Below are 49,054 nucleotides of genomic sequence, written 5' to 3' on the forward strand. Positions count from 1 at the left end.
ACGAAGACTCATACCTACCCACCGGCTCCATGGGCGGTACCGCCGAGGAGGCCCTCGACACAGCCTGCGGTCTCTACCTCGCCGACCCGACCGCCTGGACCTGAGCCCCCGACGAACTTCCGGAGATGCCCACTAGCCGGCGTCGTCGTCGCGTAGGGCGCGCTTCTGCCTGGACCGCCGGACGGCGATCAGCATGGCGGACACGAACGCGCCGAGGAACCCCACCACGACCGTCCCGATGAACACGACGAACGCGTTCAGGATCCGCATCGGCGAGCCGGCGCCCTCGACGACCAGCGGCCGCACGGCGAACCAGAACAGCAGGCAGCCGAGGCCGAGGCCGCCGAGCAACAGGCCGCCGGGCAGCGCGTACCACCACCGGCTGGGCCGGACAGGCGGGGTCACGGCGAGCGCGGCGGCTCGCCCCCGCCGGGCGGCGGACCCGGCTGCTGCTGCGCCGGTGGCTGGGGTGCCGGCGGCTGACCCGGCTGCTGTGGCTGCGCCGACGGCGGCGGCATCCCACCTGGTGGTGGTGGCGTCCCGCCACTGGGTGGCATCCCGGCAGGGGGCATCCCGCCCGGTGGTGGTGGCATCCCGGCAGCGGGCATCCCGGCAGCGGGCATCCCGGCAGCGGGCATCCCGCCCGGTGGTGGTGGCATCCCGCCCGGTGGGGGCATCCCGCCAGGGGGCGCACCGCCCGGTGGTGGCATCCAACCGCCGGGTGGTGGCATGCCGGCGCCGGGTGGCATACCGGCCGGGGCGAAGCCGGCCGGGGTGGGTTGGAGGCGCTTCTTGTGCCCGATGCGGCGGGCCAGCACGACGATCGCCATGGTGCCTGCGATCAGGGCGCCGAGGAGGACCAGGCCGAACAGCATCCCCACGGCGCCGAGGCCGCCGAGGAACACGCCACCGAGGCGGTTGCCGACGGCGAACCTGGTCGCGCCCGTGGACGCGCAGGTGACCGTGTACGTGCCGGACTTCGTCACCGTCACCTTGGCGACCAGGTACCAGGTGGTGCCGTCGGTGGTGAACGTCTCCGTCGTCGTAACCGGGCCGACGTTCCACTTGCCCGGGCCGGACGGCAGACAGCGCGGCAGGCTGCTGCGGTCCACCCTGCCGGTCGCGTAGATGCCCTTCTCCTTGCCTGCGGTCATCTTCACCCGGTTCGACCCGGCGCTCAGCTCCTGCAGGTTCACGCCGTCGGCGACCTTGCCGATCTGCCAGACGAACAACCCGACCCCGATCGCGGTGCAGACCAGGAACACGCCCAACGCGACGAAGTACCACCGCCGCCGCGGCCGCAGGTCGGCCGGCGAGATCGTGGTCCTGCCCGGCGACGCCGCCGACTGCTGGCTCATCCCCGTTGCCTCCGTTCGCTCCAGCACCATCATGGAGTACCGCCGACGGTGCGTGGTGGCGCCCAATGGTGGCACCATGGGCCACGATGAACTCCCCTACCCCGTCGAACCCAGCCACTCCCGCCACCCGCGTCGTCGGTGTCGGGGCGGGCGCCGATGGCCTGAGCACCACCGAGATGACGCTCAACATCGGTCCGCAGCATCCGTCCACGCACGGTGTGTTGCGGCTGATCATCACGCTCGATGGGGAGCGCATCGTGCGCGCCGAGCCGGTGATCGGGTACATGCACCGCGGCGCGGAGAAGCTGTTCGAGGTCCGCGACTACCGGCAGATCCTGGTGCTCGCCAACCGGCACGACTGGCTGTCCGCGTTCTCCAGCGAGCTCGGCGTGGTGCTCGCGGTCGAGCGGATGCTCGGCATGGAGGTGCCGGTACGTGCCACCTGGCTGCGGACGCTGCTCGCCGAGCTGAACCGGGTGCTCAACCACCTGATGTTCCTCGGTGCGTACCCGCTGGAGATGGGCGCCATCACGCCGATGTTCTACGCGTTCAGGGAGCGCGAGGCGATCCAGAAGGTGATGGAGGAGATCTCCGGCGGCCGCATGCACTACATGTTCAACCGGGTCGGCGGGTTGAAGGAGGACATGCCGGCCGGCTGGCTCGACCGCGTGGGCACCGCGGTGCAGGCGGTACGCAAGCGGCTGCCCGACCTGGAGCGCATGGTCACCGGCAACGAGATCTTCGTCGCACGCACGAAGGGCGTCGGGGTGCTGTCACAGCACCTGGTGCACCAGTACGGCGTCAGCGGGCCGGTGGCGCGCGCGTCCGGGGTGGACTTCGACCTGCGCCGCGACGAGCCGTACCTGGCGTACGACGAGCTGTTCGCGCCCGGCGGCCCCGGCCGCGTCGTGCTGCGCGACGCCGGCGACGCGCAGGCCAGGTTCCAGTGCCTGCTCGAGCAGGCGCACGTCTCGCTCGACCTGGTGGACGCCTGTGCCGAACGGCTGCGCGGCATGCCACGCGGCCCGATCAACCAGCGGCTGCCGAAGGTGCTGAAGGTCCCCGAGGGCGAGACCTACGCGTGGACGGAGAACCCGCTCGGCATCAACGGCTACTACCTGGTCTCGCGCGGCGAGAAGACGCCGTACCGGCTGAAGCTGCGCTCGGCGTCGTTCAACAACGTCCAGGTGCTCTCCGAGGTGCTGCCCGGCTGCCTGGTCGCCGACATGATCGCCGTGCTCGGCTCGCTGTTCTTCGTCGTCGGCGACATCGACCGCTAGCTAGCGGTTCTGCCCCTGGTTGAACTCGACGGTGCTCGGCTGGCTGAACTGCGCCGTCGCCGGCTCCTCGTGGCCCTGCGGCGGGTTGTAGCCGAGCGCCTGCTGGTCGTACGTACCCGCCTCGCCCACCGGCGGCTGGTCGTACTGCCCCGGCCGGGTAACCGGCATCTGCCGGGTCGACGGCTCGTACGGAGCCTCCGGCTCCTCGGCGTAGTCGTTCCTGCCAGAGCCCCAGGAGGCGTCGTACGGGCCGCCACGGCCGTGCACGGGTTCCAGCTCGTCGCGCCCGAAGTCCTCGAACTCGTCGTCCTTGGGCTTCGGCCGGCGCCAGCGCGACGGCGTGAACACCGCGAAGAGCAGGGCCGCACCCACGGCGACGAGCAGGTACCCGTCGGTGACCTGCGGGTAGTCGTAGATCCGCGGCACGTTGAGCTCGACCCCGGCCAGCCTCGGCATCAGCAGGATGACCTGGGCGGCCGCGATGCCGAGACCGCACAGCAGCAACGCCATCGGCGAGATCGAGCGCGCGCCGAGCAGGAAGCCCGTGACCACGCCCACCGCGACGTATGCGGCGAGCAGCCACACGAACGGCCAGCCGCCGGAGCTACCCGCGGCGTCGGCCGTGTAGTTCACCGACCAGTTGAGCGCGAAGAAGACCGGGATGAAGATGATGCCAAGCAGAATGCCTGCGAAGTGCCTCATCGGCGTACCTCCGGGGCAGGGGACGGGCAGGATACCAAGACCTGCGACACGGAGCCGGCACGACCGCGAGCCACTACCTCAGGAACCGCGGCAGCTCCCGTGCCCGCACCAGCGACGGTGGGAAGCAACGTTGCACCTCTTTGGTCCGGTTCGCGGTTATCGCCGACGCAGGCACGCTACGCCGGGCGCCGGGAGTCGAGCGCCGGCTTGTCGGTCATCCGACGCACCTGATCCCAACGGAGCAGGTCGACCACTGTGGGAGCGTCGTCGACGCTCGGCCATACCTGCACCACCGTACTGCTCGCGGAGTCGGTGACGGAATCCTCGGTCGGCTCATCGGCAGCTTCCGCCGGGCTCTCGCCCTCATCTGCTACCGACTGCTCATCAGCTGTCCCGCTCAGTAGCGGGTTGTTACGGAACAGCTCGGCGAGGACCGCGGCGGCGTACAGGCTCGCGCCGGTCACCTCGCGTAGCCGTGCCGTAGACGTACCGAGCTCGCCGTTCAGCCTGGCGATCTCGAGGTCGCGGCGGAGCAGCTCCTGGCCGGCACGGCTCTCCGCCCGGGCCAACGCGACGCTGCCGCCGGCCGCCTCGACCTGGGCGGCACGCAGCATCCGGCGCACCCGGCGCAGCAGCAGGCCGCCGAGCACCACGACGCCGGCGAGCGCCGCGACGGCGCCACGCAACACCCAGTGGTCCTGGAACACGGCAGCCGTCCCGACCGCGGCCGCAGCCACGACGACAAGCACGGCCGCCGCCGAGGTAGGCACGGGCGGACGTCGTCGATGTGAGCGCCGCAGCATGGCAGGAAGGCTAGGCAGAATGGCCAGAGATTCGGTGGCGCCACGCCGCACTCATCACAAGAATCACTCCAGTAACTCCTGTTCGGCGATGCAGCGACCTTTCTGACGTTCAAGCCCGGCATCGGAGATCGTACGGGCGGTAACCACCACATACACGCTCCGACACGCCGGGCGTGGCTCGAAGCCTGCCGATCCGGTGCAGCGGCCGGTCACTGCCGCTCCGCGGTCGGCTGCTCCTCCTCGTCGTCACCGTCCCCGCCGCCCGGCACCCGGCAGGCGTACTCGAGCAGCATCGCCGCCACCCCGAGCGCGACGGACGCGAGCGTGCACGACCCGGCCACCCAGGCGTCGGCGCGCTGCGTCGGGCTGGCCAGGTCGCCGAGCAGGTACGCCAACAGCCCGCCGAACGTCCCCGCCGCGGCCGCGGCGGCGTAGGCGCTGGCCTTGGCCAGCACGAGGTACCTGGCGATCACCAGCGGCTCGAGCATGGGGGCGCCTTCTCGCCGGTTGATCCTGGCGTGCGCGCCCCTGGCGAGGATCAGCTCGACCACGGTCGCCAGGCCGAGCGTCGCGACCGCGGTCCACGGCAGCGGTGGCAGCACGTTGTACGCGAATCTGACCACCACCCAGGTGACCAGGCCCACCGCGATCGCCACCGCGACCAGGGTCGCGATGCGGGTCGGTTTCACCCAGCTTCCCTCAACACGTCCTCGGTGGCCCGCACGCCGCTGCGGTCCACCCCGGTGACCAGGTCGGCCACCTTGCCGTGCCCGACCAGGTACGCGTCCGGGTCGGCGTCCAGCCAGGGCACGAGCACGAACGCCCGGTCGTGCGCGGCCTTGTGCGGGATGGTCAGGTCGCCGGTGTCCACCACATCGTCGCCGACCGCGACGATGTCCACGTCGAGCGTGCGCGGCCCCCAGTGCTCGACGCGCGCCCGCTCGAACGCCTCCTCGATCGCGTGCGCGCGGTCGAGCAACGCGACCGGCGGCAGCGGGGTGTCGACGATCACCACGGCGTTCAGGAACGCCGGCTGCTCCGGGCCGCCCACCGGGTCGGTCTCGTACACCGCCGACTGTGCGACACAGCTGGTACCGGGCGTGTCCAGCAGGGCGTCCACCCCGCCCTGCAGGTAGGCGAACCGGTCGCCGAGGTTGCTCCCGAACGCGATCACCGCACGGTACGTCATGCACGCCCACCTTTTCGCTCACGAATCTGCGTAGCCACGTCTGCGGGGTCGCCGCTGACCCCGGGACGGGCCATGCCATGCCGTCGACCCAGTGTCAGCCGGCGCAAGACGACCCCCTCTCTCGCACGATCGAAACCGCCACGTCCTCGAACGGGTGCCCCACGGGCGCCTGCGGCTTGTGCAGCGTCACCTCCGCCGCCAGCACGCCGTCCGTGGCCAGACACACGTCCGCCAACCGCCCGGCGACGGTCTCGATCAGGTCGGCCGGCTCGCCGGCCACCACCTCGACCAACCGGTCGGCAAGATCCGCGTAATCGACGGTAAGGGCCAACGCATCCGCCGCCGCAGCCGGCCCCGTGTCGACGGTCAGGGCGACGTCCACGACGAACTCCTGGCCGGTCTCGCGCTCGCTGGCGAGCACCCCGTGGTAGCCGTGTGCGCGCAGACCGCGGAGCACGATCCGGTCCGTCCCTGCGCCGGCCGCGCCGGCTCTGCTGTCGGCCAGCGCCGCGGCCACCCGCACCGCGTCGGCGTTCGCCGCGACGTCGTGCACCCGCACCGCCCAGGCGCCGGCCAGCGCGGCCTGGGTGGTGATCGCGACGGTGGCGTCGGCACGTGCTTCGGCCGCACGCGGGGTGCCGTCGGCGGCGGCGAGCAACCGGCCGAGGAACCGCTTCCTGGACGCGCCGACGAGCAGCGGGCGGCCGAGCGCCTGCAGCGCGTCCAGCCGGCTCAGCAGCGCCCAGTCGTGCTCCGCGACCTTGGCGAAGCCGATGCCCGGGTCCAGGATTACCTGCTCCGGCCGCACGCCGGCCGCAAGCACCCGGTCGAGCTGGCCGCGCAGCTCGTCGCGCACCTCCGTGACGACGTCGCGGTAGCTGGCCTTGGCGGTCATGTCCACGCTGTGCCCGCGCCAGTGCATGAGGACGTACGGCACACCGGCCTCGGCGACGAACGGCGCCATCGCCGGGTCCGCCAGGCCGCCGCTGACGTCGTTGACCAGCCCGGCCCCGGCGGCGACCGCAGCCGCCGCCACGGAGGCCCGCATGGTGTCGACGCTCACCAGCAGCCCGTCGGCCGCCAGCGCCTCGACCACGGGGACGGTCCGGCGCAGCTCCTCCGCGTCGTCCACCCGCTCCGCACCCGGGCGGGTGGACTCGCCGCCGATGTCCACGATGTCCGCGCCCGCCTGGGCGAGCGCCTGCCCGTGCGCGATCGCCTTCTCGGTGTCGAAGAACTGCCCACCGTCGGAGAACGAGTCAGGCGTGACGTTGATGATGCCCATCACCAGGCACCTGCCGGTCGGCGGAATTCCGCGCACCGGCGGCGGCGCTGACTTCGGGGGCATGCCAACCACCTTACGCAGCCGAACAAGCGGACTGCACCGGGTGACCGGGCCCGGCTACGGCAGCGCCCTCAGCGGTGGCCGTAGATGAACGCGAGCGCCTCACTCCTGGTCTTCTCCGACCTGCGGAACTGCCCTCGTACGGCGGACGTGACGGTCTTGGCGCCCGGCTTGCGGACGCCGCGCAGCGACATGCACAGGTGCTCGCACTCGACGACCACGATCACGCCGCGCGGCTGCAGCACGTGCATCAACGCGTCCGCGACCTGGCTGGTCATCCGCTCCTGCACCTGCGGCCGGCGGGCGTAGACGTCGACCAGTCTGGCCAGCTTGGACAGGCCGGTCACCCGGCCGGAGTCGTCCGGGATGTACCCGATGTGGGCGACGCCGTGGAACGGCACCAGGTGGTGCTCGCACATGCTCGCCACCTCGATGTCCCTGACGAGCACCATCTCGTCGTGCTCGGCCTCGAAGACGACGGTGAGCACGTCCTCGGGACGCTGGGACAGCCCGGAGAACGCCTCCGCGTACCACTTCGCCACCCGCTCCGGGGTGGCCTGCAGCCCGTCGCGGTCGGGGTCCTCGCCGACGGCGAGCAGGATCTCGCGCACCGCACGCTTGATCCTGGGCAGGTCGAGCACGGGTGCGGTGTCGTCACCACCCATGCCGCAGCCCGTCAGCTCTCCCGGTCACCAGGGTGCTCGGTGGCGGACTGGTCGGTCGCGGACTCTGCCGCACCTGCCGCCCCCGGCGTGCCGGTGGCGGCGGGTGGCGCGGCCTGCGGCTCGTCGTGGCCGCTCGACCCGTTGGTGCTCGGCTCCTGGCCGGCGTACGTGGCGGCGCGCTCGCGCGCGGTGACGATCGGCGGGCGATCGTCCGGCAGCCGCTTGCCGTAGCCGGAGTAGGACGGCCTCGCCGGGCGCTTCTGTACCGGCGAGAAGACCTCCAGCACCTCGTTGCGCTGCAGCGTCTCCTTGTCCATCAGCTCGAGCACCAGGTTGTCGAGCACCTCGCGGTACTCCACGAGGACCTCCCACGCGACGTCGTGCGCGTGCTCGATGATCCTGCGGACCTCTTCGTCGATGGTGGAGGCGATCTCCTCGGAGTAGTCGCGCTCGTGGCTCATCTCCCGGCCGAGGAACACGTTCTCCTCGCCGGAGCCGAACTTGCGCGCACCCAGCCGCTCGCTCATGCCGTACTGGGTGACCATGCCCCTGGCGATGCTCGTCGCCTTCTCGATGTCGTTGGACGCACCGGTGGTGGGCTCGTGGAACACCAGCTCCTCGGCCGCCCGGCCACCGAGCAGCCCGGCCAGCCGGTCGAGCATCTCGCTGCGGGTGGTGAGGAACTTGTCCTCGGTCGGCAGCGACATGGTGTAGCCGAGTGCACGGCCACGGGACAGGATGGTGATCTTGTGCACCGGGTCGGCGAACGGGAGCGCGTGGCCGACGAGCGCGTGACCGCCTTCGTGGTAGGCGATCATCTTCTTCTCCTGATCGCTCATCACCCGGCTCTTGCGCTCCGGGCCGGCCATCACCCGGTCGACCGCCTCTTCGAGCGTATCCGCAGTGATCAGCTTCTGGTCGGTGCGCGCCGTCAGCAGCGCCGCCTCGTTGATGGCGTTCTGCAGGTCCGCGCCGGTGAAGCCGGGCGTACGCCGCGCGAGCACGTCGAGGTCGGCGTCCTCCGCGAGCGGCTTGCCCCGCGCGTGCACCCGGAGGATGGCCTTGCGGCCCTCCAGGTCGGGCCGGTCGACGACGATCTGCCGGTCGAACCGCCCGGGACGCAGCAGCGCCGGGTCGAGGATGTCCGGCCGGTTCGTCGCGGCGATGAGGATCACGCCGCCGCGCACGTCGAAGCCGTCCATCTCGACGAGGAGCTGGTTCAGCGTCTGCTCGCGCTCGTCGTGGCCGCCGCCGAGGCCGGCGCCGCGCTGGCGGCCGACCGCGTCGATCTCGTCCACGAACACGATCGCGGGGGCGTTCGCCTTCGCCTGCTCGAACAGGTCACGGACACGGGAGGCACCGACACCGACGAACATCTCCACGAAGTCGGAGCCGGAGATGGAGTAGAACGGCACACCGGCCTCGCCCGCGACGGCGCGCGCCAGCAGCGTCTTACCTGTTCCAGGCGGCCCGTAGAGCAGCACGCCCTTCGGGATCTTCGCGCCCATCTGCTGGAACTTGGCCGGGTTCTCCAGGAAGTCCTTGATCTCCGCCAGCTCGTCGATGGTCTCGTCGACACCCGCGACGTCGGCGAAGGTGGTCTTCGGCATGTCCTTGGTGATCATCTTCGCCTTGGACTTGCCGAAGTTCATGACCCGGTTACCGCCGCCCTGCATCTGGTTCATGATGAACAGGAAGATCAACACCAGCAGGACGATGGGCGCGAGGCTGATGAGCAGGCTGGTCAGGATGCTCTGCTTCGGTACGTCGACGTTCCAGCCCTTGGGCGGCTCGTTCTTCTCCAGCGCGTCGACGATGTCGCGCTGCTGACCGTACACCCAGGAGGCCTCGAGCTTCTTGCCGTCCAGGTCGCCGCCGTTCTTCAGCGTGACCTGGATGGTCTGGTCCTTGTCGGTGAGCAGCGCCGACTTGACCTCGCCCCGCTCGATGTGCCGGACGATCGTCGAGGTGTCCGTCTCCTCGTAGCCGCTGCCGTCGTTGAACAACTGCATCAGCACGATCAAGAGCACGCCGATGAGGAGGACCCAGAGCAGCGGTCCGCGGAGATAACGCTTGATGTCCATCCGAGTGAGCGCCGCCGCGCTCTCCCTCCTGCCTGCTGAATGCCCCCGAGGGGCAGTCGGTCGCTGGTGAGCTTGGAGCCCGCGCGGCGGCCGTGGACGACCGGCAGCGCGTTTTTCTTGCCCGTTACTTCAACTCATCATCGCACCTTCGGTGTTCCCGAGGGTATTCCCCCTGATGAGTCGCCCGGTCGGGCGGCCCTCAGCCGCCCCCGTACACATGGGGCGCCAGGGTAGCGACAAAGGGCAGATTTCGGTACTTCTCCGCGTAGTCGAGCCCATACCCGACGACGAACTCGCTGGGGATGTCGAACCCGACGTACCTGACCGGGATGTCCACCTCGACCGCCTCCGGCTTGCGCATCAGCGCCACCACCTCGACCGACGCCGGGCCGCGGGAGCGCAGGTTGCGCAGCAGCCACGACAGGGTCAGCCCGGAGTCGATGATGTCCTCCACGACCAGCACGTGCCTGCCGGTGATGTCGCGGTCCAGGTCCTTGAGGATGCGGACCACGCCGGACGACTTGGTGCCAGAGCCGTACGACGACACCGCCATCCAGTCCATGTCGACCGCCGAGTGCATGGCGCGCGCGAGGTCGGCCATCACCATCACGGCCCCCTTCAGCACCCCGACGAGCAGCACCTCTCGGCCCGCGTAGTCCTCGTCCAGGGTCTTCGCCAGCTCGCGCAGCCGCTGCTGGATCTGCTCCTCGGTGAGGAGCACTGCCGCCAGGTCGCCACCGACGTCCGTCGTGTCCATCCGCCTACTTTCCCTCGCCCACCACGACCACCGTGCCCGGCATCAATCTTTCACATCCGGCCCCGTGCCTGCCGTCGGGAACAGCAGCCGGCCGGCGCGGCGGACGGCCCGCACGCCGCCTGGCAGGTCGACGCCCGCCTGGCCGTGCCAGCCGACGACGAGCGCGTCGACCGCCGTGACGTGCTTCGCGCCGAGGGCGCCTGCCGGTGCGCCGGCGGCCAGGGCGGCACGGTGCAGCACCCGGGTGCGGACGGCGGCCGGCAACTCGGTCAGCGCCGCGATGTCCAGGCCGGTCGCCGGGTCGCCGCAGTCGGCCAGGGCCCGGTCGGCCCACGCGTCCAGCGCGTCCGCGTCCGACCGCAGCAGCCGCGCCGTACGCGCCAGCGCCTCGGCGACGCCCGGCCCGAGCGCGGTCTCCAGGGCCGGCAGCAGGTCGCCGCGCACCCGCGACCTGGTGTAGGCGGGGTCGGCGTTGTGCGGGTCGTGCCAGGGCTGCAGGCGGGCGGCGGCGCACGCCTTGTGCACCCGCTCGCGTGGCAGCTCGAGCAGCGGCCGCAGGTAACGGCCGGCGACCGGCGCCATCCCGGCCAGCGACCTGGCGCCCGAGCCGCGCGCGAGCCGCAGCAGCACCGTCTCCGCCTGGTCGTCCCTGGTGTGCCCGAGCAGCACGGCCGCGGCGCCCAGCTCGTCCCGCGCGTCGTCGAGCGCGCGGTACCGCGCGTCGCGGGCGGCCGCCTCCGGGCCGCCGGATCCGGCCACCCGCGCGGTGGCCACCCGCACCGGGTCGAGGTCGAGCCCGCGCAGCACCTCAGCCACCTGCTCGGCACGCGCCGCCGAGCCGTCCTGCAGGCCGTGGTCCACGGTGACGGCACCGGCACGCAGCCCGAGCCGGGGAGCGACATGCGCGGTCGCGGCCGCCAGGGCGAGCGAGTCGGCACCGCCGCTGCACGCGACGAGCACCAGCGCGGCCTCCGGCAGGTCGGCGAGCGCGGCCCTTACGGCGTGCCGCACCTCCGCGACCACCGCCGGCGGCCCCATGCGTCCCCCTCCGGTCAGGACTCCGGCAGCGCCGGGCGGGCCACCCGGTCGATCCAGCGCTGCGGGTCGGCGATCTCCTCGCGGGTCGGGAGGGTGTTCGGCGACGTCCAGACCCGGTTGAAGCCGGACATGCCCACCTCGTCGACCACCGTACGAACGAACGCCGCACCCTGCTGGTACTGCTTCATCTTCAGGTCGATGCCGATCAGCTTCCTGAACGCCAGCTCGAACGCGTTGCCGCTGGCCCGGCGGCGCTGGAACTTCTCCCTGATCTCCGCCACGCTCGGCACCACGCTCGGCCCGACGCCGTCCATCACGAAGTCGCCGTGCCCCTCGACCAGGGTCATCACCGCGGTCAGCCGGTCGAGCACCTCCCGCTGCTGCTCGTTCTGCACGGCCTCGAGCAGGCTGGCGTCACCGCCGCGCACCACGTCCACGACCGCGTTCGCGGCGGCGCCGAGCCGCTCCAGCATCTCGCTCGGCCCCACCTCGGACGCGAGCAGGAACGAGGTGATCTCCGCGTGCACGTGGTTACGCAGCCACGGCACCGCGGTGAACTGGGTGCGGTGGGTGACCTCGTGCAGGCAGACCCACAGCCGGAAGTCGTGCGGGTCGACGTCGAGCTCGCGTTCCACCTGGACGATGTTCGGCGCGACCAGGGTGAGCCGGCCCACCGGCTGGCCGCCGTCCGGGTCCGGCGGCAGGAACAGCTCGTACTGGCCGAGCACCCGGCTGGCCAGGTACGCGAGGATGGAGCCGATCTGCACACCGGTCACCCGCGAACCCACCGCGGCCACCAGCGTGTTCCCGAACGATGCGCTCTGCCGCCGCGCCATCTGCTCGACGACCGGTTCGAGCACCACCCGGAAGCCGTCCACGTTCGACCTGATCCACCCGGGTCGGTCGACGACGGCGGCGGGGCCGTGCTCGGCAGGTTCACCCAGCCCGGTGAACTCCTTGACATGGTGCTCGGCGTCGCCGGACAGGACGCGCAGCTCCTGCACCGCCTGTCGAGCCTGGTCACGGGTGACTTGCGGGCCGGGCCGCACCAGCCGCGTGCCGGTGGAGACCGCGAGCCCCCAGTCGATCATCTCGTCGCTCACCTGCACCAACCTACTTGTCCGCGGACCCGAACTGACGTGCTCGCCACCCTGGCTCATCCCTGACTTCGCGCTCCCCTCGCCGCGGACAACGTCAGGCGGGCCGGAGAAGTGCCCGGCGCCGGCGGGCCTGAGCACCCCATCCCGGAAGCGCAAGTCCCTACACTCACCGGCTATGCAGCGGCACCTCGGCCAGGCGATCGGCGACTCCCCCCCAGCTGGGGCGCACGGACGAGCCCGCGGGGCTGGAGCGACGCGGCAGCCAGCTCACGGTGACGTTCGCGGACGGCCAGGAGCTCGCCGCCGAGATCGGCTCCCTGCACGCGACGGTCGGCACCGGGACGGTCACCGTGACGACACCCGCCGGGGTCCTCGCGCTGCGCTTCACCGACCGCTCGTTCGCCATCGGTGACGGCTGGAACCGGCTGTACCAGGGCGCCAACGACCTCGGTTTCGGCGACGTCGTCCGCGCACTCGAGCAGGGCGGCGCGCGCGTGCAGCAGGCGGCCGTGCCCAGGGCCCAGTCCGCCGTCCGGCGGTGGACGGTGATCCTGCTCGTAGGGCTCTGTTTCTGGGGCATCGAGGCGACGATCTACGCGATGGTGCCGACCATCCTCGGCGACGTGCTGGCCGGCGCGACCCGGGTGCCGTACCCGTACGCGGTGCTGACCGCGGTGTGCGTGCTCGGCTTCGGCGTGGCCGCCCTGCTCAGCCTGCCCACCACGGCGATGATCCGGGCGGTCATCCGGCAGCCGAAGACCGCCTCGGAGTTCATCGACGACGCGATCTACCGGATGACCGGACCGCGTGGCGCCTACATGAGCGCGTTCCTGCCGCTGGGACTGCCCGAGCCGGGGCCGTGCGGCACCGTGTACTCGGTGCTCCTCGGCCGGCCGTGGTGGCGGACGGCCGCGCTCACCGTCGCGATGCTTGCGGTCTTCGCCGCGACCGCGTGGTCGCACCTGTCCGCCGACCCGCTCGCGGAGCAGGCGGCGGTGGTCGGACGGGGCGCCATCATGGTCGTCGTCCTCGCGGGGTACGTGCTGCCGGGCGCAGAACCGGTGGCGGTCCCCATGGCGCGGGCGCAGCGTCAGCTGGTGTGGCGGCGCTGGTGTCTGCTCGCGCTGGCCGTCGGCTTCGCCGGTGGGCTCGCCACCGTGGCGCCGTTCAGCTGAGGTTGCCCCCACGGGCGTGCCCGGTGGTCTACGGTGAGTCGGTGCGATTCGTCTACCTCATCCCGTCCATCCTCCTGCTGCTCGGCTACATCACCGCAGCGATCGTCGCGCTGACCGCGCGCAACCGGTACCCGCGCAGCGCGACGCTCGGGATGGCCGGCTTCGCACTCATGGCGCTGGGCTCGTTGATCTCGCTCATCATGTCGCTGACCTCGTCGGCGTTCATCAGCGGCGGTAACTACCAGCTGTACAGCACCATCAGCCTGGTGACGTCGATCCTCACCGTCCTGCTGCAGCTCTGCGGCGTCGGCCTGCTGCTGATGGCGCTGTTGAAGAAGGAGAGCCCCGACCAGGGTGCCCCGCCTGCCGGCCTCTACGGCGGGCAGCAGTACCCCGCGCAGTACCCCGGCCAGCAACCGCAGCAGTGGCAGCAGTACCCGCCGCAGTACCCGGGACAGCAGTACCGGGGCTACTGACAGCGGCGGACGGCCCACCGCCCGCCTCGCCGAACCGGGACGTATCAGCACAGAACGGTTTGGCCGTTGTGGCGAACGACGGCGGCGGCCGCGCGTTTTCGCTACGGTTTGTCGCGTGCGAGTTCTCAGTGTGCTCAGTCTCAAGGGTGGAACTGGCAAGACGACGACCGTCCTCGGGTTGGCCGGCGCCGCCCTCGAACGCGGCCTGAACACCCTGGTCGTCGACCTCGACCCGCAGGCGAACGCGACCCTCGGCCTCGACGTCACGCCGGGCGCCGAGACCGTCGCCGACCTGCTCGACGAGTCGCGCAAGCTGCCGTCGCGGGTGATCCGGCCGAGCGGCTGGCTGGCGAACGCCGAGCCGGATGCACCCAGCGGCATCCTGGACGCCCTCCCGGGCGGCGACGCGACGGCACGTCACGACAACCCCACCCCGACGGCCGCCCGGCTGCGCCGGCTCGGCGCCGTACTCGACCGGGTGGAGCAGCCGTACGACGTGGTGCTCATCGACTGCCCGCCGTCGCTCGGCCAGCTGACCAGGAGCGCGTTGGTGGCGAGCCAGCGCGGGCTGGTGATCACCGAACCGAACCTGTTCACCGTGCATGCGGCCGAACGCACGCTGAACGCCATCCACGACGAGCGGACGCACCACAACGCCGACCTGCAGCCACTCGGCGTGGTGGTGAACCGGTACCGCGAGCGGTCACCCGAGCACCGGTTCCGCCTCGGCGAACTGCAGGAGCTGTTCGGCCCGCTGGTGCTCGCACCGCCGATCCCCGAGCGCTCCGTGCTGCAGCACGCGCAGGGCATGGCCAGACCCGTCCAGCTCTGGCACACCCCAGCCGGCCGCGACGTAGCCGGCCCCTTCGACCGCTACCTCACCCGCCTGCTCCGCTCGGTCCGCGACGGCAAGGCCAGCTAGCTAGCTAGCTACAGGTACAGGCGGCCAGGGCCGCGGAAAGGCGGTCCAGGGCGGCGGGAGTCTGCCAGGCGAGCCGTTGCGGGATGCCGTTGGCGACGAACGCGAACACCAGGGTCCGGCCGTTCTGGTCCTGTACGGTGCCGGCCAGGCTGCTCACGTCGCTGAGGGTGCCGGTCTTCGCGCGCACCACGCCGACGCCCGGTTCCGCCTGCTCGGCGCCGAACCGGTCGTGCAGCGTGCCGGAGAAACCGCCGACGGGCAGCCCGCTCAGCACCGGGCTCAGCTCCGGGCGCTTCCCAGAAGCCACCAGGGTCAGCACCTCGGTGAGCGCCCGCGGCGTCACCGCATCCCTGGTCGACAGCCCGCTGCCGTCGTAGAGGTCGATGCCCTTCGCCACGCCGAGCCCCCGCAGCGCCCGGTGCACCCCGGTGCGCGCCCCGGCGAACGACGCCGGCTCGTCGTACTCAAGCGCGACGTGTCTCGCGAGCGCCTCGGCCAGGTCGTTGTCGCTGTAGACGAGGGCGTCCTCGACCAGCTCGGCCACCGGGGGCGACTCGACCTCGGCCAACTCGGTGGCGTCGGCACCCACGGTCGTCCTGTCGACCTCGCCGCGCACCGACACGCCCCGCTTCTCCAGCATTTCGACGAAAGCCGCACCGGCCGACATCGCGGGATCCGGCGCCCGGGAGATGTTGCGGCGCGGGTCGGTCATGCCATGGTCGACCGCCAACGCGCTCACCGGCGCGACGGTGCCCTCGGGCACGTAGTTGGGCTTCCAGCCCGGCGCGGTACGCGGTCCGGTGAACAGACTGTCGTCGATCTGGACGGTCACCTTGCCGCGCGAGTCACCCAACGCCGCCGCGGTCTCGACGGCGAGGTCCTGCAGCCTGGCGTACTTCGGGTAGGCGGCCTTCGACTGCTTCTTCGACCGCGCGACCAACGTCGGGTCGCCACCGCCGACGAGCACCACTGCGTCGTCCGTACGGACGACCTTCGTCTCCAGCCGTTCGGTCGGCCCGAGCTTGTGCAGCGCGGCGACCGAGGTGGCCAGCTTCGCCGTGGATGCCGGGGTGGCGGCCGTGGCCCCACCGCGGTTGAACAGGGTCTCCCCGGACGACGGGTCCACCACGTACGCACCGAACTGGTCGCCGAGCGCCTTCGCGCCCATCGGCCCGGCGAGCGCGCGCCGTACGGCCGCCGCATCGGGTGCCGCGGACGCCTCCGGTTTGCCGAGCGCGGCCGGCTGGGTCGTCGGGGTCGGACGCGGCACGGTCGGCGTCGGCGACGCCGGCTCGATCAGCAGCCCCTTCACCCGGTCCGGGCCTGCCACCACCGTCGTCGCACCGAGCACCGCGACGACGAGCAGCACCGCGAGCACCACCCACAGCGCCTTCCCCCGCTGACGACCCTCGGGACGTGGCGGGACGGCCGGCGGCGGCTGCACCTGCCCGCGCGCGGACGGCGCCGCCGCTCCGCCCGGCGCCGCCACTGCAGGGTCCGCCGCTGGCGGCTCCTGCCGGGTACCGCCGCCCACCCAGCCGACGGCCGCGGGCCGCCCGTGCGCGGGCGACCACCCGCCCGACGCACCGGACGGCCAACCGACCCCGGTGGCCCCGCCGCTGCCCGGCCAGCGCTTCGCACCGGCATCAACAGCTGCTTCCTCGCCCAACGCTTCTCGTCCCGTCCCGTCCGCCGGCGTCGAACCCATCGGGCACCGCGGTGCACCGCCAGGAGAGACTAGCCTCCGACGATCGAGCGGGAGGAGGCGCCGCGTGGACTTCGACGTACTCGTGGAGATACCGAAGGGGCAGCGGAACAAGTACGAGGTCGATCACGAGTCCGGGCGGATCCGTCTCGACCGGACGCTGTTCACCGCCACCCAGTACCCGGCCGACTACGGCTACATCGAGCACACCCTCGGCCAGGACGGCGACCCGCTCGACGCCCTCGTCCTGCTCCCCGAACCCACCTTCCCCGGCTGCCTGATCAAGTGCCGGGCGATCGGGATGTTCCGGATGCGCGACGAGAAGGGCCGCGACGACAAGGTGCTCTGCGTGCCCGCGGACGACCCGCGGCACGACGCGCTGCGCGACATCGAGGACGTGCCCGAGTACCACCGGCTGGAGATCCAGCACTTCTTCGAGGTGTACAAGGACCTGGAGCCGGCGAAGTCGGTCGAAGGCGCCACCTGGGTCGACCGAGCCGCCGCCGAGGCCGAGATCGAGGCGTCGGTCGCCCGCGCCAAGAACTGACGCTACGGCCGGCCGGCCCCGATGAGGTCGCTGCGGTAGATGCTGGAGATCCGTACGTACGCACCGGTGTACGGCGCCTCGACCATCTTCCCGTTGCCGATGTACATGCCGACGTGGTGGATGGTGGACGGGTCGTTCGTGTTGTCCGCGTAGAACACCAGGTCGCCCAACCGTAGGTTCGACAGCGAGACGCGGCTGGTCTGGTCCCACTGCGCGACGCTGTAGTGCGGCAGGCTCACGCCCCCGCGCTGCCACGCACGCATGGTCAGGCCGGAGCAGTCGAACGTGTCCGGGCCGTCGGCGGCCCACTCGTACGGCTTGCCGATCTGCGCCTTCGCGTACTGCACGGCGGCTACTCCACCGGTGGCGTTGCCGACGGACTGTGCGCCGACGTTGCTACCGCCGTTGTCGCGCGGCTTGCTCGGCTTCTCCTGCTGCGCAGCCTGCGCCGCCTGGGCTCGCTCCCTGGCCTCCCGCGCGCGCTTGCGTGCCTCCGCGGCTGCCTTGGCCGCCGCGATCCGGCGGGCCTCGGCGATGCCGTCGCGGCGCTCCGCGGCAAGGTTGCGCGCGTCCTGTGCGTCCTCGTCGGCGCGCTCGGCGAGCTTGCTCTGCAGTGACGCCACCCGGTCGAGCACGGACTGCTGTGTGGCCAGCTTGGCCTGCGCCGCGCGCTTGGTCGCGGCGACCCGCTTGGTCTCCGCGCGCTGCTTGGCGAGCGCGTGCTTGGTCTGCTTGCGGACGATATTCTGCACGACCTTCGCCGCCGCCAGCCGGTCGTAGGCACCGCCGCGCTGCTCACTGAGCACGCTCAGCATGCTGGCGCCGTCGGCGACGCCGGCCGGGTCCTCCGAGCCGAACAGCGACACGTACTCGGCCGTGCCACTGCCGGCGTACGCCCTGCTGGCCACCGACGCCACGTCGCCGCGGGCCTTCTCCACTGCGGTCGCCGTCTGCTTCGAGCGCGCCTTCGCCTTCGTGTAGGTCTTCTTCGCCTTGCTGAGCTTGTAGACGGCGCCGTTGTACGCCTCCACGGCGATGGCGACCTCGGTGTCGAGGCGGTCGAGGGTGGCCTGCGCAGCAGCGAGCTTCTTCCGCATGTTCGCGGCGGCCGCGGCGCTGTCGTCCGCGTCGTCGCGCGCTTTGGACACGTCGTCCTTGCCCGGATACTTCGGCGCCGCGGTAGCCGGGAGGGCGAGCGACACCAGCAATGCAGTGGAAACCCCGAGAGCGGTCAACAGCCGCGCGATGTGGGTACGCCCCCGTCCTCGCACCGGCGATTTCCCAGCCACGACAACCCCCTCGAGCCAGCTGACACGTCAGATCGAACAGCTACGCCGGTCGGCGCCGCGAAAAGGAGATTAGCAATATTGTGTACCAATGAAAACACTAGCCACATCAACAACATGAATTACAACTGTGTCTTTTGTAATCACCAACACCAGCGGCCACAAATTACACAGCTGAAACTCCTGAAAATCACACGCGTGAAATTCCCCCCGACAGCCATCGGCGCCCGCCGATCGGAAAGAATCGCCGGGTGCTGCTCACCATCACCTCGACCGCACCGCCGGCCACTGACCTGGGCTATCTGCTGCACAAGCACCCGGATCGCAGCCAGACGGCGCAGGTGTCCGCGGGTGCGGCGCACGTGTTCTACCCGCAGGCGGACGAGCACCGCTGCACCGCCGCGCTGCTCCTCGAGGTCGACCCGGTGCGGCTGGTGCGCTCGCGCGCGAAGACCGTGCGCGGCAGCTTCAGCCTCGGGCACTACGTGAACGACCGGCCGTACGCCGCGTCGTCGCTGCTCGCCGTGGCCATGAGCACGGTGTTCCGCACGGCCATGCGCGGCCGCTGCGACGCGCGGCCGGAGCTCGCGCAGTCGCCGCTGCCGCTCGAGGTGACCATCCCCGTCCTGCCCTGCCGCGGCGGCGCGGCGCTCGCGGTCGACCTGTTCGGCCCGCTCCGCTGGCAGGTGGACGCCACCGCGATCCCGCTCGACGAGACGGTGCCCGACTGGGGCGACTCGCCGTACGTGCACCTGACCTTGCGGGGCACCGTGCGGCTCGCGGACGCGCTGAACCAGCTGTACGTCCTGCTGCCCGTACTCGACGACGCGAAGCACTACTGGGTGACCACCGACGAGGTGGACAAGCTGATCCGCGCGGGCACCGGCTGGTTGGGCAGCCATCCCAAGCACGAGCTCATCGCGCACCGCTACCTCGCGCACCAGCGCCATCTCACGCACGACGCCGTCGCCCGGCTCACGGAGATCGACGACGCGGCCGCGCCGGTGGCCGAGGAGACCGCGACCGTCACCGAGACGACCGCCGGTCGGGCGCTCGCGCAGCAGCGCGTCGACGCCGTGCTCGGCGCGCTGGCCGAGGAGGGCGGCGCGAGCGTCGTCGACCTCGGTTGCGGCGAGGGCCGGCTGCTCGGTCCGCTGCTCGCCGACACCTCCTTCACGGAGGTCGCCGGCGCTGATGTCTCCGCCCGCGCGCTGGCCCAGGCGGAGAAGCGGTTGCACGTCGACCGGATGAGCGACCACAAGCGAGAGCGGCTGAAGCTGCTACGGACCGCGCTCACGTACCACGACGCCCGGTTGCGTGGCTACGACGCCGCCGTGCTGATGGAGGTGATCGAGCACGTCGACCCGGCGCGGCTGCCCGCGCTCGCGGACAACGTGTTCGGCGACGCACGGCCGACGTCGGTCGTGGTCACCACGCCGAACGCCGAGCACAACGTGCGGTTCCCCGACCTGCCGGCCGGCGCGATGCGGCATCCGGACCACAGGTTCGAGTGGACCCGCGAGGCGTTCGGCCAGTGGGCGAAGGACGTCGCGGAGACCTACGGCTACCGGGTGCGGTTCCTGCCGGTGGGCGAGGACGACCCCGAGGTCGGCCCGCCGACGCAGCTCGCAGCGTTCCGACGTAACGACTCCCCGGTGAGGGGTGACGCCTGATGACCGGCACGCCCAGGGAGCTCCCCGTCCCTGCCACCTGCCTGATCGTGCTCGTCGGCATCTCCGGCTCGGGCAAGTCGACGTTCGCGCAGCGCAACTTCCTGCCGACCCAGGTGGTGTCGAGCGACTTCTGCCGCGGCCTGGTCAGCGACGACGAGAACGACCAGTCGGCGAGCGCGGACGCGTTCGACGTCATGCACTACATCGTCGGCAAGCGGCTGGCGGCGTTCCGCACCACGGTCGTGGACGCCACGAACGTGCAGCCGTTCGCCCGCAAGCAACTGGTGGAGCTGGCCAGGGAGCACGACGTGCTGCCGGTGGCGATCGTGCTGAACCCGCCGGTGCAGGTGTGCCTGGAACGCAACGCAGGCCGCAGCGACAGGAACTTCGGGCAGCGGGTGCTGCACCGGCAGCACTCCGACCTGCGCGGCTCGCTGCGCAAGCTGGAGCGCGAAGGTTTCAGGCACGTCCACGTGCTCGACTCGGTCGACGACGTCGACTCGGCCACCGTCACGTACACGCGACTGCGCAGCGACCTGACACACCTGCACGGGCCGTTCGACGTCATCGGCGACGTGCACGGCTGCCTGGGCGAGCTGCGCACCCTGCTGACTGAGCTCGGCTACCAGCTGCGGCACGACGACGAGGACCGGCTCGTCGGTGCGCACCACCCGGACGGCCGCACGGCGGCGTTCGTCGGCGACCTGGTCGACCGCGGCCCGGACAGCCCCGGCGTGCTGCGGTTGGTGATGGGGATGGTCGCCGACGGCGACGCGCTCTGCGTACCCGGCAACCACGAGCAGAAGCTCGTGCGCAAGCTCGCCGGCCGCAAGGTGACGGTGGGGCACGGCCTCGCCGAGACACTGGAGCAGCTGGACCGTGAGCCGCCGGAGTTCCGCGAACAGGTCAGGCAGTTCTGCGACGGGCTGGTCGCACACCTGGTGCTCGACGACGGCAACCTGGTGGTGGCACACGCCGGGCTGAAGGAGAAGTACCACAACCGTACGTCCGGCCGGGTGCGCTCGTTCGCGCTCTACGGCGACACCACGGGCGAGACCGACGAGTACGGCCTGCCGGTGCGGCTGCCGTGGGCGAAGGAGTACCGCGGCAAGGCGATGGTGCTCTACGGGCACACGCCGATGCCCGAACCCGAGTGGGTCAACAACACCATGTGCCTGGACACCGGTTGCGCGTTCGGCGGCCGCCTCACGGCCATGCGCTACCCGGAGAAGCAGCTGGTGTCGGTACCGGCGGAGCGGGTCTGGTACGAGCCGGCGAAGCCGTTCCCGCCGAACGACTCGCTCACGCCCGCGGACGGCGGCGCGCGTATCGAGTCGCCGGTGCTCGACCTGAACGACGTCACCACCGGCGGGGTGCAGACCGCGTACCAGGGCCACATCGCTGTACGCGAGGGCAACGCGGCGGCGGCGCTCGAGCTGATGAGCAGGTTCGCCATCGACCCGCGGCTGCTGCTCTACCTGCCGCCGACGATGGCACCGTGCGCCACGTCCCGCGCGGAGGGGTTGCTCGAACACCCGGAGGAGGCGTTCACGGCGTACCGCGTGGACGGGCTGGCGACGGTGGTGTGCGAGGAGAAGCACATGGGCTCCCGCGCGGTGGCGTTGCTCTGCCGCGACGAGGCGACCGCAAGACACCGCTTCGGCGTGGACGGCGTCAACGGCGCGGTCTACACCCGCACCGGCCGCTCGTTCTTCGACCAGCACACCACCGCCGAGCTGGTGGACCGGCTGCGTGCCGCGGCGGACGACGCCGGGCTGTGGCGCGACCTGGACGCCGACTGGGTGCTGCTCGACGCCGAGCTGCTGCCGTGGTCGGCCAAGGCCGAGGGGCTGATCAAGGAGCGGTACGCACCCGTCGGCGCGGCCGCGCGGGTGGGCCTCGACGCCGCCGTCGCATCGCTGCGTGCGACGTCGGAGCGCGATGTCGAGGTCGGCGACCTGCTCGAGCGCACGGTCGCGCGGGTCGACGACACCGAGCGGTTCACCGCCGCGTACCGCAGGTACTGCTGGCCGACCGACGGGTTGTCCGGGGTGCGGTTTGCGCCGTTCCAGCTGCTCGCCGCCGGCAAGGGCCAGCAGGGCCTGACGTACCACAAGCACGCGCACCGCTGGCATCTCGCGCTGGCCGACCGGCTGGCCGAGTCCGCACCCGACCTGCTGCAGCCGACCAACCGGCTGCTCGTCGACCTGGCCGACGACGACTCGGTGGCTGCCGGCGCGGCCTGGTGGGAGGAGCTCACCGCGGCCGGCGGTGAGGGCATGGTCGTCAAGCCGGCGGACGGCTCGGTCGTCCGGTCGTCGACCGGGCGATTGGTGCAGCCGGGCGTGAAGTGCCGCGGCAGTGAGTACCTGCGCATGATCTACGGCCCGGAGTACACCGAGCCGGCCAACCTGGAGCGGCTGCGCAACCGCAACCTGGGACGCAAGCTGTCACTGGCGTTGCGCGAGCACGCACTCGGCCTCGAGGCACTCGACCGGGTAGCCCGCGGCGAACCGCTGTGGCGCGTACACGAGTGCGTCTTCGCCGTACTCGCGCTGGAGGCCGAACCGGTCGACCCGCGGCTGTAACACGTGCGGCGGGTCAGGACACCGTTCGCGGCGTGGCTTCGAGTACCACCTCGAACGCCAGCAGCGACGAGCCGTGGGCGACGGTGCCGCTGCCCTCGCGCGCCGACTTCGCGTGCCCGCGCTTGAACTCCTCGCTGTTCACCCAGGCCTGGAACGCCTCGTCGCTCTCCCAGCGGGTGCAGACGAAGTAGCGCGTCTCGCCTTCGACCGGCCGGAGCAGCTCGAACCCGAGGAACCCAGGCGCCGTCTCGATCTCACCCGCTCGCTCGGCGAACCGCCGCTCCAGCTCCTCGCCCTGGCCTTCCGCCACCTCGAGCGCGTTGATCTTCACGACCGCCATGCGTGCCCTCCCGTCGTCGGCTGGCCTTCAGCCTAACGAGCGGACAGGATCTCGACGGTGCCGCGTTCGCCGTCGACGCGGATCCGGTCGCCGTCGTCGACGCGCGCGGTGGCGTTGCCGCAGCCGACGACGGCGGGGATGCCGAGCTCGCGCGCGACGATGGCCGCGTGCGACAACGGCGCGCCGACGTCGGTGACCACGGCGGCCGCACGCGGGAACAGTGGCGTCCAGCCGATGTTCGTCACCGCCGTCACGAGGATCTCGCCGGCACCGAGTCGGTCGCCCTCGGCGACGTCCTTGATGAGCCTGGCCGTGCCCTCGACGACGCCGGCCGCGCCGGCGAACCCGGTGAGCGTATCGTCGGCGGGCGCCCCTGCCCCGTGCTCCTCGTAGCGGTCGACCCGCCGGTTCGGGTCGGCCGCCCAGCGCACCGGGTCGAAGCGGCCCCGGATCAGCGTCGGGTAGGGCGGCAGCAACCGGTACCTCTCGTACGTGGCACGCCGCCGCGGCACCGCAGCGAGCGCCGACTCGTCGCCGTCCAGCACGGCGAGGATCTCCTCCAGCGTCAGGAAGAACAGGTCGTCGCCGTGGCCGGTGAGCTCGCCGGCGCGCAGCACCCACGCGCGCAGCACCCAGAACGACCTGATCACCTCGGACCTGGTGTGCTCCCTGGACTGCGCGGCGTGCGCCCACCGCGCCACCTGCCTGCGCACCTTCGCGACCTTGCCCGGGTACAGCTGCTCGAGCCTGCGCCACGCTTCCTGTCTGGCGGCCTCCTGGTTGGCGAGCAGCTCCTCCGCGCCCACCGCGGCCTGCTCGAGCCCGGCGAGCTGTCCTGCCGGGTCCTCACCTGGACGCGGCTGCGAAACCTCGAACTCGTGCGCGCCGCGGTGCCCGTACCTGCGGACGAAGGTCTGCTCGTCGATCTCGCCGCGCGCGAGCCTGGCCAGGCCCAGCATCGGCCCCAGGCTGGCCAGGTCGCCTTCGCCCTGCCCGGAGAGGATGGCGGTCGCGTCCTTCTCCCCCACCAGCTTGCGTAGCGTCCGCGGCGCGGTGATCAGCGCCGTGACGCCCTGCCGTGCGCCGGCGGCCAGCATCGACGACGACTCGACGAGGTACAGCCCGACCTGCTCGTGCCAGAGCCGCACCAGCTCCGCCTGCTGGTCGGTCGCCGCGATCGCGGCCCGCAGGTCCTCCGCGCGGGCGGCGGCGGTCGCCATGTACTCGGGCATCCTGGCCTTGAACCCACGGATCTCGCGCAGCGTCCGCACGATGACAGGCAACAGCATCGCGAGGATGCGCAGCCGCGGCAGCGGGATCAGCGGGATGGCCAGGTCGGGCGGCAGCTTGCCGTAGACGGGCTCGGTCATCGCCCGGAACCGCTTCCTGGAGACCCCGACGACGCGCGACAGCGACGCGGCCATGCTCAGGTTCAGGTAGAACCTGCCGCCGATCCGGCCGTAGCCGCGATAGCCGGGCAGCGAGGTGGACGCCATCGCCTCGCTCATGAAGATCTGCACGAACGACCAGGTGGCCGGGGTCATCACGTCCGGGATCGCCTCGCCGAGGTTCCCGTTGCTCCACAGGTAGTCGCCGGCCAGGCTGTCGTTCCACTCGCCGGCGGCGACGTTGGTGATCGGCCGCGCCTGCACGACGTACAGCTGGTCGCCGGCAAGCGCCCACTCCACGTCCATCGGCTGCCCGTACAGCTGCTCGATCCGTATGCCGAGGCGGGCGAGCTGTGCGACCTGCTCCTCGGCGAGCACGGCCCGGTCGCGGAGCTCGGCCGGCACCGCCTCCTCCGCCGTGCCGGCCGCGGTGCGTACGGTACGCACGGTCTTCGCGCCGACCTGGTAGTCGAGTACGGCACCGGTGTCCTTGGCGACGGTGACCGTGTCAGGCGCCACCTGGCCGCCGACCACTGCCTCGCCGAGCCCCCAGCCCGCGTTGACCACCATCCGGTCGTCGGCGCCGGTGACCGGGTCGACGGTGAACAGGATGCCGGCGGCGTCGGCCGGCACCAGCTGCTGCACCACGACGGCGAGGCTCACCTCGTGCGCCGCGATGCCGTTGCGTGCGCGGTAACCGATCGCCCGCGCCGTCCACAGCGACGCCCAGCAGCGCCTGACGGCGTCGAGCACCGCGGCCTCGCCGCGGATGCTGAGGTAGCTGTCCTGCTGCCCGGCGAACGACATGTCGGGCAGGTCCTCCGCGGTGGCCGACGACCGCACCGCGACCACAACCTCCGGGCCGAGCTCCGCGTACGCCTTGCCGACGGCCCGCTCCACGGCCGCGGGCATGCCCGGCCCGTCGAACAGTGCGGCGATCCGTGCCGCCGCCGCCTCGAACGTGGCCGGGTCCGCGGTGTCGACCGCGGACGCGGCGTCGAGGATGCGGTCGCGCAACCCGCCGCCGGTGACGAACTCGTCGTACGCCGCCGTCATCACGTGGAACCCCACGGGCACCGGCAGGCCAGCGGCGGCCAGCCGCGACAGCGACGCGCCCTTACCGCCGACCACGGCCAGCTCGGCGGTGGGGTCGTCCAGCGGCAGGACGTAGCCGACCTCGGTCATCGACGCCTCCTCGCCGGTGTGCACACGGCGAGCGAGGACTGGTACTTCGCGTCGGACAGTGCGACCACCTGTTCCACGTACTCGCGGGTCGCCTGTTCGACCACCCGCTGCTCGGCCGCGGTCAGCCGGCGGCCGGGGTCGAGCGCGCGGCCGATCACGTCGGCGACCACGTCCGCAGGGTCCTCGACCATCCCCTGCCGGTCGTCCAGCAGGACCGGCTCGGCGAGCAGGAACCCGGTGATCGTCGCCATGATCAGGTTGACCTGCGCGCTGACGCTGAGGTCCGTACGTACCAGGCCGCGCGCGTGCAGCACCTCGAGGTACGTCACCAGCGTCGCCCGCGAAAGCACCTTGCTCTCGCTGACGCCTGCCTGGCGGAGCAGCTTGCCGATGACCTCGCGGTCGCGCAGCATGAACGCCTTCACCAGTGGCCGCTGCTCCAGCGCGACGAACAGCTGCCGGATCACGCCGGCGAGCGTGACGCCGTACGGGTCGCCGTCGACGCCGCGCTGCACTGCGGCCACCATGCTCACCCGCTCGTGCCTGAGCACTGCCGTGAACAGGTCCTCGCGCGTCTTCCAGTGCAGGTAGATGGTGCCCTTGGCGACACCGGCCGCGCGCGCGACGTCGTCGATCGTGGTCTTGTCGTAGCCCCAGCGCAGGATCAGCTCACCGGCTGCCGCCAGGATGCGCAGGGCGCGCTGGCCGGGTCCTCCCGCGGCGCCATAGTCCCGTCCTTCCGTTCGGCCGACGAATTGACCAAAAATGCTTATCTGGTCAATTCGTTCTATATGAACGTCGCCGAACGACAGTGCCGGTCAAGGTGTGGATCAGCTCAGCAGTCGCAACGGGGAGCCGTCGAGGAACGCGACGATGTCCTCCACCGCGTCGCCGTAGAAGATGCGGTACCCGGTGTCGGTGACGTACCCCAGGTGCGGCGAGAGCACCGTACGCGGCGTGGACCGCAGCGGGTGGTCGGCAGGCAGCGGCTCGACGTCGTACACGTCGACCGCGGCGCCGGCGATGCGCTCCTCGCGCAGCGCGGCGACGAGCGCGTCGGTGTCGACGATCGGCCCCCTGGACGTGTTCACCAGGTACGCCGTCGGCTTCATCCAGCCGAGCTCGGTGGCACCGACCAGGCCGGTGCTGCGCTCGCTCAGCTTGTAGTGCACGGTCACGACGTCCGCCTGCCGGAACAGCTCCTCCTTGCCGACCGGCGTCACGCCGGCGGCCGTGGCCTGCCCGGCGTCCAGATGCTGGCTCCACGCGATGACGTCCATCCCGAACGCCGCGCCGATCGCCGCGACCTGGCTACCGAGACGGCCGAGACCGACGACGCCCAGGCACCGGCCGTACAGGCCGAACCCCACGGTGGTCTGCCAGCCGCCGGCACGCATCCCGGCGTCCTCGGCCGGCACGGCACGCACGAGCGCGAGCACCAGGGCCCAGGTGTGCTCCACGGTGGCCGGCGCCGAGCCGCCGGTGCCGCAGACCGTCACGCCTTGCGCGGTGGCCGCTGCCACGTCGATCGACGCGTTCGCCATCCCCGTGGTCACCAGCAACCGCAACGCGGGCAGCCGTTGCAGCCGCTCCGCGGTGACCGGTGTGCGTTCGCGCATGGCGACGACGACGTCGAACGGCGCGAGCGCCTGGACCAGCTCGTCGGTGTCGGCCATGTGCTCGGCGAACACCGTCACCTCGGCGCGACCGTCGAGCACCGACCAGTCCGCCATGGTCAGCGCCACGTCCTGGTAGTCGTCGAGTACCGCGATCCGCATCTACATCGCCCGCTTCCCGCCTCGCCACCGGCGAGCCTACCGCTGCAGCGCGGGCCGCAGCAGGCACAGGTGCGGCCCGCTGACCGGGTCGTGCCACACCTCGCCGACGCCTTCGAAACCGAACCTCCGGTAGAAGCCGAGCACGCCCGTCCTGGCGTTGCACCACACCCTGGCGCCCACCCGGTCGACGTGGCCGAGTGCCGCGTCCACGACGGCCCGCGCGTGGCCGTTGCCGCGCGCGTCGGCCGCGGGCGCCATGCCGCGCAGCTGCCAGTAACCGTCCGCCTCGGCATCCCACGGCGGCGCAGCCGGCCGGACGTTCACCGTCGCAATCGGCCGCCCGCCCGGCTCGACCGCGGCGAAGAACCAGGTGTGCGGGTCGTCGTCGCCAGGCTTCACGACCGCCTCGGGCGGCAGGCCGGGACGCAGCACCTCGGAGCGCAGCGCGACGGTGTCGGCTGCAGGCACCCGGCGCACGACCGGGTGCGGCGCCGGCCGCAGCCGGCCCAGCCGCTCCAGCTCGGGGATCACGACGTCGCGGATCGCCGGTGCCAGCGTGCTGTCGGTGCGTTCCGGCCACCAGGACAGCTGCGCGATCTCCGCCGCCGCACGGGGGACGCCGGTGACGGTGGCGGCGAAGACGTGCATCTCGAGCTCCGCGTCCTCCAACGCCGCCGGCGCGTTCACCCGCAGCAGCGGCGTCGCCGTCGCGACGTGCACGCCGAGCTCCTCGTGCAGCTCGCGGGCCAGGGCCTGGCGATGGCTCTCGCCAGGCTCCGGCTTGCCGCCTGGCAGGTAGAACGTGGTGGGCGCGGCCTGCTTGCTCACCAGCAGCAGTCCCCGCCCGGTCAGGACCGCAGCCCCGACCACGAGCAACGGGCTCACCGTGGGCTACGCCGCGTCGCCGTCGAAGTCGGGCAGTACCAGTGCACCGTCGGCGGTGAGGGTGAAGCCCGGGTTGTACGCGACCTCCCAGGGATGCCCGTCCGGATCGGTGAACACCCCGGCGTAGCCGCCGTAGAACGTGATCGCGGCCGGCTTCGTGATCCGGCCGCCGGCGCGTTCTGCGGCGGTCAGCACCTGGTCGACCTCGTGCTGCGAGCGCACGTTGTGCGCCAGCGCGATGCCACCGAACCCGCCGCCCCTGGCCGGCAGACCGCAGTCTGCGGCGAGCTTGTCGGCGCCCCACAGCACGACCGCGCTGCCACCGGCCTGGAAGAAGACCGTCTCGTCGACCTGCTGACCGTCCCAGCCGAGCTGCTCGTAGAACTCGCGGGCACGCGGCAGATCCGCGACCCCGAGGGTGATCAGGCTGACCCGTTGCTCCATCGGTGCAACGTAACACCGAGGAACGTCAGAGGGCGGCCTTCGCGCACCACGCGCGGACGCCGCCGGTGTGCAGCAGCAAGCCGCCGCTGATCTGGAGCACCCCGGAAATGAGGTTGAGCACCGCCAACCACAGCACGACCGACGAGGTGTCGCTATCCGCAAACCACAGCGCCACGCCGATCACACCGCCGAGCAGGACCGCCAGACCGATGCCCAACCCGATCCGGCTGAGCGCCCAGCGCGGCACCTCTCGACCGACCCAGACGCCGAAGACCAGGGCGACGAACACAAGGGCCACCAACGCCGCGACGAGCACCGGTGGCCATGGCGTGGCATGCGTCGCCGACATGTGGAGGACGAAGGAAGCCGTCAGCACGACGGCGTTGGCCACGTAGAGGACCAGCGCGACGACGACCACGGTCGGGCGCTGCGCCGGTGCCTCGAGCGGGTCGGCCTCGGCCGGACGCACCCAGCCTTCCAGCCCGTCCCAGGCCATCGGCCTCCCTTCAGCCGTCGGTGAGCTTGCGGCGCAGGATCTTACCTACCGGGTTCTTCGGCACCTCGTCGATGGCGACGATCCGCTTCGGGCGCTTGTAGTCGGAGATACCGGAGTCGTTACGCAGCCACTGCTCGAGCCGCCCGATCGCGGCGTCGTCGTCGGAGCGGTCGCGGAAGACCACGAACGCGGTGACGGCCTGGCCCCACTTCTCGTCCGGCAGCCCGACGACCGCGCACTCGGCCACGTCCGCGGACCGGGTCAGCACGTCCTCGACCTCCACCGGATGCACGTTCTCGCCACCGGTGACGATCATGTCGTCGACCCGGCCGACGACCCACAGGTCGCCTTCCTCGTCGATGACACCGAGATCGCCGGTGTGGTACCAGCCGCCCCGCAACGACTTCTCGTCCGCATCCGGGCGGTGCCAGTACCCGGCGAACGCCTCGTCGGACGCCAGCGACGCGAGGATCTCCCCTGTGAGGCCAGGCGCGACGGACGACTCACCGTCGTCGACCGACGCCAGCCGCAGCCGGGAGAACATCCCCGGGCGTCCCGCGCTGCCCGGCTTCTCGCCTGCACGCTCCTCGATGGAGAACGTGTACACCTCGCTAGACCCGTAGTGGTTGACGAACACCTCGGGCCGCACGGTCTCGTTCAGCCGGGTCGCGAGCGTGGACGTCATCGCCGCGCCCGCGTACGCGAGCCGGCTCACCTTGCTCCCTGCCGTCGCCAGCTCGCCGGTGTCGTCGAGCGACCAGAACGCGGTGGGCACCAGGTAGAGGCTGGTGACCTGTTCCTGCGCGATCAGCTCGATACCGCGCGCGGGCGTGAACCGCGGTATCTCCACGAACGTGCCGCCGACCACGACGGTCGACAGCAGCGAGCGCAGCCCCATGGTGTGGTACATGGGCATCGCGCCGAGTGTCACCTCGGCGGACCTGGTGCCGGTCTGCATCACGTGTGCGACGGACGCGGAGAACTCGTTGCGCTGGGTGCGCGGCACGCCCTTCGGCCGGCCCGTGGTGCCGGACGTGTAGAGCATCACGCTGGCGTCCTCGTCGCCCACCGCGAGGTCGAGCGCACCGTCGGGCTGCTGCGCCACCACCGGCTCGTACCCGAGCGCACCCGCGGGCGCGTCGTCGCCTGCATGCCAGACGACGGCGCCTTCCGCGGCCGGCAGGATCTCACCCGCCAACGCAGCGGTGCTGTCGTCGGTGACCACGACGGTCGGCGTCGAGTCGCCGAGGCAGTACGACAGCTCGTTCGCCGCCAGCCGGATGTTCAACGGCGTCGACGTCGCGCCGAGCTTCTGGCACGCCAGGTGCGTCGACGCGAGCACCTCGGAGTTCGACAGCAGCAACGCCACCCGGCTGCCGCGGCGCACGCCGGCGTCCAGCAGCGCACGCGCGATCTGGTTGGTACGCGCGTCCCACTGCCGGTACGTCAGCCGCTGCGTGCCCGCGATGCCTACCCGCTCGGGGAACCGTTCCGCGGTCCAGCTCAACGCCCGGCCGATGTCCATCGCATCTCCTTCGACTGCATCTGTTCCTGCCGGTCACCGCCGCCGGCGGCGCCTACCGAACAGCGCGCGGATCCGCGCGCTCAAACTACGGCCGAGCAGCCGCAGCGCGCCAGGGGGCTTGACCGTGGCGACCTCGCCCCCGGTCGCCGCCGTCGCGACCGACGCGGCGAACTGCTCGAACAGCTGGCGGCTCACGTCGTCGGCCAGCGACCGCCCGAACTGCGCGATCCGGCCGGCCAGGTAGACGTTCGCGTGCGCGGTGAGCTCGGCGCCCCCGTCGTGGTCCGCCGCGGTGAGCCTGATGTCGGCCTGCACCCGGCCGCCGCCGGCGTCCTCGCCCTGGCCGAGCACACGCAGCTGCCTGGCCGCGGCATCGCGCTCGACGACCTGCGCGACGCCGTTGAACGCCAGCCGCACCGGGCCTAGCGCCACCTTCGCCCGACCGCGGTACCAGCCGTCGCCGAGATCCTCGGTCAGCTCGGCGCCCGGCAGGCAGCGGGCGAGCAGTGCCGTGTCGTCGAGCACCGGCCACAACCGCTGCGGCGCCACCGCAACGACGCTCGACACGGTCGAGACGACCGTGGGTTCGCTGTCCGGCAACGTGATCCGGTCCGGCCGGCCGACGGCCGGCGGCGGCTCGCCGCCACCCGACTCCGCCGGCGTGCTCACCGCGAGCGCCTGCCGGCCGGCGAGCGCAGTCGGCCGGCAGTTGCGGGGCGCCGGCACGCCGTCGCGGTGTGCGGACGCGACGTCGTCCACCGCGTCCACGATGTTGCGGTAACCCGTGCACCGGCACAGCACGCCGGACAGCTCGGTCGGCAGCTGCTCGCGCGTCACCTCTGGGTCGTGGTCGAGCAGGTCGTACGCGCTCATCAGGAAGCCAGGTGTGCAGAAGCCGCACTGCAGCGCGTGGTGCTTGCTGAACGACTCCTGCAGCGGGTGCATGTCATCCGGTCGGCCGAGGCCCTCCACGGTCACCAGCTCGCTGCCGTCGAGCTGGCAGGCGAACAGCAGGCACGACCTGGCCGCCTCCCCGTCGACGAGCACCGTGCACATCCCGCAGACACCGTGCTCGCAGCCGAGGTGCGTGCCGGTCAAGCCCAACCGGTCGCGGAGCACGTCGGCGAGCGTCAGCCGCGCCGGCACCTCGGTGGCGACCTCGGTGCCGTTCACCGTGAAGCGCACCGGCACCAGCTCGTCCGCCGCCGCCCGTACGGTACGCATCTCGCTCATCGCGCCCCCTCTACAGCATCGTGGTACGCGGCGACCAGCCCGCGCGCGACGAGCGTTCGTACCAGCCGCTTGCGGTAGTCGGCGCCGGCGTGGGCGTCGCCCGCCGTGGTGACCATCTCGTCGGCGAGCGGCGCGGCGCGCTCGGTGAGCAGGTTGGTGAGCTCCGCGCGCGACGCGCTGTGCAACAGCTCGACCAGCTCGTCGTCGACGGAGCGGACGACTGGCCGGTCCGCGACGCCGAACCCGGCGACGATGGCCGTGACCTTCCCGTCCGCCACGTGCACCTTGGTGGCGAGACCGGCGAGCGCGAAGTCGCCGTGCCGGCGCGCGATCTCGCCGAACGCGAACCCCTCGCCCGCTGCGGCCACCGGGAAGCGCACGCCCACGAGCACCTCGTCGCGCTGCAGCGCCGTGGTCATGGCGCCGACGAAGAAGTCCCGCGCGGCGACCGTCCTACGGCCAGCGCTGCCGGCGATCTCCACCTGCGCGTCCAGGCAGCACGCGACGGCCGGCAGCTCGGCGGCCGGGTCGGCGTGCGCGAGGCTGCCGCAGACGGTGCCGCGACTGCGCAGCTCGCGGTGCCCGACCCACGGCAACGCCTTGTGCAGCAACGGCACCCGCCTGGTCTCGGCGGCGCGTTCGAGCGTGCGCTGCCGCACCGTAGCGCCGACGGACAACCAGGCACCGTCGAGCCGCAGCTCGTCGAGCCCGGCCACCGCGTTGATGTCGACCAGCGTCGACGGTCGCGCCAACCGCATCGCGAGCACGGGCACCAGTGACTGCCCGCCGGACAGCACCTTGCTGTCCTCGTCCGCCGCGAGCTCGGCACACGCCTCGTCGACGGTGCCTGGACGGACGTACGCGAACGGAGCGCTCTTCATCGCCCGCGCCTACCTGCCGGTGAACTTCGGGGCGCGCTTCTCCCCGAACGCAGCGACACCCTCGGCGAAGTCGTGGCTGGACCTGAGCATGGCGTAGCCCTTGCGCTCCAGCTCGATGCCCGTGTACAGCGGGCCGTCCACGCCCTTGTCGAGCACCTCCTTGGCGGTGCCGAGCGCGAGCGGCGAGAACCCGAGCAGCGTCTGCACGACCTTCTCCGTCGCCTCGTCGAGAGCGGCGCGGTCGGTGGCCAGCTGCGCGACCAGGCCCCAGTCGAGCGCCTGCTGCGCCTTGATCCGCTCCGCGGTGAGCACGTGGTACTTCGCCCGCGACAGTCCGATCAGCCTGGCCAGCCGCTGCGTGCCACCACTGCCCGGCATCATGCCGAGCCGCATCTCGGGCAGCGCGAACTCGCTGCGCTCGGTCGCCAGCCGGATGTCCGCCGACAGCGCCAGCTCGAAGCCGACACCGAAGCAGTACCCGTCGACCGCGGCGATCACCGGCTTGCGGCTGCGCGCGGGCGCGGTGACGTTGTGGCCGAGGTCGGTGAAGTCGATCGGGTCGACCTCCATGAAGCCCTGGATGTCGCCGCCGGACGAGAAGTGCTCACCGTCGCCGCGGATCACCACGACCTGCACGGTGTCATCCCGGTCGATCTCCGCGAAGTGGTCCGCCATCACCTGCCGCGTCTCCCAGGTGATGATGTTGTACTTCCCGTTGTCGATCGTGAGCTCGACGACGCGACCGTCGTGCGTGCGTTCGAGCCTGATCTCGCCACCGGTGAGCGCCATGGTTGGTCAGGGTCCTTCCTGGTCGGGGTCTTCGAGAAGACTGTGCAACACCTCGCCGTGCAACGGCAGGCTGGTGACGTCGACGCCGCGCGGCCGCAGCGCGTCGGCGACGGCGTTCGCGACGGCGACCGGCAGGCTCATGCTGCTGCCCTCGCCGCAACCCTTGGCGCCGAGCTTGGTGACCGGCGACGGGGTCTCGAGGTGGTCGCTGTCGAGCTCGTACGACGCCTCCGCCGACGTCGGGCAGAGGTAGTCCATGAACGTGGACGCCATCGGCTGACCTGAGTCCGCGTACCTGAACTCCTCGTACAACGCGCCACCGAGCCCGTGCGCGAGCGCGCCGTGCACCTGGCCCTCGAGCAGCGCCGGGTGCAGCACGGTGCCCGCGTCGTGCACGGTACTGACCTTCTCCAGCGTGATCTCCAGCGTCGCAGGGTCGATCCGGCAGGCCACCAGCTCGGCGACGAAGCCGTAGCAGAGGCTGGAGTTGATCTGGTCGTCGCGGCTGGCGGCCTTCGCCTGCGGCGGCGTGAACGCGGCCTCCTCGTACAACCGGGCGGACACCCCGTCCGGCAGCGAGCCGGGATCCCAGTGCACGAGGCCGGCGGCGTGCCGCAGCAGCACGCTCTTGTCGTGGTCGCGCGCGTGGCGCACAGCGCCCTCGGCGAGCTCCAGCTCGTCCGGCGGTACGTCGAGCAGCACGCCGGCCGCGAGCTTCAACGTGCCTGCGATCTTGTCCGCCGCGTCCACCAGCGCACTGGTGAGCAGCGGCGCGAACCTGGACGAGTACGAGCCGGAGCTGATCGTCCACGGCGTGGTGGCGGTGTCCATCGCCACCACGGGCCGCACCTGCGCGAGCGGCAACCCGAGCCGGCTCGCAACAACCTGCCTGGCGACGGTCGCGTGCCCCTGGCCCTGCGGCACGGTGCCGAGCAGCACCGACACCACGCCCTGCGGGTCGACGCTGATCCGTACGTGCTCGGTGGAGCCGGACTTCCCGCGGCCTGGCGGCCGTTGCTCCGCCGGCGTGGCGAGACCGACGTACCCGATGTTCGTCGCGGACGGGTCGACCACGAGCGCCATGCCGACACCGAACAGCTCACCGTTGGCCGCGGCCGCCGCGCTGCGCGCGCGCAGCTCGTCGTAGCCGGCGTTCGCGAGCATCAGGTCGAGGGCCTTCTGGTAGTCGCCGGAGTCGTAGACGCCCCCGGTGGGCGTCTGGTACGGGAAGGCGTCCGCGGGCACCAGGTTGCGCCTCCTGGCCTCCGCGGGGTCGAGGCCGGTCGCCTCGGCGACGTCGTCCATCAGCCGTTCCAGGCCGAAGTAGAGCTGCTGGCCACCGAAGCCGCGGTTCAGCCCGGTGGGCGTCTTGTTGGTCACCACTGCCCGCGCGCGGATCTGCACGGCGTCGATGGCGTACGGGCCGGTGATGTTGCCGAAGCACCGGTAGAGCGTGCTCGGCTCCGGCGGCCGCAGGTACGCGCCGACGTTGTCGACCAGGTCTACGCGCAGCGCGCGCACCCGGCCGTCGGTGTCCACCGCGGCGTCGAACCACATCACCCGGTCGGAGCCGGCGGAGCTGGCCAGCAGGTGCTCGATCCGGTCCTCGGTCCACCGCACCGGCCGGCCGGCGTGCTTGCTCGCGAGCGCCATCAGCACCACGTACGGGTACACCGCCGACTTGATGCCGAAGCTGCCGCCGATGTCCTTCGGCACCACCATGCGCAGCCGCGACACCGGGATATCGAGCGCGCCCGCGACGACCGGCACCATGGAGAACGGTCCGTGGAAGTTCGCCCAGGCGTCCACACCTGGGCCGTCGGCGTCGACCTTCCAGTCGGCGATGACGCTGTAGCACTCCATCGGCGTGGACGAGTACCGCGGGAACGAGTACCGGCCGCGCACCACGTGCGCGGCGTCGGCGAACACCCCGTCCACGTCGCCGAAGTCGAAGGTGCGGTCGCTGGCCACGTTGCCGTCCGCTTCGTCGTGCAGCCGCGGCGCGTCGGCGGCCAGCGCGGCGACGGTGTCCACGACGGCCGGCAGCGGCTCGTACTCGACGGTGGCCAGCTCGGCGGCGTCCTCGGCCAGGTAGCGGTCGCTGGCGACCACCACCGCGACCGGCTCGCCGACGAAGCGCACCTTGTCCGTGCCTGTGGGGTAGTACGGCATGGGCGTCTTCACCGACAGCGGGAACGGGCGCAGTGCCGCGCGCACCTCGTCCGGCCCGATAACTGCCGCCACGCCCGGCGCAGCGCGTGCGGCGTCGAGCTGAACGGCGACAATACGTGCATGCGGGTGCGGGCTACGGACGACGGCGGCGTGCAAGCTGCCGGGCAGCGGGTCGAGGTCGTCGAGGAACTCGCCCTGGCCGCAGACCAGCGGACCGTCCTCGATCCGCGCCCCGTCCACACCACCCGGAGGGATCAGCTGGCTCGCCACGGCAGCTCCCCTCATCAGAATCGCACAACACTTTATATCAGATCATCTGTTTCGGATGATCTGCACGTTAGGCTACGGTGCATGACATGTCAACGGTCCGACTGACCTCCACCTCCTACGTCGTCCTCGGCATGGTCGCACTGCGTGGCGCCTCCACGTCGTACGACCTGAAGCGGGCCGTGGGGCACTCGGTCGGCTACTTCTGGCCGTTCCCCCACGCCCAGCTCTACTCCGAACCGAAGCGGCTGGTCGAGGCCGGCCTGCTGGACGTGAGCACCGAGGCGGGCGGTCGCCGGCGGCAGACCTACTCGATCACCGACGAGGGGCTGCGCGAGCTGAAGGAATGGCTGGCCGAGCCGGCCACCGAGCCGATGCAGGTGCGCGACGTGGCCGAGCTGAAGCTCTTCTTCAACGAGCTGGCGGCGGACGCCGACGTACTCAGGCTCGCCGAAGACCAGGTGAAGAAGCACCACGAGCGGATCGCCGTCTACGAGGCGATGCAGGAGCGGTTCGGCGACGACCCGAGCGTCGCCGCGCGCATGGTCACCCTGCGCCTTGGCCTGGAGCTGGAGCGCGCGGCGCTGCGCTTCTGGGAAGAACTCGTCGCCGACCGTGGTTCGGACCAGTGAGGCGTCGCCCCAGCGACGTTTGTTGACAGGACATCCGGCGGATCGTAGTCTGCCGACCTCCGCAACGGATGATCCGAATCAGATCATTTTCGCTCGCTTCGAGCTACTGACATGACGCGCCCGCCGCGGCGGCGTGGAGAGGGTCGTAGGCATGGACTCAGTCTGGGTCGTCTTCGTCATCGCCATCGGGTACCTGGCTGCCCTGGCCGTAATCAGCTTCGTCGTACGAAGAAGCTCACGTACCTCGGCGAGCTACACCACAGGCGGCAAGGCGTTCCCCGCGGTGTTCATCGGCCTGCTGCTTGCGTCGGAGTTCATCGGCACGTCGGCCAGCATGGGCACCGCGCAGGAAGCGTTCAGCGTCGGCATCTCCGCATCCTGGAACCTGGTCTCGCTTGGCGTCGGCTTCATCCTGTTCTCGTTCCTGCTGGCGCGGAAGTTCAAGACGCTCGGTGAGAACACCATCTCGGGCGCGCTCGCCCGCGCCTACGGCGAACGGGTGCGGGTGGCGACCTCGGTGATCATGATCGCCGCGCTGCTGATCGTCACCATCGCGATCTACGCCAGCGGCGGCGCCGTGCTCGCCAGCCTGCTGGAGATCGACCCCGCAGTCGCCGTCGTGGTCACCGGCGCGCTCGCCGCGATCTACGTCGCCGTCGGCGGCATGCGGTCGGTCGTCTACACCAACCTGCTGCACGCCATCGTGATGTTCATCGGCATCGTCATCTCCGCCGTGGTGGCCACCAAGAACGTAGGTGGGTTCGGCGAGCTGCGCGCCAAGCTGCCCGCGGAGATGTTCGACTGGGACGGCGTGGGCTGGGCGCAGATCATGGCCTGGATGATCGCCGGCATCGGCGCCACGTTCGCCACCCAGTACGTCGTGCAGGCGGTCATCTCCGTCGGCGACGAGGGCAAGGCACAGCGCGCCGGGTTCTTCTCCGCCATCATGCTCGTCCCTTACGGCGTACTGGCCGCCCTGGTCGGCATGTGCAGTGCCGTGCTCTACCCGAAGATCGAGTCGATCCAGGCGATGCCCGCGGTCGTCGTGGACATGAACGCCGTCGCCGGCGGGATCGTGATCGCCGGGCTCGCCGCCGCCATGCTGGGCTCGCTGGCCGCACTCATCCTCGGCGCGTCCACGCTTATGCTGAAGGACTTCTACCAGCGCTTCTTCAACCGCGACGGCGACGACAAGAAGAACGTCCGCTTCATCAGGGTCGCCACCATCGTCGCCGGCATGCTGCCGATCCCGCTCGCGTTGTACGCCACCGACGTGCTGACCGTGACGTTCCTCGCGAAGTCGCTGCGGGCCGCGCTCGCGGTGCTCGTGCTGATGATGTTCTACGCGCCGCGGTTCGGCTCGCGCGGTGGCGCGTTCGCCAGCATCATCGCCTCGCTGCTCACCACGATCGCCTGGTTCCTTGCCGGCGACCCGTACGGCATCGACAACGCGTACATCGCCGTGCTGACCCCGTTGGTGATCATGACCATCAGCCACTTCGTCAGCAAGGACCGGGCGAACGACGTCCGGGCGAAGGTCGAAGAGCCCGCGTAGGGCTGCCCTGACAAGCTGCTGGCCGGGACCTGTGCGCACGGTCCCGGCCAGCTGTCACAACTTACCCCGATACGTGTCGGCCGACCGCCCCCAGAGGTGCCCTTGCGTGTCATGCGGTCGATCCGACACCCACAGCCTGCCCGCGGAACCTGAGTCCCACCTGTGAACCACCTGAGGATTCACCGCTGGAACGTGGCCGCCACCGTCGCGGCGCGGTCGCGCAGCGGCCCCACCGCGGCACGCATCGCCTTCTGCGTGAACCTGGTCGACGGGCCCTGCACGCCGAGGATCGCGACCAGCCGGTCGGCGCCGTCGAGCACCGGCACCGCGAGCCCGTTGAGGTCCGCCTCCCGCTCCCGCACCGCGTCCGCCCAGCCGCGCCGCCGCACCTTCGCCACCTCCCGCTCCAGCGCGGAACGGTCGGTGATGGTGCGTTCGGTGTACGCCACCAGCCGCCCGGCCGGCACCCGGCCACCCCAGGCGAGGAACACCTTGCCGACCGCCGTCGCATGCGCGACACTGTTCCGCCCGATCGCGGCCACACTGCGCACGGAGACGTCGCGCTGGGCGTAGTCGATGGTGAGCACGTCGTGCTCGCCAGGTAGCGAGAGCGTCGCCGTCTCACCGGTCAGCTCGGTGAGCTCGTCCAGGTGCGGACGCGCGAGCGTACGCACGTCCAGGTTCGCCCGCACGACGTCGGCGAGCTGCAGTAGCCGGGTGCCGAGCCGGTAGGCCCCGGTGCCCGGCAGCTGCTGCACCAGGCCGGCCTCGGCCAGCGTGGCGAGCAGCCGCGAGACGGTGCTGACGTTGATCCCCGTGCGCCTGCCGAGCTCGTTCGTGCCCAGCTCACCACCGGCTTCGGCGAGGGCGTCGAGCACCGCGGTCGCGCGCTGGACGGCTTCGACCCGGCGAACCGCTGGCTTCCCAGTTCTCGGCAACCTAGACTCGTCTCGATTGAATGGAAATACTATTGCCGACACGGCAATAGTAGCAGGAGTTGAGGTGTCCATGGCTCCCAAAGCAGCGCGTTACGTCATCATCGGCGCCGGCATCCACGGCCTTTCGACGGCGTGGCATCTCGCCCGCCGGCTCGAGGCGACCGGCAAGGGCAACGGCAGCGACGTACTCGTCCTCGACAAGCACGACATCGGCGCGGGGGCGTCCGGCGTCGCCTGCGGAGTGATCCGCAACAACTACTTCCAGCCGGCGATGCGCGAGCTGATGGCGCACTCCGTCGACGTCTGGGAGTCGGACCCCGAGGCGTTCGCGTACCACCCGGTGGGTTACCTGCAGATCGCGCCCGACGCCATGCACGACGACGTCGCGCAGATCTACGCACAGCAACGCGCGATCGGCTACACCTCCGAGCTGGTCGAGGGCGAACGCGACTGCCGAGCGTACCTCGAGGGGATGTTCGCCGACTGGCAGGCGCCCGGTATCTCCGTGGTGCTGCACGAGAAGCGCGGCGGTTACGCGAACAACATGGCCTCGCTGCGTGGCCTGGCCGCGAAGGCGACCGCCGCCGGCGCGACCATCGCGACCGGAGTGCAGGTCACCGGTCTCACCTTCGGCGGCGAGGCGGTGTGCGGCGTCCACACCGCCGCCGGCGAGATCCGCTGCGAGCACCTCGTCGTCGCGGCCGGCCCGTGGGTGCGCGACGTCTGGTCGATGCTCGACCTGCCCGCCAGCATCCCGGTGACCATGCCGGACGGCACCATGCACGACGACGCGCCGATGTGGACGTACTGGGCACTTCAGGAGGGCACGCTCGGTGTGGACCCGAGCACGTTCACCGACAACGGCGGCAACCTGCCCCCTGTCGTGCACGTGGACTCGTCCGAACCGCTCTACGACGACGTCGACGGCACCCTGATCACCGACCAGATGTGGGGCGTCTACTACAAGCCCGACTTCTCCTTCGGCGGCGTTCAGGGCGGCGCCTCGCCGCAGCGCCTCGTGCAGCCGGCCGCGGACGTCGCCGTCGACCCGTACGGCCCGGAGAGCCCGGAGTTCGTCGTCGGCGACGACTTCGTCCGGATGTGGACGTCCGCGCTCGCGCACTGCCACAAGCGGTTCCAGGGCATGCGCCCGGCGTACCTCGACGAGCCGTCGGGGGGCATTGGCGCATTCACCCCGGACAGCTTCCCGGTGTTCGACACGTTCCGGCAGAACGCGTACGTGATCGCCGACTCCAACCACGGCTACAAGATGATCGGCGTGGGCGCCCTCGTCGCCGACGAGCTGCTCGGCACTCCGCAGGCCCTGCTCGAACCGTTCCGGTTCTCCCGCTACGCGACCGGCGAGCTACACCCGACCAGCCACTCGCCGTTCCCCTGGAGCTAGCCCGCACAGCGGACCATTGGCCGGCATCTGGACCAACGTCCCTTCTGCCCACCCGCGGGCGCGCCCAAGGTGAAGCCACCATCGACAAAGGGGTCGGTCATGCGCGTTCGCGGCGTTGTCGTCGTTGCTGCCATGGCGGGCACGTTCTTCTGGCCGACGGCCGCCGACGCGGCCGTCATCACCTGTGACGGCCGGCGCGCGACGATCGTCGGCACCAGCCAGGACGAGGTCATCACCGGCACGCCACGCAGCGACGTGATCGCCGCGCGGGGCGGCAGCGACACGGTGTACGGCCGCGGCGGCAACGACCGCATCTGCGGCGGTTACGGCGCCGACCGGCTGAACGGCGGCCCCGACGACGACCGGCTGAACGGCGGGATGGATCGGATCTCCGAGACCGACGAGGAGACCAGCAGGACCGGCGACACGCTACGCGGAGGCAGCGGCTCCGACCGGCTGGTGCCAGGCCGCGACACCCGACCTGCGGACGACATCGGCTTCGACGCCATCGTCTGGGACACCTCGCCGCGCAAGGTCCGTATCGACATGGCCGCCGGCATCGCGACCGGCAACGGGCGCGACTCGTTCGACTCGCGCGCAGCGTGGGTGATCGGCTCCCCGTTCGGCGACACCATCGAGGGCAGCAACGGCCGCGACCGGATCGACGGCGACCGGGGGTCCGACGTCATCAGCGGCCGGCGCGGCAACGACCGCATCGTCACCGACCGCGGCACCGGCGAGACCGGCGGCAGGGATGTCGTGTCGGGCGGCCGCGACGACGACCAGATCACGTCCGGCGCCGGCCGTGACTACGTGCACGGCGGTCGCGGCGACGACGTCATCGACGACTTCGGCCGCAGCTCGGACCGGCTGTACGGCGGCAAAGGACGCGACTTCCTCATCGGCCAGCTGTGGACGGGCGAAAAACCGCAGGTGCTCTGGGGCGGCCCGGGCGTGGACCGGGTGAGCCTCTTCACCACGGCGCTCAACCCGGCGGCGTCGGCGTCGGAGGGCACCTGGAACATAGCGTCGGGCAGGCTCGTCTTCGAGCTCGACCAACCGGTCGTCGCGACCGTGGGCAGCTTCCGCGACGCCGACCTGTCGTCGTACGGCACCACGTGGGTGGTCAGGGGCACCGACCACGCCGACAACCTCAACGCGGCGGGGACCGCGGGCACCACGTTCCGTACACTCGGCGGCGACGACAGCTTCTTCGGCTCCGCCTCCGACGACGTGTTCGACGGCGGCCCCGGCACCGACCACTCCCTCGGCATGGGCGTCGGCGACGACACGTGCATCAGCGTCGAACAGGACGACCAACCCGCCGACTGCGAGACGGTGCTCCCCTGAGCGCCTAGGCTGACCGCATGGCTACCTGGGACGACGTACGCGACATCGTGGCCAAGCTGCCGGAGACGACCGAGTCGGTCACCTACGGCGACGCGCTGTGCTGGCGGGTGCGGAAGAAGGGCTTCGTCTGGGAACGCCCGCTGCGCCGCAAGGACCTGGAGGCACTCGGCGACGCCTCACCCACTGGGCAGATCCTCGGCGCCTACGTGCCCGACCTCGGCGCGAAGGAAGCCCTCCTCGCCGACGAACCCGGCGTCTTCACGACGCCGCACTTCGACGACTACCCGGTCATCCTCATCCGGCTGGACGAGATCGCCGTGCCAGAGCTGCAGGAGATCGTCGTCGAGGCGTGGCTCGACCAGGCCCCGAAGCGGCTCACCCAGAGCTACCTGTCGTCGCGACCGTAGAAGTATTCTTTGGCGCTAACGTCAAACCTCGCTCGTGCGTCGTCATCAATAGTCGTAGGCCATCGGCTTGACGTCTTGGCGTAGCTGCCAGAGAATGCTGCCGATGGCTCGCCAAGTTCAGCGATCTGTGCGGCGTGAGCAGCTTGTCGCTGCTGCCGCGCGTGCGATCGGCAACCGTGGACTGGCCGGGCTGCGCGTCGCCGACGTGGCCGAGCAGGCCGGCGTCGTCCGCGGTTCGGTGCACTACTACTTCCCCGACCTCTCCGACCTGCTGCACGAGGTGTACCAGCAGTCAGTCGAACGGTTCTGCACCGCGAGGATGCAGCGGGCGACGGAGCTCGACGACGCCCGCGAGAAGCTCGTGACCACCGCCCGCGCCGGCATACCGTGGAGCGCCGACGACGAGCTCGTCAACGTGCTGTACGAGTTCACGACCGCGGTACGCGAGGACCCCACATACGCCGTCATCCACGAGGCGCTGTTCGACCGGCAGGTCACGATGTACGCGGCGATCCTGGAAGTGGGCAAGGCACAGGGCCACTTCCGGCCGACCGCCCCGCCGCTCGACATCGGCGCGAACCTGGTGTCGCTGGAGAACGGCTACGGCCTGCACATCCTTGGCGGCCCCAACGTGATGGCGCCGCAGCGCGCGTTCGAGCTGATCCTCTCCTACGCCCGCGATGCCACCGGCTGCTCCGACCTCACGGCCACCGCGACATGAGTGCGCGCGACCTCGGCGTGCCGTTCCAAGGGCGGACGGGGACCTGGAACGCGATCACCGACGTCCCCGGGGGTCCTGGTCGGCTACCGGACACTGGTCTCGGGCTCCGGCCCGCTGGTGACCGGTGAGGGCCCGGTCCGTACGGGGGTCACGGCGATCCTGCCCCGCGGCAGGGACGGCGTGGGAACCCCGTGTGCCGCCGGCTGGTACTCGCTCAACGGCAACGGGGAGATGACCGGCACGACCTGGATCGAGGAGACCGGCGCACTCACCCTCCCGGTGACGATCACCAACACGCACGCGGTCGGCCCGGTGCACAGCGGCGTCCTGCAGTGGGTGCACCGCGAGCACCCGCAGCTCGCCAGGGAGTGGCTGCTCCCGGTCGTAGCCGAGACCTGGGACGGCTACCTGAACGACATCAACGGCGGTCACGTACTGCCCGGTCACGCCGCGGCAGCCATCGACGCGGCCGACACCGGTCCGGTCGCGGAAGGCTCGGTCGGCGGTGGCACCGGCATGAACTGCTACGGCTTCAAGGGCGGCAGCGGCACGTCGTCGCGGGTGGTGGCGTACGGCAGCGACACCTACACCGTCGCCGCGTTCGTCCAGGCGAACTTCGGCTCCCGCGCAGAGCTGACCGTCGCGGGTATCCCCGTCGGCCGCGAGCTGCGCGACGACGACCCGCTCGACGCGCCAGGCGCCGGCTCGGTGATCGTGGTCGTCGCGACGGACGCCCCGCTGCTACCGAACCAGTGCAAGGCGCTTGCCCGTCGGGTGCCGTTGGGAATCGCCCGCACCGGCACGTCCGGCGGGCACTTCTCCGGCGACATCTTCCTCGCGTTCTCCACCGCCAACACCGGCGCGTTGACGAGCACGATGGCGGGCACGACGGACGACTACCAACGCCTCACCTTCGTCCCGTGGGGCAACATCGACCCGTTCTACGCCGCGACGGTGCAAGCCGTCGAGGAGGCGGTCGTCAACGCGCTGGTGGCGGCGACCGAGATGGTCGGCCGCGACCACCATCGCTCGCCCGCCCTGCCGCACGACGTTCTCGTGTCGATGCTGCGCGACCACAACCGCCTCCGCGGCGACTGACGGGTTTCCCAACCGACCCACCGGCGATAGCCTGCAAGCGTCCGCGGAGGCGAGCGCAAGTGGAGTGTGTTGCCGTGAGTGAGCTGTCGAGCCGGGCGCCCCGGCTGAACGAGATGTCGTGGCCGAAGGTACGGGAGGCGCTCGACAACGGCGTCCGCACCGCGATCTTCGCCGTCGGTTCGACCGAACAGCACGGCCCGCACCTGCCCCTACAGACGGACGCCCTGCTCGGCGAGGCGCTCGTCGCCGAGCTCACCCCGCGCCTGCCGAACACGGTGATGGCACCGACGATCCCGCTCGGTGTATCGACGCACCACATGGCGTTCCCCGGCACCCTCACCCTGGACACCCCGACCTTCCTGAGCGTCGTCGAGCAGTGCGTCGCGAGCCTTGCCGAGCACGGTTTCACGACGGTACTCGTGGTGCCGAGCCACGGCGGGAACTTCGCGCCACTGCGGGAGCTGTACGAACGCACCGGCGGCACGATCGGTGGCGCACGGTTCCTGCCGTACACCGACCTGTTGGCGTTCATCCGGGCGATGGAGGCGGTCAGCGCCGAGGAGGGGATCGCGCCAGAGGTGAGCGGCGCGCATGCCGGCGAGTCGGAGACGTCGCTTGTGCTCGCGCTGCGTCCCGACCTGGTGGACATGGACGCCGCCGTCGCCGGTTTCGACAAGCAGCTCGACGACGCCACCGCGAAATACCTGTTCGAGCACGGCACCGCCGCGCTCACCGACGTCGGCGTACTCGGCGACGCCCGGGCGGCCGACGCGGAGCGTGGACACCGCTACCTGAAAGCCGTCGTCGACCTGCTCTACGACTACTTCGAGCCCGCGCTCCGCGGCTGACCCCATCGCTGCGCAACGAGCAGCCATCGATGCAGCGAACCACCCCCCCCCCCGCGAGCCCGATCCTCCCTCCCGCTGACGTATCCGCGGTGGCGTGGCAGCGATACTGGACGAGTGCCTGAACCGACATCCGCGCTCGACGATGCCCGCCGTCGCGCCTCGGTGGCCGCGGCCGGCGCCGACGTGCAGGTCGAGCGGGTCGAGGAACCTGCCCGCCTCGCTGCCGCCGTCGAGCTGCTCGCCGAGATCTGGGCGACGCCGCCCGGCTGTCCACCACTTCCTGCAGACGTGCTGCGCAGCCTGGGACACGGCGGCGGCGCCGTACACGTGGCGTTCCGTGCCGGCACACCGATCGGCGCGGCCGCGGCGTTCTTCGGGCCGCCGGCGGCGCGGAGCGTCTACTCGCTGATCGCCGGTGCGCACAGCAGCGACCGCGGCATCGGCGTCGCGCTCAAACAGGCGCAACGCGTATGGGCCCTGCAGCACGACGCCACCGTGATGCTGTGGACGTTCGACCCGCTCGTCAGCCGCAACGCGCGCTTCAACCTGGTCAAGCTGGGGGCGATGGCGCGCGAGTACTCCGTCGACTTCTACGGTCCGCTCGACGACGGCCTCAACAGCGAGGACGAGACCGACCGGCTCACCGCCGAGTGGACGCTCACCGACGTCCGGCCGCAGCAACCCACGGACACTCCCGCACCGCCCGACCCTGCCACCGCCGACGTGACCGCCACCGCACCTGACGGTGGCCCGTTGGCGATCCGGGTGCCCGACGCGCTCTGGTGCCGCGTGCCGCACGACATCGTGGCGCTGCGCCAAGACGACCCTGGCGCTGCCGCCGGCTGGCGCGCCGCCGTGCGCGACGTGTTCGTCCCCGCCTTCGCGGCCGGTTTCCGCGCGACCGGCATGACCCGCGACGGCTGGTACCACCTCACGACGGAGGAGGCCGGGTGAAGATCGAGCACGTCGAGCTGGTCGAGGTGAGCCTGCCGCTTGTCGGCGAGTTCCGCACCTCCAACCAGGCGGTCTCGTGGCGCGACACGTTCCTGCTGCGCGTCGACACGAACGCCGGCACCGGCTGGGCCGAGTTCGCCGGCGACCCCGACCCGTCCTACAGCGAAGAGTTCGCGGCCGGCGCCGAGATCGCCATCAGGGACCACATGCTGCCCCTGCTGACCGGCGTCGACGACCTCACCGCCGGGCGCGTGGGCACTCTGCTCCATCCGATCAAGGGCAACGTCATGGCGAAGGCCGTGGTGGAGACCGCACTGCTGGACACGGAGCTGCGGGCGCACGACATGTCGTTCGCGAACTACCTCGGCGCGGTGCGCGAGCGGGTGCCCGCAGGCGTGTCGGTGGGCATCATGGACTCGATACCCCAGTTGCTGGACGCCGTCGCCGGCTACCTCGCCGAGGGCTACGTACGGATCAAGCTCAAGGTGCAGCCGGGCTGGGACATCGAGCCGGTGCGCGCCGTACGAACGGAGTTCGGTGCCGACCTCACGTTGCAGGTGGACGCGAACACCGCGTACGCGCTGCACGACGCCGAGCACCTGCGCCGGCTGGACGAGTTCGACCTGCTGCTGATCGAGCAACCACTCGCCGAGGACGACCTGCGCGGGCACGCCGAGCTGGCCAGGGTGCTGCGCACGCCGATCTGCCTGGACGAGGCGATCACCTCCGCCCGCGACGCCGCGACGGCGATCGCCATGCACGCGTGCCGCGTCATAAACATCAAGCCGGGGCGGGTCGGCGGCTACCTGGAGGCCAGGCGGATCCACGACGTCGCTGCGGCGAACGGCATACCCGTCTGGTGCGGCGGCATGCTCGAGTCCGGCGTCGGCCGCGCACCGAACCTCGCGCTCGCCGCGCTCCCCGGCTTCGTCCTGCCCGGCGACACGTCCGCGTCGAGCCGCTACTACGCCGAGGACCTCACCGAGCCGTTCGTACTCGACGACGGCGCGATCGACGTGCCGCAGGGCGCCGGCACCGGCGTGACCATCCGGCCGGACGTGCTCCGCGACGTCACCGTTGCCAGGCGCGACCTCTACACGTAGCGCTTCCGCTTCCGCACGACGGAGATGCCGAGTGCGCCGGCGAGGTTGGTCGCGGCGATGAGCGCGAGCAGCAGGGCAGGCCCCCACACCTGGTTGTCGGAGAAGCCGAGGAACACCTGCGCGATGGCGGGCACGAAGCCACCGACGATGCCCGCGATGTTGTACGACAGCGCGACCGCCGAGTACCTGACCTCACTGGGGAACAACTCGGCCAGCATCGCACCCGTCGGGGCGTACGGAATGCTCAGCGCGGCGATGCCGACGGTGACGCCGACGATCACGAGCGCCGCGCTGCTGGTGCCGATCAGCAGGAAGATCGGGAACGCCAGCACCAGCGTCACCGCAGAACCGAACGCGCTCACCTTCCACGCGCCCCACCTGTTCGCCAACCGACCGAAGTACATGATGATGGCGATCTCGGCCACCGCACCGAGCTGCGTGGCCAACAGCATCGTCGATCTGGACAGGCCGAGTGTCTCGGTGCCGTAGCTGAGGATGAAGGTCGTCAGCAGGAAGAAGCCGCCGATGCCCAGGAGCGAACCCGCCGCGCACAGCACCATCCGGCCGGGCGAGAACCGCAGTGCGGTGAACAGCGGTACCCGTTGCGCCCGCTCCTCCTCGAGCATCTGCTTGAACAGCGGCGACTCCTCGATCCGCACCCGCAGGTAGACCGCCACGCCGAGCAACACGAAAGCGAACACGAACGGCAGCCGCCAACCCCAGCTGAGCAGCGCGTCCTCGGGCAGCTGCGTGACGGCGATGAAGGCACCGCTCGACACCAGCGTGCCGAGCGGGGAACCGAGCTGTGGGATGGACGCGTAGAACGGCCGCTTGTCCGCCGGCGCGTACTCCAACGCCAGCAGCACTGCGCCGCTCCACTCGCCGCCGACCGAGAAGCCCTGGGCGAACCTGAGCAGGCTCAACGCGATCGGCGCGGCGATGCCTACGGACTCGTACACCGGGAGCAAGCCGATGAGCCCCGTGGCCAGGCCCATGACGAGCACCGTGACCATGAGCGCCAGCCGCCGGCCATGCCGGTCCCCCAGGTGCCCGAACGCGATCGCGCCGATCGGCCGCGCCACGAAACCGACGGCGAAACTGAGGAATGCCACGAGGATGCCGACACCGGGTGCGAAACCGGGGAAGAACAGCGTCTCGAATACCAGCGCGGCAGCGGTGCCGTAGAGGAAGTAGTCGTACCACTCCAGGGCGGTGCCGATCAGCGAGGCGCCGGCGACGCGACGGACCATCTCCGGCGGTATGTCCGCCTGCCTACTGACGGTTCCGTCGTCATGCTCGCTCCCTATCGGCCGCAAAGGTCATCACCCTAGTAGCGCGACGGCCGCGGGAGAACGGTCCGACACTGCGTGACTGCAGCGCCGTGGCCGTCAACCGTTCCGAGCTTTGAGAACCGCCAGGTAGTGCGGGTTGTACATGACGCCGAGCACGTTCCCGAACGGGTCGACCACCGACGCGGTCGCGAACCCGGCTTCGCGCTCGGTGAGCGGCTCGTGCACGGTCGCGCCCATCTCCTCCAGCCGCGCCAGGGCCGCGGGCAGGTCGTCGACGTGCCAGAACATCACCGCCCCGCCGGGCGCGGACATCGGCGCCCCTGGCGCGTACCTGCGGTCGATGATGCCGAGCTCGTCCTCGTCGTCCCCGACCCGGAACTCGACGTACGCCGGCTGCTGCGGCGGGTGCGGGAACGCGTAGTACGGCTCCACCCCGAGCAGCTCGGTGTACCACTGCCGGGCCGCAGCAAGGTCGTCGGCGTAGAAGCTGAGGGTGGCGAATCCGCGAAGCATGACGGCTCCTCCGTACGTGGTCGTCGGGAACACCCCCAGCATGCCTCCGAGAAGTGCTCACCCTCCGACCACTTTGTCGGCCCGCTCATCACCCCCAGTACACTTGCGGGTGCGCCACCTTAGCTCAGTCGGCAGAGCGATTCACTCGTAATGAATAGGTCG

The 49,054-nt window shown here is 71.1% G+C and carries 45 protein-coding genes and 1 pseudogene; 17 read left to right on the top strand and 29 right to left on the bottom strand.

The genetic code is table 11. From position 1 onward, the window contains the following. Positions 1-132: 132 nt before the first annotated feature. Together GEV07_18295 and GEV07_18300 are read right to left on the bottom strand one after the other, a co-directional pair. Positions 133-405, bottom strand: coding sequence for a hypothetical protein (locus GEV07_18295; GenBank protein MQA04574.1), 273 nt, complete (start codon positions 403-405; stop codon positions 133-135). After that, on the bottom strand, positions 402-1,358 hold the full coding sequence (locus tag GEV07_18300; GenBank protein MQA04575.1) for a hypothetical protein: 957 nt from the start codon (positions 1,356-1,358) through the stop codon (positions 402-404). The genes GEV07_18295 and GEV07_18300 overlap by 4 nt, the downstream gene beginning before the upstream one ends. Positions 1,359-1,444: 86 nt before the next feature. On the opposite strand from GEV07_18300, the gene GEV07_18305 reads away from it, so the two are divergent. Continuing rightward, positions 1,445-2,638: an NADH-quinone oxidoreductase subunit D gene (locus tag GEV07_18305; GenBank protein MQA04576.1), complete on the top strand. Its 1,194-nt coding sequence runs from the start codon at positions 1,445-1,447 to the stop codon at positions 2,636-2,638. On the opposite strand, the gene GEV07_18310 is transcribed toward GEV07_18305, so the two are convergent. From GEV07_18310 to GEV07_18355, 10 genes are all read right to left on the bottom strand, one after another. Beyond that, positions 2,639-3,340 (bottom strand): hypothetical protein, encoded by a 702-nt coding sequence (locus tag GEV07_18310; protein MQA04577.1) that lies wholly within the window; start codon positions 3,338-3,340, stop codon positions 2,639-2,641. A gap of 176 nt (positions 3,341-3,516) precedes the next feature. Then, positions 3,517-4,110 (bottom strand): hypothetical protein, encoded by a 594-nt coding sequence (locus GEV07_18315; protein MQA04578.1) that lies wholly within the window; start codon positions 4,108-4,110, stop codon positions 3,517-3,519. A 242-nt stretch (positions 4,111-4,352) separates the two neighbouring features. Beyond that, positions 4,353-4,832 carry a DUF3180 family protein gene (locus GEV07_18320; protein ID MQA04579.1) on the bottom strand — a complete coding sequence of 160 codons (480 nt, stop codon included), beginning with the start codon at positions 4,830-4,832 and terminating at the stop codon, positions 4,353-4,355. Then, positions 4,829-5,332: a 2-amino-4-hydroxy-6-hydroxymethyldihydropteridine diphosphokinase gene (gene folK / locus GEV07_18325; protein ID MQA04580.1), complete on the bottom strand. Its 504-nt coding sequence runs from the start codon at positions 5,330-5,332 to the stop codon at positions 4,829-4,831. The genes GEV07_18320 and folK overlap by 4 nt, the downstream gene beginning before the upstream one ends. A gap of 94 nt (positions 5,333-5,426) precedes the next feature. After that, positions 5,427-6,653, bottom strand: coding sequence for a dihydropteroate synthase (folP, locus tag GEV07_18330; GenBank protein MQA04581.1), 1,227 nt, complete (start codon positions 6,651-6,653; stop codon positions 5,427-5,429). 95 nt (positions 6,654-6,748) lie between these two features. Continuing rightward, positions 6,749-7,342, bottom strand: coding sequence for a GTP cyclohydrolase I FolE (gene folE, locus GEV07_18335; GenBank protein ID MQA04582.1), 594 nt, complete (start codon positions 7,340-7,342; stop codon positions 6,749-6,751). Positions 7,343-7,353: 11 nt separating this feature from the next. Beyond that, positions 7,354-9,426 (bottom strand): ATP-dependent zinc metalloprotease FtsH, encoded by a 2,073-nt coding sequence (gene hflB, locus GEV07_18340; protein ID MQA04583.1) that lies wholly within the window; start codon positions 9,424-9,426, stop codon positions 7,354-7,356. Positions 9,427-9,625: 199 nt separating this feature from the next. Continuing rightward, a complete protein-coding gene (gene hpt / locus GEV07_18345) occupies positions 9,626-10,183 on the bottom strand; it encodes a hypoxanthine phosphoribosyltransferase (GenBank protein MQA04584.1) in 558 nt (185 codons plus the stop codon). Positions 10,184-10,225: 42 nt separating this feature from the next. Next, on the bottom strand, positions 10,226-11,221 hold the full coding sequence (gene tilS, locus GEV07_18350; GenBank protein MQA04585.1) for a tRNA lysidine(34) synthetase TilS: 996 nt from the start codon (positions 11,219-11,221) through the stop codon (positions 10,226-10,228). 14 nt (positions 11,222-11,235) lie between these two features. Next, on the bottom strand, positions 11,236-12,312 hold the full coding sequence (locus tag GEV07_18355) for a coenzyme F420 biosynthesis-associated protein (GenBank protein MQA04586.1): 1,077 nt from the start codon (positions 12,310-12,312) through the stop codon (positions 11,236-11,238). 281 nt (positions 12,313-12,593) lie between these two features. Here GEV07_18355 and GEV07_18360 point away from each other — a divergent pair, with 281 nt between their 5' ends. The 3 genes from GEV07_18360 (at position 12,594) to GEV07_18370 (ending at position 14,894) form a co-directional block, all read left to right on the top strand. Next, on the top strand, positions 12,594-13,496 hold the full coding sequence (locus GEV07_18360; GenBank protein ID MQA04587.1) for a hypothetical protein: 903 nt from the start codon (positions 12,594-12,596) through the stop codon (positions 13,494-13,496). Positions 13,497-13,537: 41 nt separating this feature from the next. After that, positions 13,538-13,972 (top strand): hypothetical protein, encoded by a 435-nt coding sequence (locus tag GEV07_18365; GenBank protein ID MQA04588.1) that lies wholly within the window; start codon positions 13,538-13,540, stop codon positions 13,970-13,972. A gap of 115 nt (positions 13,973-14,087) precedes the next feature. Beyond that, positions 14,088-14,894: an AAA family ATPase gene (locus GEV07_18370; protein ID MQA04589.1), complete on the top strand. Its 807-nt coding sequence runs from the start codon at positions 14,088-14,090 to the stop codon at positions 14,892-14,894. Positions 14,895-14,898: 4 nt separating this feature from the next. Here the strand turns inward: GEV07_18370 and dacB are convergent, their stop codons facing one another. Then, positions 14,899-16,602, bottom strand: coding sequence for a D-alanyl-D-alanine carboxypeptidase/D-alanyl-D-alanine-endopeptidase (gene dacB, locus GEV07_18375; protein MQA04590.1), 1,704 nt, complete (start codon positions 16,600-16,602; stop codon positions 14,899-14,901). A gap of 64 nt (positions 16,603-16,666) precedes the next feature. Here dacB and GEV07_18380 point away from each other — a divergent pair, with 64 nt between their 5' ends. Beyond that, a complete protein-coding gene (locus tag GEV07_18380; GenBank protein MQA04591.1) occupies positions 16,667-17,146 on the top strand; it encodes an inorganic pyrophosphatase in 480 nt (159 codons plus the stop codon). 2 nt (positions 17,147-17,148) lie between these two features. Here GEV07_18380 and GEV07_18385 read toward each other — a convergent pair whose 3' ends face one another. Then, on the bottom strand, positions 17,149-18,417 hold the full coding sequence (locus GEV07_18385) for a hypothetical protein (GenBank protein ID MQA04592.1): 1,269 nt from the start codon (positions 18,415-18,417) through the stop codon (positions 17,149-17,151). Between the two features lie 266 nt (positions 18,418-18,683). Between GEV07_18385 and GEV07_18390 the strand changes: the two genes are divergently transcribed. Then, positions 18,684-20,105 (top strand): 3' terminal RNA ribose 2'-O-methyltransferase Hen1, encoded by a 1,422-nt coding sequence (locus GEV07_18390; protein MQA04593.1) that lies wholly within the window; start codon positions 18,684-18,686, stop codon positions 20,103-20,105. Then, positions 20,105-22,693, top strand: coding sequence for a polynucleotide kinase-phosphatase (locus GEV07_18395; protein MQA04594.1), 2,589 nt, complete (start codon positions 20,105-20,107; stop codon positions 22,691-22,693). The genes GEV07_18390 and GEV07_18395 overlap by 1 nt, the downstream gene beginning before the upstream one ends. A gap of 13 nt (positions 22,694-22,706) precedes the next feature. On the opposite strand, the gene GEV07_18400 is transcribed toward GEV07_18395, so the two are convergent. The 12 genes from GEV07_18400 to GEV07_18455 form a co-directional block, all read right to left on the bottom strand. Continuing rightward, positions 22,707-23,033, bottom strand: a complete 327-nt coding sequence (locus GEV07_18400; GenBank protein MQA04595.1) for an antibiotic biosynthesis monooxygenase — start codon at positions 23,031-23,033, stop codon at positions 22,707-22,709. A 32-nt stretch (positions 23,034-23,065) separates the two neighbouring features. Next, positions 23,066-25,606: a pyruvate, phosphate dikinase gene (locus GEV07_18405; GenBank protein MQA04596.1), complete on the bottom strand. Its 2,541-nt coding sequence runs from the start codon at positions 25,604-25,606 to the stop codon at positions 23,066-23,068. Next, positions 25,603-26,157 (bottom strand): hypothetical protein, encoded by a 555-nt coding sequence (locus GEV07_18410; protein ID MQA04597.1) that lies wholly within the window; start codon positions 26,155-26,157, stop codon positions 25,603-25,605. Before GEV07_18410 ends, GEV07_18405 begins: the two co-directional genes overlap by 4 nt. Before the next feature lie 279 nt (positions 26,158-26,436). Beyond that, complete coding sequence (locus GEV07_18415) at positions 26,437-27,384, bottom strand: D-2-hydroxyacid dehydrogenase family protein (protein ID MQA04598.1); 948 nt, start codon at positions 27,382-27,384, stop codon at positions 26,437-26,439. Between the two features lie 36 nt (positions 27,385-27,420). Next, positions 27,421-28,269 (bottom strand): GNAT family N-acetyltransferase, encoded by an 849-nt coding sequence (locus GEV07_18420; protein MQA04599.1) that lies wholly within the window; start codon positions 28,267-28,269, stop codon positions 27,421-27,423. 6 nt (positions 28,270-28,275) lie between these two features. Beyond that, the gene (locus tag GEV07_18425) at positions 28,276-28,713 is read right to left on the bottom strand and encodes a VOC family protein (protein ID MQA04600.1); all 438 of its coding nucleotides are present in this window, start codon (positions 28,711-28,713) and stop codon (positions 28,276-28,278) included. Positions 28,714-28,738: 25 nt separating this feature from the next. Beyond that, positions 28,739-29,131, bottom strand: a complete 393-nt coding sequence (locus GEV07_18430; protein ID MQA04601.1) for a hypothetical protein — start codon at positions 29,129-29,131, stop codon at positions 28,739-28,741. Positions 29,132-29,219: 88 nt separating this feature from the next. Further along, a complete protein-coding gene (locus GEV07_18435) occupies positions 29,220-30,734 on the bottom strand; it encodes an AMP-binding protein (protein ID MQA04602.1) in 1,515 nt (504 codons plus the stop codon). A 33-nt stretch (positions 30,735-30,767) separates the two neighbouring features. Beyond that, positions 30,768-31,967 (bottom strand): 2Fe-2S iron-sulfur cluster binding domain-containing protein, encoded by a 1,200-nt coding sequence (locus GEV07_18440; GenBank protein ID MQA04603.1) that lies wholly within the window; start codon positions 31,965-31,967, stop codon positions 30,768-30,770. After that, positions 31,964-32,848, bottom strand: coding sequence for a molybdopterin dehydrogenase (locus GEV07_18445; protein MQA04604.1), 885 nt, complete (start codon positions 32,846-32,848; stop codon positions 31,964-31,966). The genes GEV07_18440 and GEV07_18445 overlap by 4 nt, the downstream gene beginning before the upstream one ends. 9 nt (positions 32,849-32,857) lie before the next feature. Continuing rightward, positions 32,858-33,637: an enoyl-CoA hydratase/isomerase family protein gene (locus tag GEV07_18450; GenBank protein ID MQA04605.1), complete on the bottom strand. Its 780-nt coding sequence runs from the start codon at positions 33,635-33,637 to the stop codon at positions 32,858-32,860. 6 nt (positions 33,638-33,643) lie between these two features. Then, complete coding sequence (locus GEV07_18455) at positions 33,644-36,094, bottom strand: molybdopterin-dependent oxidoreductase (GenBank protein ID MQA04606.1); 2,451 nt, start codon at positions 36,092-36,094, stop codon at positions 33,644-33,646. A gap of 71 nt (positions 36,095-36,165) precedes the next feature. On the opposite strand from GEV07_18455, the gene GEV07_18460 reads away from it, so the two are divergent. Both GEV07_18460 and GEV07_18465 read left to right on the top strand, forming a co-directional pair. After that, positions 36,166-36,708: a PadR family transcriptional regulator gene (locus GEV07_18460; GenBank protein ID MQA04607.1), complete on the top strand. Its 543-nt coding sequence runs from the start codon at positions 36,166-36,168 to the stop codon at positions 36,706-36,708. A 151-nt stretch (positions 36,709-36,859) separates the two neighbouring features. Next, the gene (locus GEV07_18465) at positions 36,860-38,263 is read left to right on the top strand and encodes a sodium:solute symporter family protein (protein ID MQA04608.1); all 1,404 of its coding nucleotides are present in this window, start codon (positions 36,860-36,862) and stop codon (positions 38,261-38,263) included. 179 nt (positions 38,264-38,442) lie between these two features. Here the strand turns inward: GEV07_18465 and GEV07_18470 are convergent, their stop codons facing one another. Next, entirely contained in the window at positions 38,443-39,273 is an 831-nt protein-coding gene (locus tag GEV07_18470) for a helix-turn-helix domain-containing protein (GenBank protein ID MQA04609.1), read from the bottom strand. Here GEV07_18470 and GEV07_18475 point away from each other — a divergent pair. The 8 genes and pseudogenes from GEV07_18475 to menC all read left to right on the top strand — a co-directional run bounded on the left by GEV07_18475 (position 39,272) and on the right by menC (position 47,087). Then, a complete protein-coding gene (locus GEV07_18475; protein ID MQA04610.1) occupies positions 39,272-40,606 on the top strand; it encodes an FAD-dependent oxidoreductase in 1,335 nt (444 codons plus the stop codon). The two genes, GEV07_18470 and GEV07_18475, sit on opposite strands and share 2 nt — an antisense overlap. A gap of 99 nt (positions 40,607-40,705) precedes the next feature. Beyond that, positions 40,706-41,956, top strand: coding sequence for a hypothetical protein (locus tag GEV07_18480; GenBank protein ID MQA04611.1), 1,251 nt, complete (start codon positions 40,706-40,708; stop codon positions 41,954-41,956). A gap of 17 nt (positions 41,957-41,973) precedes the next feature. After that, positions 41,974-42,363, top strand: a complete 390-nt coding sequence (locus GEV07_18485) for an MmcQ/YjbR family DNA-binding protein (protein MQA04612.1) — start codon at positions 41,974-41,976, stop codon at positions 42,361-42,363. A 94-nt stretch (positions 42,364-42,457) separates the two neighbouring features. Next, positions 42,458-43,084 carry a TetR family transcriptional regulator gene (locus GEV07_18490; protein MQA04613.1) on the top strand — a complete coding sequence of 209 codons (627 nt, stop codon included), beginning with the start codon at positions 42,458-42,460 and terminating at the stop codon, positions 43,082-43,084. Next, positions 43,081-44,182 (top strand): annotated as a pseudogene (locus GEV07_18495) (S58 family peptidase). The gene GEV07_18490 and the pseudogene GEV07_18495 overlap by 4 nt, the downstream one beginning before the upstream one ends. A 113-nt stretch (positions 44,183-44,295) precedes the next feature. Continuing rightward, positions 44,296-45,030, top strand: coding sequence for a creatininase family protein (locus GEV07_18500; protein ID MQA04614.1), 735 nt, complete (start codon positions 44,296-44,298; stop codon positions 45,028-45,030). Between the two features lie 183 nt (positions 45,031-45,213). Further along, positions 45,214-45,984, top strand: coding sequence for a chorismate synthase (locus GEV07_18505; protein ID MQA04615.1), 771 nt, complete (start codon positions 45,214-45,216; stop codon positions 45,982-45,984). Continuing rightward, positions 45,981-47,087 (top strand): o-succinylbenzoate synthase, encoded by a 1,107-nt coding sequence (gene menC / locus GEV07_18510; protein ID MQA04616.1) that lies wholly within the window; start codon positions 45,981-45,983, stop codon positions 47,085-47,087. The genes GEV07_18505 and menC overlap by 4 nt, the downstream gene beginning before the upstream one ends. Here the strand turns inward: menC and GEV07_18515 are convergent. Together GEV07_18515 and GEV07_18520 are read right to left on the bottom strand one after the other, a co-directional pair. Next, positions 47,078-48,337 carry an MFS transporter gene (locus tag GEV07_18515; protein MQA04617.1) on the bottom strand — a complete coding sequence of 420 codons (1,260 nt, stop codon included), beginning with the start codon at positions 48,335-48,337 and terminating at the stop codon, positions 47,078-47,080. The two genes, menC and GEV07_18515, sit on opposite strands and share 10 nt — an antisense overlap. A 138-nt stretch (positions 48,338-48,475) precedes the next feature. Then, complete coding sequence (locus GEV07_18520; GenBank protein ID MQA04618.1) at positions 48,476-48,892, bottom strand: VOC family protein; 417 nt, start codon at positions 48,890-48,892, stop codon at positions 48,476-48,478. Between the last annotated feature and the right edge of the window lie 162 nt (positions 48,893-49,054).

The sequence above is a fragment of the Streptosporangiales bacterium genome (assembly GCA_009379825.1).
Classification (GTDB): domain Bacteria; phylum Actinomycetota; class Actinomycetes; order Streptosporangiales; family WHST01; genus WHST01.

Excerpts from the sequence above, each read along its gene's own strand:
- GEV07_18300 (MQA04575.1), bottom strand. The coding sequence starts at position 1,358 with ATGAGCCAGCAGTCGGCGGCGTCGCCGGGCAGGACCACGATCTCGCCG.
- GEV07_18305 (MQA04576.1), top strand. The coding sequence starts at position 1,445 with ATGAACTCCCCTACCCCGTCGAACCCAGCCACTCCCGCCACCCGCGTC.
- GEV07_18310 (MQA04577.1), bottom strand. The coding sequence starts at position 3,340 with ATGAGGCACTTCGCAGGCATTCTGCTTGGCATCATCTTCATCCCGGTC.
- folK (MQA04580.1), bottom strand. The coding sequence starts at position 5,332 with ATGACGTACCGTGCGGTGATCGCGTTCGGGAGCAACCTCGGCGACCGG.
- folE (MQA04582.1), bottom strand. The coding sequence starts at position 7,342 with ATGGGTGGTGACGACACCGCACCCGTGCTCGACCTGCCCAGGATCAAG.
- hflB (MQA04583.1), bottom strand. The coding sequence starts at position 9,426 with ATGGACATCAAGCGTTATCTCCGCGGACCGCTGCTCTGGGTCCTCCTC.
- hpt (MQA04584.1), bottom strand. The coding sequence starts at position 10,183 with ATGGACACGACGGACGTCGGTGGCGACCTGGCGGCAGTGCTCCTCACC.
- tilS (MQA04585.1), bottom strand. The coding sequence starts at position 11,221 with ATGGGGCCGCCGGCGGTGGTCGCGGAGGTGCGGCACGCCGTAAGGGCC.
- GEV07_18355 (MQA04586.1), bottom strand. The coding sequence starts at position 12,312 with ATGATCGACTGGGGGCTCGCGGTCTCCACCGGCACGCGGCTGGTGCGG.
- dacB (MQA04590.1), bottom strand. The coding sequence starts at position 16,602 with ATGGGTTCGACGCCGGCGGACGGGACGGGACGAGAAGCGTTGGGCGAG.
- GEV07_18395 (MQA04594.1), top strand. The coding sequence starts at position 20,105 with ATGACCGGCACGCCCAGGGAGCTCCCCGTCCCTGCCACCTGCCTGATC.
- GEV07_18400 (MQA04595.1), bottom strand. The coding sequence starts at position 23,033 with ATGGCGGTCGTGAAGATCAACGCGCTCGAGGTGGCGGAAGGCCAGGGC.
- GEV07_18405 (MQA04596.1), bottom strand. The coding sequence starts at position 25,606 with ATGACCGAGGTCGGCTACGTCCTGCCGCTGGACGACCCCACCGCCGAG.
- GEV07_18415 (MQA04598.1), bottom strand. The coding sequence starts at position 27,384 with ATGCGGATCGCGGTACTCGACGACTACCAGGACGTGGCGCTGACCATG.
- GEV07_18425 (MQA04600.1), bottom strand. The coding sequence starts at position 28,713 with ATGGAGCAACGGGTCAGCCTGATCACCCTCGGGGTCGCGGATCTGCCG.
- GEV07_18435 (MQA04602.1), bottom strand. The coding sequence starts at position 30,734 with ATGGACATCGGCCGGGCGTTGAGCTGGACCGCGGAACGGTTCCCCGAG.
- GEV07_18440 (MQA04603.1), bottom strand. The coding sequence starts at position 31,967 with ATGAGCGAGATGCGTACCGTACGGGCGGCGGCGGACGAGCTGGTGCCG.
- GEV07_18445 (MQA04604.1), bottom strand. The coding sequence starts at position 32,848 with ATGAAGAGCGCTCCGTTCGCGTACGTCCGTCCAGGCACCGTCGACGAG.
- GEV07_18450 (MQA04605.1), bottom strand. The coding sequence starts at position 33,637 with ATGGCGCTCACCGGTGGCGAGATCAGGCTCGAACGCACGCACGACGGT.
- GEV07_18455 (MQA04606.1), bottom strand. The coding sequence starts at position 36,094 with ATGAGGGGAGCTGCCGTGGCGAGCCAGCTGATCCCTCCGGGTGGTGTG.
- GEV07_18460 (MQA04607.1), top strand. The coding sequence starts at position 36,166 with ATGTCAACGGTCCGACTGACCTCCACCTCCTACGTCGTCCTCGGCATG.
- GEV07_18465 (MQA04608.1), top strand. The coding sequence starts at position 36,860 with ATGGACTCAGTCTGGGTCGTCTTCGTCATCGCCATCGGGTACCTGGCT.
- GEV07_18475 (MQA04610.1), top strand. The coding sequence starts at position 39,272 with ATGGCTCCCAAAGCAGCGCGTTACGTCATCATCGGCGCCGGCATCCAC.
- GEV07_18470 (MQA04609.1), bottom strand. The coding sequence starts at position 39,273 with ATGGACACCTCAACTCCTGCTACTATTGCCGTGTCGGCAATAGTATTT.
- GEV07_18480 (MQA04611.1), top strand. The coding sequence starts at position 40,706 with ATGCGCGTTCGCGGCGTTGTCGTCGTTGCTGCCATGGCGGGCACGTTC.
- GEV07_18485 (MQA04612.1), top strand. The coding sequence starts at position 41,974 with ATGGCTACCTGGGACGACGTACGCGACATCGTGGCCAAGCTGCCGGAG.
- GEV07_18490 (MQA04613.1), top strand. The coding sequence starts at position 42,458 with ATGCTGCCGATGGCTCGCCAAGTTCAGCGATCTGTGCGGCGTGAGCAG.
- GEV07_18500 (MQA04614.1), top strand. The coding sequence starts at position 44,296 with ATGTCGTGGCCGAAGGTACGGGAGGCGCTCGACAACGGCGTCCGCACC.
- GEV07_18515 (MQA04617.1), bottom strand. The coding sequence starts at position 48,337 with ATGGTCCGTCGCGTCGCCGGCGCCTCGCTGATCGGCACCGCCCTGGAG.
- GEV07_18520 (MQA04618.1), bottom strand. The coding sequence starts at position 48,892 with ATGCTTCGCGGATTCGCCACCCTCAGCTTCTACGCCGACGACCTTGCT.